This is a genomic window from Geodermatophilus sp. SYSU D01176 (genome assembly GCF_054050015.1).
On sequence record NZ_JBJGYN010000040.1, the window covers coordinates 1 to 47,183 of the forward strand.

Annotated in this window: 46 protein-coding genes; 12 read left to right on the forward strand and 34 right to left on the reverse strand. The window is 74.2% G+C overall.

Annotation, left to right across the window (positions count from 1 at the left end):
• Nucleotides 1-194 (reverse strand): alcohol dehydrogenase catalytic domain-containing protein (locus ACI78Z_RS18645; protein ID WP_457038032.1); only part of this gene is annotated, 194 nt, incomplete at its 3' end.
• Between the two features lie 218 nt (nt 195-412).
• Here ACI78Z_RS18645 and ACI78Z_RS18650 point away from each other — a divergent pair.
• On the forward strand, nt 413-1,831 hold the full coding sequence (locus ACI78Z_RS18650; protein ID WP_457038033.1) for an OFA family MFS transporter: 1,419 nt from the start codon (nt 413-415) through the stop codon (nt 1,829-1,831).
• Nucleotides 1,828-1,971, forward strand: a complete 144-nt coding sequence (locus ACI78Z_RS18655) for an MFS transporter small subunit (protein WP_457038034.1) — start codon at nt 1,828-1,830, stop codon at nt 1,969-1,971. The genes ACI78Z_RS18650 and ACI78Z_RS18655 overlap by 4 nt, the downstream gene beginning before the upstream one ends.
• Nucleotides 1,972-2,114: 143 nt before the next feature.
• On the opposite strand, the gene ACI78Z_RS18660 is transcribed toward ACI78Z_RS18655, so the two are convergent.
• The 8 genes from ACI78Z_RS18660 to purB form a co-directional block, all read right to left on the reverse strand.
• The gene (locus ACI78Z_RS18660; protein WP_457038035.1) at nt 2,115-2,495 is read right to left on the reverse strand and encodes a sterol carrier family protein; all 381 of its coding nucleotides are present in this window, start codon (nt 2,493-2,495) and stop codon (nt 2,115-2,117) included.
• On the reverse strand, nt 2,495-4,828 hold the full coding sequence (gene purL / locus ACI78Z_RS18665; protein ID WP_457038036.1) for a phosphoribosylformylglycinamidine synthase subunit PurL: 2,334 nt from the start codon (nt 4,826-4,828) through the stop codon (nt 2,495-2,497). The genes ACI78Z_RS18660 and purL overlap by 1 nt, the downstream gene beginning before the upstream one ends.
• On the reverse strand, nt 4,825-5,496 hold the full coding sequence (purQ, locus tag ACI78Z_RS18670) for a phosphoribosylformylglycinamidine synthase subunit PurQ (protein WP_457038037.1): 672 nt from the start codon (nt 5,494-5,496) through the stop codon (nt 4,825-4,827). The genes purL and purQ overlap by 4 nt, the downstream gene beginning before the upstream one ends.
• Before the next feature lie 14 nt (nt 5,497-5,510).
• Nucleotides 5,511-5,750 (reverse strand): phosphoribosylformylglycinamidine synthase subunit PurS, encoded by a 240-nt coding sequence (purS, locus tag ACI78Z_RS18675; protein ID WP_457038038.1) that lies wholly within the window; start codon nt 5,748-5,750, stop codon nt 5,511-5,513.
• A gap of 141 nt (nt 5,751-5,891) precedes the next feature.
• Nucleotides 5,892-6,662: a DUF559 domain-containing protein gene (locus ACI78Z_RS18680; RefSeq protein ID WP_457038039.1), complete on the reverse strand. Its 771-nt coding sequence runs from the start codon at nt 6,660-6,662 to the stop codon at nt 5,892-5,894.
• A gap of 229 nt (nt 6,663-6,891) precedes the next feature.
• Nucleotides 6,892-7,653 (reverse strand): alpha/beta fold hydrolase, encoded by a 762-nt coding sequence (locus ACI78Z_RS18685; RefSeq protein ID WP_457038040.1) that lies wholly within the window; start codon nt 7,651-7,653, stop codon nt 6,892-6,894.
• A gap of 7 nt (nt 7,654-7,660) precedes the next feature.
• Complete coding sequence (locus tag ACI78Z_RS18690) at nt 7,661-8,524, reverse strand: phosphoribosylaminoimidazolesuccinocarboxamide synthase (protein ID WP_457038041.1); 864 nt, start codon at nt 8,522-8,524, stop codon at nt 7,661-7,663.
• Between the two features lie 52 nt (nt 8,525-8,576).
• The gene (gene purB / locus ACI78Z_RS18695) at nt 8,577-9,884 is read right to left on the reverse strand and encodes an adenylosuccinate lyase (protein WP_457038042.1); all 1,308 of its coding nucleotides are present in this window, start codon (nt 9,882-9,884) and stop codon (nt 8,577-8,579) included.
• 96 nt (nt 9,885-9,980) lie between these two features.
• On the opposite strand from purB, the gene ACI78Z_RS18700 reads away from it, so the two are divergent.
• A complete protein-coding gene (locus ACI78Z_RS18700; protein ID WP_457038043.1) occupies nt 9,981-11,408 on the forward strand; it encodes an AI-2E family transporter in 1,428 nt (475 codons plus the stop codon).
• On the opposite strand, the gene purD is transcribed toward ACI78Z_RS18700, so the two are convergent.
• Together purD and rsgA are read right to left on the reverse strand one after the other, a co-directional pair.
• The gene (gene purD / locus ACI78Z_RS18705) at nt 11,386-12,663 is read right to left on the reverse strand and encodes a phosphoribosylamine--glycine ligase (protein ID WP_457038044.1); all 1,278 of its coding nucleotides are present in this window, start codon (nt 12,661-12,663) and stop codon (nt 11,386-11,388) included. The genes ACI78Z_RS18700 and purD overlap by 23 nt on opposite strands.
• 127 nt (nt 12,664-12,790) lie before the next feature.
• Complete coding sequence (rsgA, locus tag ACI78Z_RS18710; RefSeq protein WP_457038045.1) at nt 12,791-13,828, reverse strand: ribosome small subunit-dependent GTPase A; 1,038 nt, start codon at nt 13,826-13,828, stop codon at nt 12,791-12,793.
• Between the two features lie 104 nt (nt 13,829-13,932).
• Here rsgA and ACI78Z_RS18715 point away from each other — a divergent pair, with 104 nt between their 5' ends.
• Nucleotides 13,933-14,961 carry a glycerophosphodiester phosphodiesterase family protein gene (locus ACI78Z_RS18715; protein ID WP_457038046.1) on the forward strand — a complete coding sequence of 343 codons (1,029 nt, stop codon included), beginning with the start codon at nt 13,933-13,935 and terminating at the stop codon, nt 14,959-14,961.
• Between the two features lie 54 nt (nt 14,962-15,015).
• Here the strand turns inward: ACI78Z_RS18715 and ACI78Z_RS18720 are convergent, their stop codons facing one another.
• Complete coding sequence (locus tag ACI78Z_RS18720) at nt 15,016-16,305, reverse strand: adenylosuccinate synthase (RefSeq protein ID WP_457038047.1); 1,290 nt, start codon at nt 16,303-16,305, stop codon at nt 15,016-15,018.
• Nucleotides 16,306-16,371: 66 nt separating this feature from the next.
• On the opposite strand from ACI78Z_RS18720, the gene ACI78Z_RS18725 reads away from it, so the two are divergent.
• Nucleotides 16,372-16,989 (forward strand): hypothetical protein, encoded by a 618-nt coding sequence (locus ACI78Z_RS18725; protein WP_457038048.1) that lies wholly within the window; start codon nt 16,372-16,374, stop codon nt 16,987-16,989.
• Nucleotides 16,990-17,002: 13 nt separating this feature from the next.
• On the opposite strand, the gene ACI78Z_RS18730 is transcribed toward ACI78Z_RS18725, so the two are convergent.
• From ACI78Z_RS18730 to clpB, 13 genes are all read right to left on the reverse strand, one after another.
• On the reverse strand, nt 17,003-17,146 hold the full coding sequence (locus ACI78Z_RS18730; RefSeq protein WP_012950741.1) for a GPGG-motif small membrane protein: 144 nt from the start codon (nt 17,144-17,146) through the stop codon (nt 17,003-17,005).
• Nucleotides 17,147-17,236: 90 nt separating this feature from the next.
• Nucleotides 17,237-17,839: a hypothetical protein gene (locus tag ACI78Z_RS18735; protein ID WP_457038049.1), complete on the reverse strand. Its 603-nt coding sequence runs from the start codon at nt 17,837-17,839 to the stop codon at nt 17,237-17,239.
• Between the two features lie 94 nt (nt 17,840-17,933).
• Nucleotides 17,934-18,356, reverse strand: a complete 423-nt coding sequence (locus ACI78Z_RS18740; protein ID WP_457038050.1) for a DUF3151 domain-containing protein — start codon at nt 18,354-18,356, stop codon at nt 17,934-17,936.
• The gene (fbaA, locus tag ACI78Z_RS18745; RefSeq protein WP_457038051.1) at nt 18,356-19,390 is read right to left on the reverse strand and encodes a class II fructose-bisphosphate aldolase; all 1,035 of its coding nucleotides are present in this window, start codon (nt 19,388-19,390) and stop codon (nt 18,356-18,358) included. The genes ACI78Z_RS18740 and fbaA overlap by 1 nt, the downstream gene beginning before the upstream one ends.
• Before the next feature lie 76 nt (nt 19,391-19,466).
• The gene (locus ACI78Z_RS18750; protein ID WP_457038052.1) at nt 19,467-20,078 is read right to left on the reverse strand and encodes a pentapeptide repeat-containing protein; all 612 of its coding nucleotides are present in this window, start codon (nt 20,076-20,078) and stop codon (nt 19,467-19,469) included.
• Complete coding sequence (locus ACI78Z_RS18755) at nt 20,075-21,427, reverse strand: FAD-dependent oxidoreductase (RefSeq protein ID WP_457038053.1); 1,353 nt, start codon at nt 21,425-21,427, stop codon at nt 20,075-20,077. The genes ACI78Z_RS18750 and ACI78Z_RS18755 overlap by 4 nt, the downstream gene beginning before the upstream one ends.
• Nucleotides 21,424-21,573 carry a hypothetical protein gene (locus ACI78Z_RS18760; RefSeq protein WP_457038054.1) on the reverse strand — a complete coding sequence of 50 codons (150 nt, stop codon included), beginning with the start codon at nt 21,571-21,573 and terminating at the stop codon, nt 21,424-21,426. Before ACI78Z_RS18760 ends, ACI78Z_RS18755 begins: the two co-directional genes overlap by 4 nt.
• Before the next feature lie 68 nt (nt 21,574-21,641).
• A complete protein-coding gene (gene pyrE / locus ACI78Z_RS18765; RefSeq protein ID WP_457038055.1) occupies nt 21,642-22,226 on the reverse strand; it encodes an orotate phosphoribosyltransferase in 585 nt (194 codons plus the stop codon).
• Between the two features lie 36 nt (nt 22,227-22,262).
• Complete coding sequence (locus tag ACI78Z_RS18770; RefSeq protein WP_457038056.1) at nt 22,263-22,922, reverse strand: fasciclin domain-containing protein; 660 nt, start codon at nt 22,920-22,922, stop codon at nt 22,263-22,265.
• A gap of 145 nt (nt 22,923-23,067) precedes the next feature.
• Nucleotides 23,068-23,751 carry a fasciclin domain-containing protein gene (locus ACI78Z_RS18775; protein ID WP_457038057.1) on the reverse strand — a complete coding sequence of 228 codons (684 nt, stop codon included), beginning with the start codon at nt 23,749-23,751 and terminating at the stop codon, nt 23,068-23,070.
• 103 nt (nt 23,752-23,854) lie between these two features.
• On the reverse strand, nt 23,855-25,504 hold the full coding sequence (locus ACI78Z_RS18780) for a molybdopterin-dependent oxidoreductase (RefSeq protein ID WP_457038058.1): 1,650 nt from the start codon (nt 25,502-25,504) through the stop codon (nt 23,855-23,857).
• A 65-nt stretch (nt 25,505-25,569) separates the two neighbouring features.
• Nucleotides 25,570-26,304 carry a hypothetical protein gene (locus tag ACI78Z_RS18785; RefSeq protein WP_457038059.1) on the reverse strand — a complete coding sequence of 245 codons (735 nt, stop codon included), beginning with the start codon at nt 26,302-26,304 and terminating at the stop codon, nt 25,570-25,572.
• Nucleotides 26,305-26,644: 340 nt separating this feature from the next.
• Nucleotides 26,645-29,230: an ATP-dependent chaperone ClpB gene (clpB, locus tag ACI78Z_RS18790; protein ID WP_457038060.1), complete on the reverse strand. Its 2,586-nt coding sequence runs from the start codon at nt 29,228-29,230 to the stop codon at nt 26,645-26,647.
• A gap of 201 nt (nt 29,231-29,431) precedes the next feature.
• Here clpB and ACI78Z_RS18795 point away from each other — a divergent pair, with 201 nt between their 5' ends.
• Both ACI78Z_RS18795 and ACI78Z_RS18800 read left to right on the forward strand, forming a co-directional pair.
• Nucleotides 29,432-29,875 (forward strand): MarR family winged helix-turn-helix transcriptional regulator, encoded by a 444-nt coding sequence (locus ACI78Z_RS18795; RefSeq protein ID WP_457038061.1) that lies wholly within the window; start codon nt 29,432-29,434, stop codon nt 29,873-29,875.
• A gap of 71 nt (nt 29,876-29,946) precedes the next feature.
• On the forward strand, nt 29,947-30,384 hold the full coding sequence (locus ACI78Z_RS18800; RefSeq protein WP_457038062.1) for an OsmC family peroxiredoxin: 438 nt from the start codon (nt 29,947-29,949) through the stop codon (nt 30,382-30,384).
• 90 nt (nt 30,385-30,474) lie between these two features.
• On the opposite strand, the gene ACI78Z_RS18805 is transcribed toward ACI78Z_RS18800, so the two are convergent.
• The 3 genes from ACI78Z_RS18805 to ACI78Z_RS18815 all read right to left on the reverse strand — a co-directional run bounded on the left by ACI78Z_RS18805 (nt 30,475) and on the right by ACI78Z_RS18815 (nt 33,232).
• Entirely contained in the window at nt 30,475-31,398 is a 924-nt protein-coding gene (locus tag ACI78Z_RS18805; protein WP_457038076.1) for a diacylglycerol/lipid kinase family protein, read from the reverse strand.
• Between the two features lie 83 nt (nt 31,399-31,481).
• Nucleotides 31,482-32,411 (reverse strand): MFS transporter, encoded by a 930-nt coding sequence (locus ACI78Z_RS18810; RefSeq protein ID WP_457038063.1) that lies wholly within the window; start codon nt 32,409-32,411, stop codon nt 31,482-31,484.
• Between the two features lie 44 nt (nt 32,412-32,455).
• The gene (locus tag ACI78Z_RS18815; RefSeq protein ID WP_457038064.1) at nt 32,456-33,232 is read right to left on the reverse strand and encodes an IclR family transcriptional regulator; all 777 of its coding nucleotides are present in this window, start codon (nt 33,230-33,232) and stop codon (nt 32,456-32,458) included.
• Between the two features lie 184 nt (nt 33,233-33,416).
• On the opposite strand from ACI78Z_RS18815, the gene aceB reads away from it, so the two are divergent.
• The 5 genes from aceB to ACI78Z_RS18840 all read left to right on the forward strand — a co-directional run bounded on the left by aceB (nt 33,417) and on the right by ACI78Z_RS18840 (nt 41,250).
• On the forward strand, nt 33,417-35,027 hold the full coding sequence (gene aceB, locus ACI78Z_RS18820; protein WP_457038065.1) for a malate synthase A: 1,611 nt from the start codon (nt 33,417-33,419) through the stop codon (nt 35,025-35,027).
• 40 nt (nt 35,028-35,067) lie between these two features.
• A complete protein-coding gene (locus ACI78Z_RS18825; protein ID WP_457038066.1) occupies nt 35,068-36,555 on the forward strand; it encodes an FAD-linked oxidase C-terminal domain-containing protein in 1,488 nt (495 codons plus the stop codon).
• The gene (locus tag ACI78Z_RS18830) at nt 36,555-37,742 is read left to right on the forward strand and encodes an FAD-binding oxidoreductase (RefSeq protein WP_457038067.1); all 1,188 of its coding nucleotides are present in this window, start codon (nt 36,555-36,557) and stop codon (nt 37,740-37,742) included. Before ACI78Z_RS18825 ends, ACI78Z_RS18830 begins: the two co-directional genes overlap by 1 nt.
• Nucleotides 37,743-39,374, forward strand: a complete 1,632-nt coding sequence (gene glcF, locus ACI78Z_RS18835) for a glycolate oxidase subunit GlcF (RefSeq protein ID WP_457038068.1) — start codon at nt 37,743-37,745, stop codon at nt 39,372-39,374.
• Between the two features lie 103 nt (nt 39,375-39,477).
• Nucleotides 39,478-41,250, forward strand: a complete 1,773-nt coding sequence (locus ACI78Z_RS18840; RefSeq protein WP_457038069.1) for an L-lactate permease — start codon at nt 39,478-39,480, stop codon at nt 41,248-41,250.
• A gap of 93 nt (nt 41,251-41,343) precedes the next feature.
• Here the strand turns inward: ACI78Z_RS18840 and ACI78Z_RS18845 are convergent, their stop codons facing one another.
• The 6 genes from ACI78Z_RS18845 to ACI78Z_RS18870 all read right to left on the reverse strand — a co-directional run bounded on the left by ACI78Z_RS18845 (nt 41,344) and on the right by ACI78Z_RS18870 (nt 47,055).
• Entirely contained in the window at nt 41,344-41,817 is a 474-nt protein-coding gene (locus ACI78Z_RS18845) for a MarR family winged helix-turn-helix transcriptional regulator (RefSeq protein WP_457038070.1), read from the reverse strand.
• On the reverse strand, nt 41,814-42,272 hold the full coding sequence (locus tag ACI78Z_RS18850; RefSeq protein WP_457038071.1) for a heat shock protein transcriptional repressor HspR: 459 nt from the start codon (nt 42,270-42,272) through the stop codon (nt 41,814-41,816). Before ACI78Z_RS18850 ends, ACI78Z_RS18845 begins: the two co-directional genes overlap by 4 nt.
• Nucleotides 42,269-43,486 (reverse strand): molecular chaperone DnaJ, encoded by a 1,218-nt coding sequence (gene dnaJ / locus ACI78Z_RS18855; protein ID WP_457038072.1) that lies wholly within the window; start codon nt 43,484-43,486, stop codon nt 42,269-42,271. The genes ACI78Z_RS18850 and dnaJ overlap by 4 nt, the downstream gene beginning before the upstream one ends.
• A gap of 19 nt (nt 43,487-43,505) precedes the next feature.
• Nucleotides 43,506-44,204, reverse strand: a complete 699-nt coding sequence (gene grpE / locus ACI78Z_RS18860; RefSeq protein ID WP_457038073.1) for a nucleotide exchange factor GrpE — start codon at nt 44,202-44,204, stop codon at nt 43,506-43,508.
• Nucleotides 44,205-44,265: 61 nt separating this feature from the next.
• The gene (gene dnaK / locus ACI78Z_RS18865; RefSeq protein WP_457038074.1) at nt 44,266-46,146 is read right to left on the reverse strand and encodes a molecular chaperone DnaK; all 1,881 of its coding nucleotides are present in this window, start codon (nt 46,144-46,146) and stop codon (nt 44,266-44,268) included.
• Between the two features lie 291 nt (nt 46,147-46,437).
• Nucleotides 46,438-47,055, reverse strand: a complete 618-nt coding sequence (locus ACI78Z_RS18870) for a hypothetical protein (protein WP_457038075.1) — start codon at nt 47,053-47,055, stop codon at nt 46,438-46,440.
• Between the last annotated feature and the right edge of the window lie 128 nt (nt 47,056-47,183).

The window sequence follows — 47,183 nt, forward strand, 5'->3', positions numbered from 1 at the left end:
GCCTCGTGGCCGAGCAGGAACGGGTACTGGTCGGTGATGTTGCCCTCGCGGTAGTGCAGGTCGGTGGCGCACACCCCGCAGGCCTGGACGTCGACCACCGCCTCCCCCGGGCCGGGGTCGGGGACGATCACCGTCTCCACCGTGACCGGGGCACCCTTGCTGCGGGCGACGACGCCCTTCACCTCGTAGGCCATGACGGCAGCCTAGGCCGGGCAGGTCAGCGGCCTGGACGTCCGGTGCATACCATCCGGTTGCCCACTTCACAACGATCTGGTTTCGACTTGTGAGGACTCGGCTCCCGCGTTTCGCGGTACGTACAGGTCAGACGTAGCGTTCCCGCGGGTCCGTGACGTCTGGCACAGGCCCTTTCCGGCGGGGAATCCCCCGACCGATGTCTTCCGGAGGTCCGTCCGTGGCAGTACCGAGTTTCCTGGCCCGAGAACGCATCGTGGCCCGTCCCGGCTTCAACCGCTGGTTGATCCCGCCCGCGGCGCTCGCCGTGCACCTGTGCATCGGCCAGGCGTACGCGACGAGCGTCTACAAGGCCGCCCTCGTCTCGCACTTCGAGACGACCCTGACCGCGATCGGCATCATCTTCTCGATCGCGATCGTGATGCTCGGCCTCTCCGCGGCCCTCTTCGGCACCTGGGTCGACCGCAACGGCCCGCGGGCGGCGATGTTCACCTCCGCCGTCTTCTGGGTGACCGGCTTCCTCGTCGGCGGCCTGGGCATCGAGACCGGCCAACTGTGGCTGGTCTACCTCGGCTACGGCGTCATCGGCGGCATCGGGCTGGGCATCGGCTACATCTCGCCGGTCTCCACGCTGATCAAGTGGTTCCCCGACCGGCCCGGCCTGGCCACCGGCATGGCGATCATGGGTTTCGGTGGCGGCGCGCTGGTCGCCTCCCCGCTGTCCCGGCAGTTGATGAGCTGGTACGACCCCACCTACGACCCGGCCGTCGCCGGGACCACGCCCAACGGCGAGGCCGTCGCGGCGCTGTTCTTCACCCTCGCCGCGCTCTACCTGGTCTTCATGATGTTCGGCGCCTTCATCGTGCGGGTGCCGGCCGACGACTGGAAGCCGGCCGGCTTCGACCCGGCCTCGGTCAAGAAGAAGGCGATGGTCACCACCGAGAGCGTCTCGGCGAACAACGCCATCAAGACCCCGCAGTTCTGGCTGCTGTGGACGGTGCTCTTCTGCAACGTCACCGCGGGCATCGGCATCCTCGAGCAGGCCGCGCCGATGATCCAGGACTTCTTCCGCAACGGGGAGACCTCCACCGTCGCCGCCGCCACGGCCGCGGGCTTCGTCGGCCTGCTGTCGCTGTTCAACATGGGCGGCCGGTTCGTGTGGTCCTCGACCTCGGACTTCATCGGCCGCAAGCCGATCTACATGGTCTACCTGGGCGTCGGCATCGTCCTGTACGTCATCCTGGCCCTGTTCGGCAGCACCGCGACCTGGGTCTTCCTGCTGACCGCCGCCATCATCATCAGCTTCTACGGCGGTGGCTTCGCCACGGTCCCGGCCTACCTGCGCGACCTCTTCGGCACCTACCAGGTGGGCGCCATCCACGGCCGGCTGCTGACCGCCTGGGCGGCCGCCGGTGTGGCCGGGCCGCTGATCGTCAACGGGGTCCTGGACACCCAGGGCACCCCCGGTCAGCTGGTCGCGGCGAACTACCGCCCGGCGCTGTTCATCATGGTCGGCCTCCTGGCGGTCGGCTTCGTCGCCAACCTGCTGATCAAGCCGGTCTCGGAGAAGTACTGGGAGCCGAAGGCCACCACCCCCGCCACCGCTCGCGCCAACCCGGAACGGAGCGCCGTCCGATGAGCCACCCCGCCACCGACAACCGGCAGCCCACGCACACCCCGGCGGCGCTGATCGCCTTCGCCTGGACCCTGGTGGGCGTCCCGCTCGCCTACGGGCTCTACAACACGGTCAAGGCCGCCAGCGCCCTCTTCGGCGGCTGAGCCCCGCACCACCGCACAGCGCCCCCGTCCGGATCTCCGGGCGGGGGCGCTGTGCGTTCCAGGAGCCCCGAGGAGGGGCTGGGTGAGCTCGGTCCAGCAGGACACGGCTCCTGGCCGCGGTGTCGACCGGTAGGCCGACGATGTCACCGCAGAGGTGCCAACGGGAGGTGTCCGGACAGGTCGGCGCGGCTGCCGCTCGCGCTGACCCGGCCCTCCGCCACCGCGTCGGCCCAGGTGAGCTCCCCCGTCGCCAGCCGCAGCCAGGTGGCGGCGTCGGTCTCCACGACGTTGGGCGGCGTCCCGCGGGTGTGCCGGGGCCCGGGCACCAGCTGGACGGCGACGTGCGGCGGCACCCGCAGCTCGACCGACCGGCCGGGCACCTGCTGGGCCAGCCAGCGCGCCGTCGTCTTCACCGCCGCACCCAGCACCGACCGCGGGGGCTGCTCGGCCTCCCCCGCCAGCCAGGCCCGCACCGGGTCGACGGCGGAGCGCAGTTCCGCGGCCGGGATCGGCTGCGCCGGCATCAGCTGGTCGGGACGGTCCCCGCCGGGACGCTGCCCACGGTCGCCTCCGGGGTGCCGAACAGCGCCGGCAAGGTCGCGCTCCAGACGGCCCGCAGCTCGGCGAGCGGCAGCTCCGCGACACCGTCGACGGCGAGCACGTCGCCGCCCGTCGTCCCCAGCTCGGTGACCGCGACCCCGGCCCACTCGGCGGTGGCGCGCACCGCCTCCGGGTCGGTCGTGGTGACGACGACGCGCGCGGCCGACTCGCTGAACAGCGCGGTGAACGGGTCCTCACCCAGAGCCAGCCGGGCGCCGGTGCCGTACCGCAGCGCGGACTCGGCCAGGGCCTGTGCCAGACCGCCGTCGGCCAGGTCGTGCGCGGAGGCGACCAGGCCCTCGCGGCCGAGCGCGGCCAGCAGCTCGCCCAGCGACCGCTCGGCCTCGAGGTCCACCGCCGGCGGGCGGCCGCCGAGGTGACCGTGCACGACCGACGCCCACGCCGAGCCGCCGAACTCGGGCCGGGTGACGCCGAGCAGCAGCACGGTCTCCCCCGCCGTCCGCCAGCCGGTGGACACCCGGGTGCGGACGTCCTCGTGCACGCCGAGGACCCCGATGACCGGCGTCGGGTTGATCGCGACGTCGCCGGTCTGGTTGTAGAGGCTCACGTTGCCGCCGGTGACCGGCAGCCCCAGGTCGCGGCAGGCGTCGGCCAGACCGCGGACGGCCTCGGCGAACTGCCACATGACCTCGGGCTCCTCCGGGGAGCCGAAGTTCAGGCAGTTGGTGACCGCCAGCGGGCGGGCGCCGCTCACCGCCACGTTGCGGTAGGCCTCGGCGAGGTTGAGCTGCGCCCCGGTGTACGGGTCCAGCCGGGCGTAGCGGCCGTTGCCGTCGAGGGCCAGCGCGATGCCGCGGGAGGTCTCCTCGTCGATGCGGACCACGCCCGCGTCGTCCGGCTGCGCGAGCACGGTGTTGCCGCGCACGTAGCGGTCGTACTGCTCGGTGACCCACGTCTTGTCCGCGCCGTCGGGGCTCGCGACGACGGCGAGCCAGTGCGCCTGCAGCTCCTCGGGGGTCGACGGGCGCGGCAGCCGGGCCGGGTCGTCGGCCTGCAGGCCGTCGAGGTCGGCCGGGCGTTGCATCGGCCGGTCGTAGACCGGGCCCTCGTGCGCGACGGTCCGCGGCGGGACGTCGACGATGCGCTCGCCGTGCCAGTCGACGGTCAGCCGGTCGCCGTCGGTGACCTCACCGATGACGGTGGCGAGCACGTCCCACCTGCGGCAGACGGCGAGGAAGGCGTCGACCTTGCCCGGCTCGACGATCGCGCACATGCGCTCCTGCGACTCGCTCATCAGGATCTCGGCGGGCGTCAGGGTGCTGTCGCGCAGCGGGACGGTGTCCAGGTCGATGTGCATGCCGCCGGTGCCGGCGCTGGCGAGCTCGGACGTCGCGCAGGACAGGCCGGCGCCGCCGAGGTCCTGGATGCCGGTGACCAGGTCCGCCGCGAAGATCTCCAGGCAGGCCTCGATGAGCAGCTTCTCGGTGAACGGGTCGCCGACCTGCACGCTGGGCCGCTTGGCCGGGCCCTCGGCGTCGAAGGTCTCGCTGGCCAGCACGCTCACGCCGCCGATGCCGTCGCCGCCGGTGCGGGCGCCGAACAGGATGACCTTGTTGCCGACGCCCTCGGCCTTGGCCAGCCGGACGTCCTCGTGCCTCATGACGCCGACGCAGAGGGCGTTGACCAGCGGGTTGCCGGCGTAGCAGTCGTCGAAGAGCACCTCGCCGCCGATGTTGGGCAGGCCGAGGCAGTTGCCGTAGCCGCCGACGCCGGCGACGACGCCGGGCAGCACGCGGGCGGTGTCCGGGGCGTCGGCGCGACCGAAGCGCAGCGAGTCCATGACCGCGATCGGCCGGGCGCCCATGGTGAGGATGTCGCGGACGATGCCGCCGACGCCAGTGGCCGCGCCCTGGTAGGGCTCCACGTAGCTGGGGTGGTTGTGGCTCTCGACCTTGAACGTGACCGCGTAGCCGTCGCCGACGTCCACCACGCCGGCGTTCTCCCCGATGCCCACCAGCAGCGCCTCGCTGCGGGGCAGGTCGCCGAAGCGGCGCAGGTGCACCTTCGACGACTTGTACGAGCAGTGCTCGCTCCACATGACGCTGTACATGGCCAGCTCGGCGGTGGTGGGCCGGCGGCCGAGGATGGTGGTGATGCGCGCGTACTCGTCGGACTTCAGGCCGAGCTCGCTGTAGGGCTGCTCGACGTCCGGCGTCCGCGCGGCGAGCTCGACGGTGTCGAGCTGGTGGTGCAGCGGGCCGGGCCCGGTGTCGAGGTCGCTGAGTCCCTGCGTCATGCGCTGACGACCGCCTTCAGGACGCTGGTGAAGAACCCGAGGCCGTCGGTGCCCGGGCCGGTGAGGTCCTCGACGGCGTGCTCCGGGTGCGGCATGAGGCCGACGACGCGGCCGTCCGCGCTGGTCACCCCGGCGATGTCGCGCATCGAGCCGTTGGGGTTGCCCTCCACGTAGCGGACCGCGACCCGCCCCTCGCCCTCGATCCGGTCGAGGTCGGCCGGCGCGGCCACGTAGCGGCCCTCGCCGTTCTTCACCGGGACGACGATCCGCTGTCCGGCCTCGTAGTCCTGCGTCCACGCAGTGTCGGCGCGCTCGATGCGCAGCGCCTGGTCGCGGTTGCGGAAGTGCAGGTGGCCGTTGCGGGTGAGCGCACCGGGCAGCAGCCCGGCTTCGCAGAGCACCTGGAAGCCGTTGCAGATCCCGAGGACGGGCATGCCGCTGCGCGCCCGGTCGACGACGTCCTGCATCATCGGCGCCCGCGCGGCGATGGCGCCGGCCCGCAGGTAGTCGCCGTAGGAGAAGCCGCCGGGGAGGACGACGGCGTCGACGTCCTTCAGGTCGTGGTCGGCGTGCCAGAGCGCGACGGGCTCGGCCCCGGCCAGCCGCACCGCACGTGCGGCGTCGACGTCGTCCAGGGAGCCCGGGAAGGTGATGACACCGATGCGCACGGAGGGTGTTCTCCTCAGTCGGTCGGGAGGTGGAGCTCGACGTCCTCGATGACCGGGTTGGCCAGCAGCGTCTCGGCGATCTGCGTGAGCTCGGCCTCGTCGGGCGTGCCGTCGACCTCGAGGACGAAGTGCTTGCCCTGGCGCACGCTGCGGACGCTGTCGTGGCCCAGCCGGCCCAGCGCTCCCAGCACCGCCTGCCCCTGGGGGTCGGAGATCTCCGGCTTCAGCACGACGTCGACGACCACCCGAGGCACGCCGTCGAGGGTACCGGGGTGGCGTGGCCCACTCCCCGCCGCGCCGGTGCCCCCCGCTCTCGGGTCCGCGCCGCCGTTCATCCCCGCGAGATCTGCACAGTGGTCGCCATCGGCGCCGTGAAGGGCTCCACTGTGCAGATCTCACCGAGCCAGGGCCCGGCGGATCTCCGCGACGACCTCCTGCGGACGGCCGAGGACGTCCGCGGACGTGAACCGCAGCACCGTCCACCCCGCGGCGATCAACCTGTTCTGGCGGCGGAGGTCACCGACGAAGACGTCGCGCTCCCGGTGGACGTCTCCGTCGAACTCGACGATGACCCGGTGGCCCGGCCAGGCGAGGTCCGCCCGCCCGAGGAAGCCGCCGGCGGCATCCCGGACGACGTACTGGAGGTCGGGGGTGGGGAGGCCGGCCTCGTGGAGGATCCAGCGCAGCACGGACTCCATCGGCGATCCGGCACGCGGGTCGGCCACGGGCAGCACGGCTCGCGCCCGCGCCGAGCCCCGGCCGGTGGACCGGCGGATGAGCTGCGTCCCGAGGTCCGGACGGCCACACCAGCGGGCCAGCAGTTGATCGGTGACGGCCAGGAGCGCAGCGGGCTCCAGCACTGCGGCCAGGTCACGCCATGTGCGCTCCGGAGTGGTCACGGGAACGCCGTCCCGGGTGGTCACGTCGTCGTCGATCAGAGGCGTGCGGTGGACGACCCGGTCACGGCGGTCGCGGACGGACGACCCCGTGGCGACGGTCAGGTGGATGCGCGGATCCTCCCGTTGCAGCGGGATCGCCACACCCCACAGACCGGCAGCGCTCGTGTGGCTGATCACCGCCCGCTCCGGCGCGGTGAGCAGGACGGCCTCCACCCTGGCGTCGAAGACCCCTGCCACGGCACGTGGCACGTAGGTGTCACGGGACATGCGAACGACGTCCCGGTGGCGCAGCTGAGAGCTCGAGATGCCTGCTGCCCGCGCACTCGCCCGAGTCGCGGGTCCGGTCAGACGGGTTCGGGTACGGCGAGCGGGCACCGGGGCACCCTGGCCGATGACCCGTCTTCCTCGCTCGCACCGTCCACAGCCCACCCGCGAGATCTGCACAGTGGTGCCCCTCGCGGCCCTGATGCCCGCCAGTGTGCAGATCTCGCGGCGCTCAGGTCGACGTGGACAGCAGGGACCACACCGCGTCGGGAGCCTCCCAGTGGGCGTTGTGGCCAGCGCCCTCGAGCAGCACCGCACCGGGGTCCAGCCGCCGCATCGCCTCCAGGCCCACCATCGGGTCGGCCGCCCCCGCCGCCAGCCGCAATGGCGCGACCGCCCGGGACAGCACCTCCTCGACGGCCGGCCCGACGGCGCCGAACGCCCGGGGGTCCAGGGCTGGTGCGAACCCGCCGTCCACCTCGCGGACGCCCGCGGCGGCCACCTCGGAGGACGGGTCCACGAGCCCGGTCAGCCCGGCGAGCCGCAGGTGCCGCTCGGCGGCCTCCGCGGCGGTGGCGAACACCTGCGGTGCGCGCCCGGCCAGCGACCGGGCGCGGGCCACCTCGTCGTCCGTCCAGTCGATCTTCACGCCGAGCGCGACGACCCGCGCCACCTCCACGCCGTACCAGCCGCCGGCGAGCACCGCGCCGACGACACCGCCGAACGAGTGGCCCAGCACCGTCACGCGGGCCGCGCCGGTCGACGCCACCAGCGAGGCGGTGTCGGCGGCGTGCACCGCGTAGCCGTAGGGCGGCTCGGCGAGCGACCGGCCGTGCCCGCGCAGGTCCGGGACCGCCCACGGGCCCGGCCACGAGTCCTCGACCAGCGGCAGCAGCCGGTCCCACACGGCGCCGGTCGCACCCAGGCCGTGCAGCAGCAGGAGCAGGTGCTCCCCCGAACCGCCGCAGCGGTACGCGACGCCCGCGCGGGTCACCGGCACGTCAGCGGAAGGCCGTGCCGGTCAGCCGCTCGTAGGCGGTCACGTAGCGCTCGCGGGTCGCCTCGACCACCTCGGCGGGCAGCTCCGGCGGCGGCGAGACGCGGTCCCAGCCGGACGACGTCAGCCAGTCGCGGACGTACTGCTTGTCGAACGACGGCTGGGCCGCCCCCGGCGACCACAGCGTGGCCGGCCAGAAGCGCGAGGAGTCCGGCGTGAGCACCTCGTCCCCCAGCACCAGTCCGCCGTCCGGACCGAGCCCGAACTCGAACTTCGTGTCGGCCAGCACGATCCCGGCGTCGAGGGCGATCTCGGCCCCGCGCCGGTACAGCACCAGGGTCAACTCGCGCAGCTCCTCCGCGCGGGCCTGCCCCACGGCCGCGACGACCGCGGCGAAGTCGATCGCCTCGTCGTGCTCGCCCTGCTCGGCCTTGGTGGACGGCGTGAACACCGGCTCGGGCAGCCGCGAGCCCTCGACCAGACCGGCCGGGAGCGGGACGTCGCGGATGGACCCGGTCCGCTGGTACTCGACCGTGCCGGAGCCCGACAGGTAGCCGCGGGCCACGCACTCCACCGGCAGCATCTCCAGCCGGCGCACCAGCATCGCCCGCCCGGCCACCTCCGCGGGCACCTCCGTGGCCGACAGCAGGTGGTGGGTCGCCCCGAACTGCGCGAGCGCCGGCGCCAGCTGGTCGAACCACCACACCGACAGCTGGGTGAGCACCCGCCCCTTGTCGGGGATCGGCGTGGGCAGCACGTGGTCGTAGGCGGAGATCCGGTCCGAGGCCACCAGCAGGAGCCGGTCGGACCCGGCGTCGTAGACCTCGCGGACCTTGCCCCGCGCGACCAGCGGGAGAGCGAGGCTCACGACGTCACCGGTCCGCTGCCGCCCGGCGGAGCCGGCACGACGACAGAGCCGCTCACGACAGCGCCGCGAGCCGGTCGAACAGCGGACCCAGGTCGGCCACGTACCGCTCCGGCCGGCAGATCTCGTCCAGCCGCGCCTCGTCCAGCTTCACGCCGGATGCCCCGGCGCGCTCCCGCAGCGTCGACCGGAACGGCGTCCCGCTGTTCCAGGTCTCCATCGCGGCGGACTGCACCAGCGCGTAGGCGTCCTCCCGCGAGGCCCCGCCCTCGACGAGCTCCAGCAGCACCGACGAGGTGTAGATCAGCCCGCCGGTCGACTCGAGGTTGGCCCGCATCCGGTCGGCGTCCACCACCAGGTTCTCCACCAGGCCGGTGGTCAGGTGCAGCAGGTAGTCGGTGGTGATCGCGGCGTCGGGCAGGAACACCCGCTCGGTGGAGGAGTGCGAGATGTCGCGCTCGTGCCAGAGCGGGATGCCCTCCATCACCGGGACGACGGCGGCGCGCACCACGCGGGCCAGCCCGGCGATGCGCTCGGAGCGGATCGGGTTCTTCTTGTGCGGCATCGCGCTCGACCCCTTCTGGCCCGAGCCGAACGCCTCCGACAGCTCCCGCACCTCGGTGCGCTGGCCGTGCCGCACCTCGAGCGCCACCGTCTCGCAGACGGTCGCGATGATGGCCAGCGCGGCGACCCACTCGCTGACCGAGTCGCGCAGCACCACCTGCGTGGAGGCGTCGGCGGGCCGCAGGTCCAGCGCCTCGGCGACGGCGACCTCCACCGAGGGGTCGATCAGCGAGTACGTGCCGACCGCCCCCGAGATGGCGACGACGCCGACGCGCTCGCGCGCGGCCCGCAGCCGGTCCCGCGACCGGGCGGCGGCGAAGGCGATGTCGGCGACCCGGTGGCCCCACACGTCGGGTTCGGCGTGCACGCCGTGGGTGCGGCCGACCTTGATCGTGTCCCGGTGGGCCAGCGCGTGGTCGCGGAGGACGGCGACCAGCCGGTCGAGCCGGGCCAGGAGCAGGTCGGTGGCCTCGGTGAGCTGGACGGCGAGCGCGGTGTCCAGCAGGTCCGACGACGTCATGCCGTGGTGCACGTACGCGGCGGCCGACCGGGGCTCGGTGTTGTCGGCCCACGCGGTGAGGAAGGCGATGACGTCGTGCTGCGTGGTCTCCTCGATCTCGGCGACCCGCTCCGGCGTGGGCGGGGCCGCGTCCCGCACGGGTTGCACCACCTCGGCGGGCACCCGCCCGGCCGCGGCGTGCGCCTCGAGGACGAGGGTCTCGACCCGGCACCACAGCTCGTACTTGTGCTGGTCGCTCCAGACCCGCCCCATCTCGGGCAGGGTGTACCGCTCGATCACGTGTCCGCCCGCCCATCGGTTCGTCGCACCACGTGCCCCAGTCTCCCGCAGGCAGGATGCTGTCGACGACGGCCCCTCGAGCTCCCGGAGGAACCGATGCTGCGACGGGGCGCCCACCTCCTGACGCGGGCCCGCGACCGGATCCGTACGGCCCGCGAGCACGACCCGCACGCCTGGTGGCACGGTCCCCACCTCGACGAGGACGGGCACCCCGAGGACGGGCACCCCGACGATGGGCAGTACGACGACCACCTGGACGACGACGCGGCCGACCAGCCGCCCCTGGGCAGCCCCGAGCCGGGTGCGCCCGACCTCGACGGCCCGCTCGGGCCCGGTGGCGTCAGCGGGCCGCCGGCCGGGGGACAGCGGCGCCGGGGACCGGCCGACCGCCGTCGCGCCGCGCGGGGACCCGGCGCCCCCGAGGACGACGTGCCGCGGGGCCTGCAGGTGGCCGCGGCCTGGTCGTGGCGGCTCATCGTCGTCCTCGCCGGGCTCTACCTGCTGCTCCGGGCCGCCGCCTACGTGGCCGTGGTCGTCGTCCCGGTCATGGTCGCGCTGCTGCTCGCCGCGCTGCTGCAGCCGGGCGCCGCCGTGCTGGTCCGGCGCGGCTGGCCGCGGGCCCTCGCCGCCCTCACGATGCTCGTCGTCGGGCTCGGCACCGTGTCGGGGATCGTCACGCTGGTCGTCCAGCAGGTCACCACCGGCTTCGGCGACCTGGCCGACCAGGTCGGTCAGGGCGTGGAGCAGGTGCGCGACCTCGTCGTGCGCACGTTCCCCGTCACCCGGCGGCAGCTGGAGGACGCGGTCGAGCAGCTGCAGCAGACGCTGGTCGCCAACGAGGACGTGCTGGCCTCGGGCGCGCTCACGACCGCCGTGACGGTCGGCGAGGTCGCCACCGGCGTCCTGCTCGCGCTGTTCACCCTGTTCTTCTTCCTCAAGGACGGTCGCTCGATCTGGTTGTGGCTGGTCGGCCTCTCCCCGCGGGACTCCCGGGCGTACCTCGACGAGGCCGCCCGCCGCTCGTGGCGCACGCTCATCTCCTACGTGCGCGCCACCGCCGCCGTGGCCATGGTCGACGCCGTCGGCATCGGCATCGGGCTGGCGGTGCTCGGCGTCCCCCTGGTCATCCCGCTGGCCGCACTCGTCTTCCTGGGCGCGTTCATCCCGATCATCGGGTCGTTCCTGGCCGGTACCGTGGCCGTGCTCGTCGCGCTCGTCTCCCAGGGCCCGGTCACCGCCCTGATCGCGCTGGCCATCGTGATCGCGGTCATGCAGCTGGAGGGGCACGTCCTGCAGCCGCTGCTGCTGGGGCGGGCCGTGCGCGTGCACCCGCTCGCCGTGGTCCTGGCGATCGCCGCGGGGCTGCTGGTCGCCGGCATCTTCGGTGCGCTGATCGCCGTCCCCACGGTGGCCTGCGCCAACGTCGCCGGCACCTACCTGTCGCGGCGGTACGACGGGCCGCGCCCGCCCGAGCCCCGTCCGGAGCGGGCGCGGCCGGTCGTCAGAGCCCAGCCGGCAGGGTGATCCGCCCCTCGACCGCGGCCAGCGCGATGTCGGTGCGCCAGTGCGCGTCGGCCAGCCGGACGGCGGCGACCCGCTCGTAGGCGCGCTGCCGGGCCGCGGCGAGGTCGTCCCCCACGGCCGTCACCGCCAGCACCCGCCCGCCGGAGGACCGGACCGTCCCCTCGGCGTCGACCGTGGTGCCGGCGTGCAGCACACCCTCGGCGTCGGCGCCGGTGACCGGGTCGCCGGTCCGCGGCCGCTCGGGGTAGCCGGGGGCGGCCACGACGACGGTCACCGCGGCCCCGGGCCGCCAGCGCAGCGGCGGGTGGTCGGCCAGCGTGCCGGTGGCCGCGGCGTGCAGCAGCCCGGCCAGCGGCGTCTCCAGCAGGGGGAGCACGACCTGGGTCTCGGGGTCGCCGAAGCGGGCGTTGAACTCGACCACCCGCAGCCCGCGGGAGGTCAGCGCCAGCCCGGCGTACAGCAGCCCGGAGAACGGCTCGCCGCGGCGGCGCATCTCGTCGACCGTCGGCTGGAGCACGGTGCCCAGCACCTCGTCGACCAGGCCGGGCGGGGCCCACGGCAGCGGCGCGTAGGCGCCCATCCCGCCGGTGTTGGGCCCGGCGTCGCCGTCGTCGCGCCGCTTGGCGTCCTGGGCGGGCAGCAGCGGCAGCACCGTCGTCCCGTCGGTGACGGCGAACAGCGAGACCTCCGGGCCGTCGAGGTACTCCTCCACCAGCACGGCACCGCCGGCGTCGAGCACGCCGCGCCCGTGGGCCACGGCGGCGTCCCGGTCGGTCGTGACGACGACGCCCTTGCCGGCGGCGAGACCGTCGTCCTTCACCACGTACGGCGGACCCGCCTCGTCGAGCGCGGTCTCCAGCTCGGCGGGCCCGCCCACCGGCCAGGACCGGGCGGTCGGCACGCCGGCGGCGGCCATCACGTGCTTGGCGAAGGACTTGCTGCCCTCGATCTGCGCGGCCTGCTCCGACGGGCCGAAGCAGGCGATGCCGGCGTCGCGGACCGCGTCGGCGGCGCCGGCCACCAGCGGCACCTCGGGGCCGATGACCACCAGGTCGGCCCGCCAGGACGTCGCGAGCGCGGCGACGGCGACCGGGTCCGCGGCGTCGAGCGACTTCCCGCCCACCCCAGGCTCGGCGACCGCCCGGGTGCCGGCGTTGCCCGGCGCGCAGGCCAGCGCGGTCACCGCGGGGTCGGAGGACAGAGCGACGCACAGGGCGTGCTCCCGGGCACCGGAGCCGATCACGAGCACGCGCACGGACCGCGACCCTACCGCCGCGCGACTCGCTGGAACGGCCGCCCTCCGGGGTCCCGCGCCGAGCCCCGATCGGCCCCCCTGCGGGGGCCCGCCGCGAGCCTGCGAGTGGTGGGGGCAGGGGGGTCCTTCACGGGGGGAAGGGGGTCCTTCCACGGTTCGGCTGGGACCGGTACGCGCGGTGGAGCGCCCGGACGCGGGCGTGCTCGGCGGCCCGGGCGCGGGCGTCGGAGCGCAGCGCCTGGCGGTGCGCCTCGGCCTGCAGCTTGCGCCAGGCGGTGTAGCGGGCGGGGTCCAGCCGGCCGTCGTCGATCGCCGCGGCCACCGCGCAGCCGGGCTCGGTGCGGTGCGCGCAGTCCCGGAACCGGCACGCGGCAGCCAGCTCGGTGACGTCGGCGTACGCGGTGTCGACGCCCGCGTCGTCGACCAGGGCCAGCTCACGCATCCCCGGGGTGTCGACGAGCAGGCCGCCGCCCGGCAGCAGGTGCAGCTCGCGGGCCGTGGTGGTGTGCCGGCCCCGGCCGTCGGCCTGGCGGATCTCCCGGGTGGCCGCCACCGGCGTCCCGGCCAGCGCGTTGGCCAGGCTGGACTTCCCGACGCCGGACGGGCCGACCATGGCCGCCGTCCGCCCCGGGCCCAGCAGCGCCCGGACGGCGTCGAGCCCCTCCCCGGTCACCGAGCTGACGGCCAGGACGTCGACGCCGACGGCGTCCTCGGCCACGGCGGCCAGCGCCGCGGGGACGTCGTCGCACAGGTCGGCCTTGGTCAGGACGACGACCGGCGTGGCCCCGCTGCCCCAGGCGACCGCGAGGTAGCGCTCGACCCGGCGCAGCCGCGGCGCCGTGGTGAGCGCGTCGACGACGAGCACCAGGTCGAGGTTGGCCGCGACCACCTGCTCGGCCGACGTCCGCCCGGCGACGACGCGGGTGAACGCCGTCCGGCGGGGCAGCACGGCCACGGCCAGCTCCCCCCGCAGGGCCACCCAGTCGCCCACCGCGGGGCCGGTGCCGTCGAGCAGCGCCGCAGCGGGGTGCGTGCGCAGCTCGCCGTCGGCGGTGAGCACGGTCAGCCGGCCACGGTCGACCCGGGCCACCCGGCCGGGCACGCACCCGGCCGGCACGTCGGCGTCCCGCTCCGCCGTCCAGCCGAGGAGTGAGAGATCGGTCACGTCGGCATGGTCCCGCGCAGGTCAGCGCGGTGTCCTCCGAATTGTGTGCGACCGGTCGGCGCGCGTTCGCCGTCCCGACACCTTGCTCAGGTGTTGTGGAGGACATGCGCGCGATCGCGTCGCCGGCCACGGTCCCGGCGACCCGCCCTGCCCGTCCCGTCATCGTCGGTCACCGTGGCGCTCCGGCGTACCGGCCCGAGCACACCGCCGCCAGCTTCGACCTGGCCATCGACCTGGGTGCCGACCTCATCGAGCCCGACATCGTCGTCAGCCGCGACGGCGCGCTCGTCGTCCGGCACGAGAACGAGCTGTCGCACTCCACCGACGTCGCCGACCGGCCCGAGTTCGCCGGCCGGCGCACCACCCGCGTCGTCGACGGCCGCGAGCGCACCGGCTGGTTCACCGAGGACTTCACCCTCGCCGAGCTGCGCACGCTGCGCGCGGTCGAGCGGATGCCGGCGCTGCGCCCGCTGAACACCACCTACGACGGCCGGGCCGGGATCCTCACCCTGGCCGAGGTCGTGGCGATCGCCCGCCGCCGCTCCACCGCCGACCGGCAGGTCCGCGTGCTGGCCGAGCTGAAGAAGCCCAGCTGGTTCGACCACGAGGCCGGCGTCCCGATGACCGAGCTCGTCGCCGCCGAGCTGCGCCGCCTCGGCGCCGCCGGCCCGGACGGCACCGTCGTCGTGCAGTCCTTCGACGCCGCCGCGCTGCGGGAGCTGCGGGCCGACCTCGGGCACCGCGGGCCGACGATGCTGCAGCTCGTGGACGACGCCGGCACGGACGACCACCTGGTCACCCCGGCCGGCCTGCGCGAGGTCAGCACCTACGCGCAGGGCATCGCGCCGAGCCGGCACCGCATCCTGGTGCGCGACGCGGAGCAGGCCCTGACCGGCGTCTCGGACCTCATCGCCCAGGCCCACCGCGCCGGGCTGGTCGTCGTCCCGTGGACGCTGCGCCCGGAGAACGCCTTCCTGCCCCGCCACCTGCGCCGCGGCGAGGCGGTGAGCGGTACGGGCGACATGCAGACCGAGGCGCGGCTGCTGCTCGCGCTCGGCGTCGACGGGCTCATCACGGACGCCCCCGAGATCGCCGTCGCCGCCCGTCGGGAGTTGCTGGTCACCGCCGCCTGACGGCCCCCTGCAGGGTCCCGCCGCGAGCTCGCCGGTGGCGGGGGCCGGGGGTCCTCACTCGAGCAGGTCGTGGAGGACGACGTTCTCGTCGCGGCCGGGACCGACGCCGATCACGCTGATCCGCGCGCCCGACAGCTCCTCCAGGCGCTGCACGTAGGCCTGCGCGGTCTTCGGCAGCTCCTCGAAGGTGCGGCAGTTCCGGATGTCCTCGGACCAGCCCGGCATCTCCTCGTAGACCGGCGTGGCGTGGTGGAAGTCGGTCTGCGTCATCGGCATCTCGTCGTGCCGCACCCCGTCGACGTCGTAGGCCACGCAGATCGGCACCGTCTCCAGGCCCGACAGCACGTCGAGCTTGGTGAGGAAGTAGTCGGTGATGCCGTTGACCCGGCTGGCGTAGCGGGCCACGACGGCGTCGAACCAGCCGCAGCGACGGTCGCGGCCGGTGGTCACGCCCACCTCGCCGCCCTTCGTGCGCAGGTACTCGCCCCACTGGTCGTGCAGCTCGGTCGGGAAGGGGCCGGACCCGACGCGGGTCGTGTAGGCCTTGAGGATGCCGACCACCCGGTCGATGCGGGTCGGGCCGATGCCGGAGCCCGCCGCCGCGCCGCCGGCGGTCGGGGAGGACGACGTGACGAACGGGTACGTGCCGTGGTCGACGTCGAGCAGCGTGCCCTGGGAGCCCTCCAGCAGCACCCACTCGCCGGCGTCGAGGGCGTTGGCCAGCAGCAGCCGGGTGTCGGCGATGCGGTGCTTGATCTGCTCGGCGTAGCCGGCGTACTCCTCCACGACCTCGTCGACGTCGATGGCCTTGCGGTTGTAGACCTTGACCAGGACCTGGTTCTTCTCCTGCAGCGTGCCCTCGAGCTTCTGCCGGAGGATCGACAGGTCGAGCAGGTCCTGCACCCGGATCCCGGTGCGGGCCACCTTGTCGCCGTAGGCCGGGCCGATCCCGCGCCCGGTGGTGCCGATCCGGCGCTTGCCGAGGAACCGCTCGGTGACCCGGTCCAGCGCCCGGTGGTGCGGCATGATCAGGTGCGCGTCGGCCGAGATGACCAGCCGCGAGGTGTCCACCCCGCGCTCCTCGAGACCGGCGAGCTCGCCGATGAGCACCTCGGGGTCGATGACGACGCCGTTGCCGATGACCGGCGTGCACCCCGGCGTGAGGATCCCCGACGGGATCAGGTGCAGCGCGTACCGCTCGCCGTCCGGCGTGATCACCGTGTGCCCTGCGTTGTTGCCGCCCTGGTACCGGACGACGTACGGCACGCGCCCCCCGAGCAGGTCGGTGGCCTTGCCCTTGCCCTCGTCGCCCCACTGGGCACCGATCAGCACGACTGCCGGCATCTCGCTGTAGTCCCCCTCGGACTCGTCACCGGCGGTCGACCGGCTGGCAGGTGGCAGGGTATCGGCATGCCCCTCGCCGAGTTCGACCTGCGCGGTCTCGCCCCGGGATCCGCGCCGGCGCGCGAGGAGGTCGCACCGGCCGCCGAGGCCGACGCGCTGCTGGTGAGGGGCCCGGTCCCGGCGCTCGCCGGGGTGTTGACCACGCTGTGGAAGGCCGGGCGGACGGCCGAGGTCCCCGTGTCGTGGGACCCCGCGGACGACGGCGACTCGACCGCCCTGGCCCGCGCGCTGGGCATCGGCACCGGGGCCGAGCGCGCGCTGGGCCTCGTGCGCGACGACCACGGCGGCGTCCTGCTGCACCACGGCCGCCTCGAGGCCGCCGGGGACGACCGGCGCCGTCCGCTGGCGCGGCGGCTGGGCGCGCAGGCGCACCACGACGCGGTCAAGGTCGCCGACGGTCAGGTGACCCGGTTCGACGTCCGGCCCGACTGGCGGGCCGTGGACACCCTCGACGTGACCGTGATGACGCTGCCGCTGCGCCCCGGCCGCCGCACCAGCGGACGGGCGGTGCAGATCGCCTGCGACCCGGCCCGGGTGATCCGGGACGGCGTCCCCTATCCGCGGCCGGTCAACCGCTGGACGTGGTACGCCGACGACCGGGTGCGCTGGCGACTGCAGCCCTGATCGGCCGTGGCGATCAGGTGAAGACGCTGACCCCGCCCGGGCCCACGAGCAGGCCCACGACGATCAGCACGATCCCCCACAGCAACTGCCTGCGGACGATCGCCACGATGCCGGCGACGACGAGTACGACGGCGAGGATCCAGAGAAGCGTGGCCATGCGGCACCTCCGGGACGGGCGTCCGGACCGGACGCTGGGTACGGAGAGTAAACGATCTCCAGCCGTTCCCGCCTGTTCTGCGTCGTCCCCTCACGGACGGTCACGTCCGGCCGCCGGTCGACCCGGTCGCTCGTGCAGGTCGACGTGCCAGTCGACCTGCACCCGCCGGCCCACGTGCCCGCACGGCCGGACCAGGTCGAAGCGGGTGAGGACGGCGCCGGCGTCGGCCCAGAGCAGCGCCAGGTGCCCCGGAGCGGCCCGCGGCGCGTCCGGGCCGACGGCGAGCTGCAGCTGGCGGCTCGGGTCCTGGCGGTAGAAGGCGCGCAGGCCGTCGGTGGCCGCGGCGGGCAGCTCGCCGTCGTCCGAGCGCCAGACCCGCAGCACGTCGCTGGGGGTGCGCAGGATCAGCCCGCTCATCGGCAGGCCCAGGTTGTCGGTGCCGGCGTCGAGGAACTTTAGCTGGCGGGCCTGCAGCGGGTCGGACAGCTCGTCGGGGCCGGCACCCCACGGCCGCAGCCGCTCCATCGCCTCGCGGCGGACCAGCTGGTGGTCCAGGTGCCGGTCGGCGGTGGGGTTCCAGCCGTGCCGCTCGTGGATGGCCGCGCTGACCGCGACGCCGGCCGACAGCGCCTCGTGGACGGCGAGCAGCAGCGGCCGCAGCCGGCGGGTGACGGCAGCGGGGGAGTGGTCCACGGCAGGAGTGTGCAGGTCGGCGCCGACGGTCATGGGACGAGAGCCGGTCCAGCGGGGTCTGCCAACTCGGTGGACCCCGCTGGAGTGGCGGTCGTCAGGGGGCCAGTGTCGGGTCGCAGTCGCGCAGCAGCTGGGTGCAGCGCTCGTGCTCGTCGGTCTCCCCGATCGCCTCCGCGGCGCGCGCCAGCACGGTCACGCAGCGCAGGAAGCCGCGGTTGGGCGCGTGCGACCACGGCACCGGGCCGTGGCCCTTCCAGCCGTTGCGGCGCAGCGCGTCCAGGCCCCGGTGGTAGCCGGTGCGGGCGTAGGCGTAGGCCTCGATGACGTCGGTGAGCACCCGCTCGGGGCGGTCGATCGCCGCCTCGGCCAGCGCCGCCCACGCCGCGCTCACCGTCGGGTGGTGCGCGGCCACCTCGGCCGGCGGGTCGCCCGCGGCGAGCTCGGCGTCGGCCTCGGGGTTGCCGGGCAGCAGGGTGGCCGGCGGCTCGCCGAGGAGGTTGTGGTGCGGGTGACCCATCAGGCGCCCTGCGACTGGCCGGCCGACAGCAGGTCCTCGCACGCCTCGACGACACGCGCGGCCATGTTGGTCTCGGCGAGCTTCATGTACGTGCGCGGGTCGTAGGCCTTCTTGTTGCCGACCTCGCCGTCGACCTTCAGCACGCCGTCGTAGTTGGTGAACATGTGCCCGACGACCGGCCGGGTGAAGGCGTACTGCGTGTCGGTGTCGACGTTCATCTTCACCACGCCGTAGGAGAGGGCCTCGCGGATCTCCTCCTGCGCCGAGCCCGAGCCGCCGTGGAAGACCAGGTTGAACGGCTTGGCGCCGTCCCCGAGGCCGAACTCCCCGGAGACGACGTCCTGGCCCTCCTTGAGGATCTCCGGGCGCAGCTTGACGTTGCCGGGCTTGTAGACGCCGTGCACGTTGCCGAAGGTCGCGGCGAGCAGGTAGACGCCCTTCTCCCCGAGTCCGAGGGTCTTCGCGGTGGCCACGAAGTCGCCGGGGGCGGTGTAGAGCTTGTCGTTGATGTCGTGCGAGACGCCGTCCTCCTCGCCGCCGACGACGCCGATCTCCACCTCGAGCACGATCTTCGCGGCGGCGCACTTCTCGATGAGCTCCGCGGCGATCTGCAGGTTCTCGTCCAGGTCGATGGCCGAGCCGTCCCACATGTGCGACTGGAACAGCGGCGCCTGGCCGGCGTCCACCCGGTCCTTCGACAGGGCGATGAGCGGGCGCACGTAGGCGTCGAGCTTGTCCTTGGGGCAGTGGTCGGTGTGCAGCGCGACGTTGACCGGGTACTTCTCGGCGACGACGTGGGCGAACTCGGCCAGCGCGACGGCGCCGGTGACCATGTCCTTGACCCGGGTGCCCGAGCCGAACTCGGCGCCGCCGGTGGAGAACTGGATGATGCCGTCGCTGCCGGCGTCGGCGAAGCCGCGCAGCGCGGCGTTGACCGTCTCCGACGAGGTGCAGTTGATCGCCGGGTAGGCGAAGCCGCCATCCTTGGCCCGGCTGATCATGTCGGCGTAGACCTCGGGGGTCGCGATGGGCATGCGTGCACTCCTTGCGTCGGGGGCGGCGCTGGTCCGACGGCCAGTATCGCGCCCGGCTCCCCCGCCGCGACACCCGCTACCGGGCGGCCTCCGGTCCGACCCGCAGTCCGAGAGCGGTCAGGAGCACCACGGCCTGCCCGCCGTCGACCTGGGCGCCGGCCAGCTTGACCGCGCGCGGGTCCAGCGCGGTCAGGTCGCTGCCACGCAGGTCGGCGCCGGAGAGGTCGGCCCCGGACAGCTGCGCGCCAGAGAGGTCCAGGTCCCTCAGCGTGGCGCCGGCCGCGCGGACCTCCGTGAGGTCGGCCTCCCGCATCCGCGCGCCGGTGAGCGACCCGCGGGACAGGTCCGCGCGCCGCAGGCCGACGAAGGACCAGTCGCCGCCCTCGACGGTCACCAGGTCGAAGGTGCAGCGGTCGAAGGTGCTGCCCACCAGCTTGCAGTCGGTGAACACGGCCTGGGCGAACGAGCAACCGGTGAAGGTGCAGTTCAGGAACGCCGCGTCGGCGTGCCGGCTGAGGGTGAACCGGCAGTCGCGGAAGAAGCAGTCGGTGAAGACGGCGCCGTCGTCCGTGGTCTCGGACAGGTCGACCCGGCTGAAGGTGACCCCGGTGTGCTCCTGGCCGGAGAGGTCGTCGCCGTACCAGTCCTCGTCCCGGACGTCGGCTGCGCCCCCACCCGCAGTGCTCATCCCCGCTCCGCCCGGCCGGCCACCCGCGCGGCGACGAGCACGGGGTCGTGGACCGGGGAGAACGGCGGGGCGTAGGAGAGGTCCGAGCCGGCGAACTCCTCGGCGGTCAGCCCGGCCCAGACGGCCGTGGCCAGGACGTCGATCCGCTTGCCGGAGCCGGGCCCGCCGACGACCTGGCCGCCGAGCAGCTGCCCCGAGCCGCGGTCGCTGACCAGCTTCACCGCGATCGGCTCGGCGCCCGGGAAGTAACCGGCCCGCGTCGTCCCCTCGATGGTCTCGGTCCGGACGTCGTACCCGGCGGCCTCGGCCTGCCCGCTGCACAGCCCGGTGCGCCCGATCTCCAGGTCGCCCACCTTGGTCACCGCGGTGCCGAGGACGCCGGCGAAGCGGGCCGCCCGGCCGCCGATCACCGAGCCGGCCACGCGGCCCTGCTTGTTGGCGTGCGTGCCCAGCGCGACGTGCACCGCCTCGCCGGTCAGCCGGTGGAAGGTCTGGCTGCAGTCGCCTGCCGCGTAGACGTGGTCGTGCGAGCGGCTGCGCTGGGTGCGGTCGACCTCGACGGCCCCGGTCTCGCCGATGCGCAGGCCGGCGGCGCGGGCCAGCTCCACCTCCGGGCCCATGCCCAGCCCGAGGACGACGAGGTCGCAGGGGTAGCTGCCGGCGTCGGTGGTGACCGCCCGGACCGCGCCGTCGGGACCGGTCTCGACCGCGCGCACCGGCTGGTCGGTCTGCACGGCGATGCCCATGTCGCCGATCGCCTTGCAGGTGCGCTCGCCCATGTCGGGATCGAGCAGCGACATCGGCAGCGCGTCGGCGAGCACGATGGTGACCTCGAGGCCGCGGGCCTGCAGCGCCTCGGCCATCTCCAGGCCGATGTAGCCGCCGCCGAGGACCACGGCCCGGCGGGCGCCGGCAGCGATCGCGGCGCGGATGTCGGCGCCGTCGGCCAGCCGGTGCACCCCGTGCACGCCCGGCGCGTCCAGGCCCGGGACGTCCGGGCGCAGCGGCCGCCCACCGGTGGCGACCACGAGCCGGTCGAAGCCGAGCGTCCGGCCGGCGCTCGTGCGCACCGTGCCGGCGTCCAGGTCGAGCTCCTCGGCCCGGGTGCCGGTGCGGACCTCGATGTCCTGGGCGGCGAACTCCTGCGGCGTGCGGGCGATCAGCCGGTCCCGGCCCTCGACCAGGTCGCCCACCCAGTACGGGATGCCGCAGGCGGAGAAGGAGACGTCCGGGCCCTGCTCCAGGACGGTGATCGCGAGGTCCTCCGCCGGCCGCAGCCGCCGGGCCGCGGTGGCCGCGGACATGCCGGCGGCGTCCCCTCCGACGACGAGCAGCCGCTCTGCGCTCATGACGCCAGAGTGTCACGCCTCCGCAGCACCGTGCCGTGGTTGAGCAGGCCCGACGGGTCGAGCGCGTCCTTGATCGAACGGTGCACGTCCCGCGAGGCGATCTGCCGGGCCGCGACGACCCCGGCGGTGCTGCGCGGCAGGACCACGGCGGCCGGCGTCCCCGCCCCCCAGGCGAGAGCACGTGATCTCGACGGACAGGGGAGGGGTCCTCCCCTCACTCGAGCCCGAGGTCGGCGAGGGTGAACGCGGCGCGGTACTCCAGGCCCGCCGCCTCCACCGCCGCCCGCCCGCCGCGGTCCACGATGACGGCCACGGCCACCGGCTCGGCGCCGGCCTCGCGCAGCGCCTCGACGGCGGTCAGCGGGCTGGAGCCGGTCGTGGAGACGTCCTCGACCACGAGCACGGCGCGACCGGCGACGTCGGGCCCCTCGATCCGGCGCTGCAGGCCGTGCGCCTTGCCGGTCTTGCGGACGACGCAGGCGTCGAGGAAGCCCTCGCCGGCGGCCGCGGCGTGCAGCATCGCCGTCGCCACGGGGTCCGCGCCCAGGGTGAGCCCGCCGACGACGTCGTAGCGCAGGTCGCCGGTGAGCTGGCGCATCACCCGGCCCACCAGCGGGGCGCCCTCGTGGTGCAGCGTGAGCCGGCGCATGTCGATGTACCAGTCCGCCTCCTGCCCCGAGGACAGCGTCACGCGCCCGTGGACGACGGCGAGGTCGACGACCAGCTCGAGCAGCCGGTCACGGTCGGGCAGGGCGGCCCCCTCCCCGGGGGGCTGGGGAGGGAGGGGGTCCTTGTCCATGCCCCCGACCCTACTGACGGCGGCGCGGGCGCCCCGTCAGCCGGCGGGTGGGGTGAGCACCTGGTCCAGGACGTAGACGGTGGCGTTGAGCGTCGGCAGGTTGCCACACACCACCGTCGCGTCGGCGGCCCCGAGCAGGGTCTGGTCGGCACTGATCGTGAAGACCTCGCCCGCCCCGTCGATGGTGACCTGGCCGCCGCCGAGGGTCGTGTGCGTGCCGGCCAGCTCACCGGGCGCCAGGCGGCCGGAGATGACGTGGTGGGTGACCAGCGCGGTCAGCCGCGGGGTGTCGGCCAGCAGCGGGTCCAGCGTGCTGGCCGGGACGGCGGCGAAGGCCTCGTCGACCGGGGCCAGCACGGTGAGGTCCGGGGTGGCGTCGAGCGATCCGGCCAGAGCTGCGCCGTGCACGGTCACCATCGTGTTGGCCAGCCCCGGGACGGCGGACATCGCGGTGGCCGCGGGGGCGGCGGCGAGCGCGGCCGGACTGCCGGGGCCCTCGGGCGGGAGGTCGGCGCAGCCGGGGCCGAAGGGGCCGGTCGGCGCGGGCGGGGCGGTCTCGGCGGCGGACGTCGTCGCGGGGGCGCTGCTCGCCGCGGCGACGTCGTCCGCCGGCTCGTCGGAGCCGCAGCCGGTCAGCGGCAGCGCCAGCACGGTGGCGGCGGCGAGCAGGGCGCGGCGGGTCGGGGTGCGCGTCACGGGACGGGGGCTCCTTGGTCGGGGGCGCCGCCATCATCCCCGGCGCGAGGCGCCACACCGCGTAACGGCACGGCAGCAGCCCGGCACGCGCCCGCGGGCCGCCGTCCGCTCGGACGACGGCCCGCGGGCGCTGGGGCGGCTGCGCTCAGGCCTGGGCCGGGGCGAGCACCTGGTCGACGATGTAGACGGTGGCGTTGGCCGTCTGCACGTTGCCGCAGATGACCGAGGCCGGGGTGCCGGTCACGGTCTGCGCGACGGTGAAGTCCTCGCCGGAGCCCTCGATGGTGACCTCGTCGCCGCCCAGGGTCGTGTGCGTGCCGGCCAGCTCCCCAGGGGCCAGGCGGCCCTCGATGACGTGGTGGCTCAGGATCGCGGTCAGCTGGGCGTTGTCGGCCAGCACCGCCTGCAGCGCGTCGGCCGGGATCGCCTCGAACGCCGGGTTCGCCGGGGCGATGACGGTGATGTCCTGGGCGCTGTTGAGGGTGTCCACCAGGTTGGCCTGCATGACGGCCTGGACCAGCGTCGACAGCACCGGGTTGTTGCTGGCGGCGGTGGCGACCGGGTCGTCGGTCATGCCGGTGAAGGAGCCCTCGCCGTCGGCCGGGACGGCGGCGCAGCCCTCGCCGAACGGCTCCTCCGAGGACGTGCCGCTGTCGCTGGACGGGGCCGCCGAGCTGCTGTCCGGGGCGTCCTCGGCGGGACTGCTGGCCGCGCTGCTCGCGCTGTCCGCGGCGTCGGCCGCGGTGTCCTCGGCGCCACAGGCGGTCACGCTCAGGGCGAGGACCGAGACACCGGTCAGCAGGGCGGTGCGGGTGAGGGTGCGCGTCACGTGGATCTCCTTGGTCGTCGTGCGGGGGTCCTGCCCGCGGCCCGGGGGACCGGGTCGGGGCGTGCGCCTGCGGCCGGCGGCCGAGACGTGTCCTGGGGGTGGGTCAGGTGACGTTGACCCGGATGGAGTGCAGTCCGCTCGACCCGTCGGGGAACGGTGCGGCTCGCTGCTCGGTCTGCACCTCGCCGTCGGCGCTGGTCGCCCGGACGGTCAGCTGGTAGGAGCCGGGCGCGAAGTCGTGGGGCAGCACCCACTGCCGCCACAGGTCGGCGTCCACCTGCGGGGAGAGCTGCGCGGACAGCCACTCGCCCTCGTCGACCCGGACCTCGACGGCGGAGATGCCGCGGGTCTGCGCCCACGCGACGCCCGCGATCGGACGGCGGCCTGCCGGGAAGCGGCGCAGCGGCGCGGGGGTGTCGATGCGCGAGGCGATCTTGATCGGCGCCCGGGCGGCCCAGTCGCGCTCGGTCCAGTAGGCGTCGAAGGCGTCGTAGGTGGACGCCTCGATGCCGACCATCCACTTGCAGGCCGACACGTAGCCGTAGAGCCCGGGGATGACCATCCGGACGGGGAAGCCGTGCTCGACCGGGAGCGGCTCGCCGTTCATCCCGAAGGCGATCATGGCGTCCTCGACCTCGAGCGCCGACCGGGTCGGGGCGCCGATCGTCATGCCGTCCGAGGAGCGGCAGACCAGCTGGTCGGAGCCGGCCTGGATGCCGTTCTCGCGGAGGAACGCCCCCAGCGGGATCCCCAGCCAGCGCGCCGTCCCGGCCAGCCGGCCGCCCACCTCGTTGGAGACGCAGGTCAGGGTGATGTCGCGCTCGGTGACGTCGTCGCGGCCGAGCAGCTCGTCGAGCGTGTACGTGCGCGGGGAGTCGAACATCCCGGTCAGGCTCAGCTCGTAGTCCGCCGGGCTGATCTGCGGCACGGTGAGCGCGGTGTCCACGCGGTAGAACTCGCGGTTCGGCGTGAACAGCGGCGTCAGGCCCTCGACCTGCCGGGCGAGGTCGGCGCCGGCCGGCAGGGCGGGCGCCGGGGAGGCCGGGGCCGGGAGGGCGAGGTCGGCCCGCGCCCCGCCCACGTCGAAGCGGCGCAGCAGCAGCCGGCCGGCACCACCGGTGACGACGGCGGCCCCCACGGCAGCACCGCTGGTGAGGAAGAAGCGGCGGCGGTCGAGCCCGGCGCCCTTGCGGTCACCGGCACCGAGCGACGTCCGGAGGCGCTCGGCCAGCGGGACGTCGTCGTCGGCAGGCGTGTCCGGGGTGCCGGTGAGCGGCCGGGTGAGCGGGGCCAGCAGCGCGAGGAGCGCGCCGGTCCCCGCGAGCGCGCCGACCAGGGCGGGCAGCGCGTCGAGCGGGCCACCGGCCGGGCCGGTCACGGCCGCCGCGGCGCCGACGACGCCGAACTGCGCGGTGCCGGCCACGCCGACCGCCCGGCGGCGCAGTGCCAGGACGCCGAGGACCGCGGCGTACACCGCGATGACGACCAGCGTGCCGACGACGAGGGCGATCTTGTCGTTCTCGCCGAACGTCGCGATCGCGAAGGCCTTGACCGGCTCGGGGACGAGGGTGATGACCGTGTCGCCCACGGCGACGACCGGCGAGGCCTGCGGGCCGATCAGGCCGGCGACGAGCTCGCCGACGCCCAACGCGACGCCGGCCGACAGCACCCCGGCCCCGGCGGCCAGCCGACGGCGCCCGGACCGGGGCGGCACGGCCGGCCCGGTCGCCGGGGCCTGCTCGGTGGTGGTCACGACTGGTCTTCGGGACCAGCCGTGCTACGGGTTCACTCCTCCGGTCACAGTTCCGTAACGAGCAGTCAGCGCAGTCCGGCCTGCCGGCGGGCGGTCATCGCCCGGTACCACTCGCTCGACGGGCGGCGGGCCAGCAGCACGATGCCGACGATCAGCAGCAGCGTCTGGAACACCGACAAGGCGCTGAGGAAGCCGGTGCTCGGCTGCCCCAGGGCGAGCAGCCCGCTGACGACGGCGAGCCCGCCCAGGACGAACAGCACGATGCGGGCCCAGTTGTGACCCTTCCAGGCGAAGAAGATGAACAGCGCCTGCAGGGCCACGAAGAACAGCCCGACGAGGGCGCTGGCGACCACGACCGTCTGCACCGACTCCTCCGAGAGTTCCACGCCGGAGCCGGCGAGCTGCTCGTCGAGGATGCTGTCGAGGCTGCCGAAGGTCACCACCGAGGCGACCAGGCCGAGGAGCAGGTTGGCCACGAAGGCGCCGGTGCCGAAGCGGACGGTGTCCGGCCGGGGCGGGGCCTCCGGCGAGAACTGGTGTCCGGGCGCCGACGGAGCGGCGGCGTAGCCGTAGGGCTGCTGGCCCGGCCAGCCCTGCTGGGGGTCCTGCCACCCGCCCTGCTGCGGGCTCTGCCACCCGCCCTGCTGCGGGTTCTGCCACCCGCCCTGCTGCGGGCTCTGCCAGCTGCCCTGCGGGGGCGGCGGGTTCTGCCACCCCTGCTGGGGTGGTGTCTGCCAGCCCGGCTGGCCCTGCGGCGGCTGCCCCTCCTGGGGCTCCTGGCCGCCCTGCCCTGACGTCATCACGCACTCCCTGGTCGCGGTCGGTGTCCGGCGCGATGATCACCCACCCTTCCGGGCCCGGCCAGTGCCGGCCGGCCATCGAGACCGGATCGGTGCGTTCGACGCGTCGACGGCGCGGCGAGATGCGGCCGGCGGCCGCATCCGAGGTGGCCGTTGCCGCCGTCACGCGCATCCCGGCGCGGAACGCACGAGGGCCCGCCGTCCCGAGGTGGGACGGCGGGCCCTGCGGCCCCCTGCAGGGTCCCGCCGCCAGCCCCGTCCCGGGCCCCGCCCTGAGCCCGCGGAGGGTGGGCAGGACGGGGTCCTTCGACGAGGCGCGTAGGGGAAGGGTGGTCCGCTCTCAGCCGCGGCGGACGGTCAGGCCCTCCTCGGCGAGGTCCTCCGGGGCGTCGACGACGACGTCGTCGCCGTCCCGGATCTCGCCGGCCAGCAGCGCCTTGGCCAGCTGGTCGCCAATCGCCGACTGCACCAGCCGGCGCAGCGGCCGGGCGCCGTAGACCGGGTCGAACCCGTTGAGCGCCAGCCACTCACGCGCGGCGTCGGTGACCTGCAGCGTCAGCCGGCGCGCGGCCAGCCGCCGGGCGAGCACACCGACCTGGATGTCGACGATCCCGGCCAGCTCCTCGCTGCCCAGCGCGTGGAACACCACGACGTCGTCCAGCCGGTTGAGGAACTCCGGCTTGAAGTGCGCCCGCACGACCTCCATCACCGCCTGGCGGCGACGCTCCTCCGGGATCGACTGGTCGGCGATCAGGTGGGAGCCGAGGTTCGAGGTCAGGATCAGGATGGTGTTCCGGAAGTCCACCGTCCGGCCCTGGCCGTCGGTCAGCCGGCCGTCGTCCAGCACCTGCAGCAGGACGTCGAACACGTCCTGGTGGGCCTTCTCCACCTCGTCGAACAGCACGACGGTGTAGGGCCGCCGCCGCACCGCCTCGGTGAGCTGGCCGCCGGACTCGTAGCCGACGTAGCCGGGCGGTGCCCCGACCAGCCGGGCCACCGAGTGCTTCTCGGAGTACTCGCTCATGTCGATGCGGACCATCGCCCGCTCGTCGTCGAACAGGAACTCCGCCAGCGCCTTGGCCAGCTCGGTCTTGCCGACGCCGGTCGGGCCCAGAAACAGGAAGGACCCGGTCGGCCGGTTCGGGTCGGCCACGCCGGAGCGCGCCCGCCGGACCGCGTCGGAGACGGCACGGACGGCGTCGGGCTGGCCGACGACGCGCCGGCCGAGCTCGTCCTCCATCCGCAGCAGCTTCTGGGTCTCGCCCTCCAGCAACCGCCCGGCGGGGATGCCGGTCCAGGCCTGGACGACCTCGGCGATGTCGTCGGGGCCGACCTCCTCCTTGAGCATGGAGTCGCCGGTCTCGACCGAGGCCTCCGCGTCGGCGAGCGCCTTCTCCAGCTGCGGGATCCGGCCGTAGCGGAGCTCGGCCACGCGGGCCAGCTCGCCGTCGCGCTCGAAGCGCTCGGCCTCCTGGCGGGCCCGCTCCAGCTCCTCCTTGATCTGCTGGATGCGCACGATCGCGCTCTTGTCCTGCTGCCAGCGGGCGGTCAGCTCGTCGAGCTGCTGGCGCTTGTCGGCCAGGTCCGCGCGCAGCGCAGCCAGCCGCTCGACCGAGGAGGGGTCGTCCTCCTTGGACAGCGCCATCTCCTCGATCTCCAGCCGGCGGACGGCGCGCTCGACCTCGTCGACCTCGACCGGCCGGCTGTCGATCTCCATCCGCAGCCGGCTCGCGGCCTCGTCGACGAGGTCGATCGCCTTGTCCGGCAGGAACCGGGCGGTGACGTAGCGGTCCGAGAGCGTCGCGGCGGCCACGATCGCGGCGTCGGTGATCCGGACGCCGTGGTGGACCTCGTAGCGCTCCTTGAGGCCGCGCAGGATGCCGATCGTGTCCTCGACCGAGGGCTCACCGACGAAGACCTGCTGGAAGCGGCGCTCCAGCGCCGGGTCCTTCTCGATGTGCTCCCGGTACTCGTCGAGGGTGGTGGCCCCGACCATCCGCAGCTCGCCACGGGCCAGCATCGGCTTGATCATGTTGCCGGCGTCCATGGCCGAGTCGCCGGTGGCCCCGGCGCCGACGATGGTGTGCAGCTCGTCGATGAAGGTGACGATCTCGCCCTCGGACTCGGCGATCTCCTGCAGGACGGCCTTGAGCCGCTCCTCGAACTCGCCGCGGTACTTGGCGCCGGCGACCATGCTGGCCAGGTCGAGCGCCATCAGCCGCTTGCCCTTGAGGCTCTCGGGGACGTCGCCGGCCACGATGCGCTGGGCCAGGCCCTCGACGATCGCGGTCTTGCCGACGCCCGGCTCGCCGATGAGCACCGGGTTGTTCTTGGTGCGCCGGGAGAGCACCTGCACGACGCGGCGGATCTCGGTGTCGCGGCCGACGACCGGGTCGATCTTCCCCTCGCGGGCGCGCTCGGTCAGGTCGACGGCGTACTTCTGCAGCGCCTGGAAGGTGTTCTCGGGGTCGGCGGTGGTCACCTTGCGGTTGCCCCGCACGGTCCGGAAGGCCGCCAGCAGCGCGTCGCGGGTCGCGCCGGCGCTGGTGAGCACCGCCGCCGCCTCGCCGTCGGCGCTCGCGAGGCCGACCAGCAGGTGCTCGGTGGACACGAACTCGTCGCCCAGCGCGCTGGCCTGCTCCCCGGCGGCGTTGAGCACGCGCAGCAGCTCGCGCGACGGCGAGGGAGCCGGCACGGTCGCGCCGCTCACGCTCGGCATCCGCCGCAGCGCGGCCTCGGTCTTGGCCCGCACGTCGGCGACGTCGGCGCCCACGGCCTTCAGCAGCGGACCGGCGATGCCGTCGGTCTGCTCGAGCAGCGCGGCGAGCAGGTGCAGGGGCTCGAGCGCGGCCTGGCCGCGGTCGACCGCCAGCCGCTGCGCGGCGGTGATCGCCTCCTGCGAACGGGTGGTCAGCTTGCTCTGCATGGTCTGTGGGGACGGTCCTCTCAGGAGGGGCCGGGCGCGCCGGCCGGGTGCTGTCGGAGGGTCCAACGAGCGCGGGGTTGAGTCTGTTCCACTCAACCTCACCGCCGCTGCCGCGCACGCAGCGTGACCGGGACACCAGTGTGGGCCACATCAAGGGCAACCCCCGGTACCACCCGGGACCAGGGCCCTAGAATCCGAAGGATGACGCGTCTTCCGGCTCCGAGCGCGGTCCTCGAGGACCAGCTGTGCTTCGCGCTCTACGCCGCCTCCCGGGCGATGACTGCGCGCTATCGCCCGCTGCTCGACGCCATCGGCCTCACCTATCCGCAGTACCTGGTGATGATGCTGCTGTGGGAGGAGGACAACCAGACCGTCGGCCAGCTGGGTGCCCGCCTCTCGCTGGACAGCGGCACGCTGTCCCCGCTGCTCAAGCGGCTCACCACCGCCGGCCTGGTCACCCGCCACCGCCGGGTGGAGGACGAGCGCTCGGTCTCCATCGCGCTGACCGACGCCGGCAGGGCGCTCCGGGACAAGGCCGATTCGATCTCCGAGGAGATCATCTGCGCCCTCGACCTCGACCGCGCGGAGTTCGCCGACCTCAAGGCCAAGCTGAACCTGGTCACCGAGCGGGTCACGAGCAACTGACCCGGATCGGGTTGTCCACGACGGACCGGGGTAGCGCATCCGCCACACACCCGTCCCGAGGAGGAGGACCCATGCCCACCCGTACCGCCCGCACCGCCTGGAACGGCACCCTGCAGGAGGGCTCCGGCCAGGTCGAGCTGTCCAGCTCGAAGGTCGGCACCTACGAGGTGTCGTTCCCCAAGCGCGCGGCCGAGGAGGCCGACGGCACCACGAGCCCCGAGGAGCTCATCGCGGCGGCGCACTCGTCGTGCTTCGCGATGGCCCTGTCCAGCGAGATCGGCAAGGCCGGCGGCACCCCGCAGGCGCTCGAGGTCTCCGCCGACGTCACGCTGGGCCAGAAGGACGGCGGCCCGCACATCACGAAGATCAAGATCACCGTCCGCGGTGAGGTCGATGGCCTCGACGCCGCCGGGTTCGAGCAGGCCGCCCAGGCAGCCAAGGCCGGTTGCCCGGTCAGCAAGGCCCTGGCCGGCGTCGACGAGATCAGCCTGGACGCCGCTCTGGAATAGGAGGAGGACCCCGTCCTCCTCACCCCTCGCAAGCTCGCGGCGAGCCTCTGGACGGGGCCGCGGTGATGCCAGGAGGGCCGTTCCCGTCGGTCACCGGGACGGCGGCACGAGCACCGACCAACCGTGCCGCCGCACCCGCCAGGTCCGCGCAGGGACGTCCTCCTCGACCTCGCCGTCCGCGTCGAGGTCCACCGGACCACCCGTGACCGACACCGTGCGACCCCGCAGCACCAGGACGTCGGGCCGGTCGACGTGTTCCCCGGACGTCAGCGCGGCCGCGAAGGCTGCGCGGGCGACCGGGCCGGTGGCGATCGAGACCACCACGTCGGCCAGCCCGTCGTCCGGCTCGGCCTGCGGGGCCAGCGGCGTGCCACCGCCGATCGACCGGCCCGTGCAGACGCCGAGCATCAGCACCTCGCAGCTGCCGTCGGCCGCCCAGCCCTCCGACGGGTGCGCCGCCACCCGGCCGTCGACCTCGACCCGCAGCGGCCAGCCCGGGCTGTTCACCCCGGCCAGCGCAGCGCCCACCGGGTAGGCGGCCACACCGAACCGCTCCTTGAGCCGGTCGGCCTGCGCCCCGGCCCGCGCCCCGACCCCCGCGTGCACCGCGTTGACCACCAGGCCCCCGGCGTCGTCGTCGAGCAGGTCCAGGGGCCGTGGCCGCCCGGCGAGGACGACCGCTGCCCCCTCCTCCGGGTCCAGCGGCAGGCCGAGGGTGCGGGCGAGGTCGTTGCCGGTGCCGCGGGCGACGATGCCGACCGGCTCGGCCGGGTCCAGCGCGCCCGCCCGGTCCAGCGCCCGGACGACGGCGTGCACCGAGCCGTCGCCGCCCAGCGCCACCAGCCGGCGCCCGTCCCGGCCGGCGACCGCCGCGTCCAGCTCCGCCGCCGACCCGGTCGCGACCACCTCGACGTCGGCGCCGGCGCGCAGCACCCGGACCGCGGCCTCGACCTCGCCGTCCCCGGCCGAACCGGCCGCACGGTTGACCACCAGCAGCAGCCGGGCCGTCGCCATCACCGCCGCACCGTAGCGACCCTCAGGCCGGGAAGGCCTCGCTCCGCTGCCGTTCGTCGCCGCTCTCGGTCCGCAGTTCCACCTCACGGATGAAGGCGATGGCCGCGACCGCCACCACCGCGACCACGGCAGAGACGGCGAAGATCCGCCCGGTCGCGTCGCCGTAGGCCGCCGCGACCAGCGCCTGGACCCGCCGGCGGCGCGTCGGCCAGGTCGGCCAGACCCGCCCCGGCGGAGCCCGGCGCGACACCCGGCACCCCGGCCAGGCCCCGCGCGGTCAGCTCCCCGACCCGGGCGTCGAGCACCGCGCCGAGGACCGCGACGCCGATCGTGCCCCCCAGGCTGCGGAAGGCGACCGCCGAGCTGGCCGCACCCAGGTCGCGCGCGGCGACGGTGTTCTGCACGGCGAGCACCAGGTTCTGCATCGTCATGCCCATGCCGACGCCCAGGACGAACAGGAAGGCGCCCAGCAGCACCATGTCGGTCTCGTGGTCCACGTTGCCGAGCAGCGCGAAGCCGAGGACGACGAGCAGCGAACCCGCGGTCAGGTGGCCCTTCCAGCGCCCCGAGCGGGTGATGAGGATGCCGGACACCGTCGAGGAGAGCAGCAGCCCGCCGACCATGGGGAGGGTCAGCAGGCCGGCCGCGGTCGGCGAGTAGCCGCGGGAGATCTGCAGGTACTGGCCGAGGAAGACCGACGACCCGAACATCGCCACCCCGATCGCGATACCGGCCAGGGTCGACAGCGTCGTCCGGTCCCGGACCAGCCGCAGCGGGAGGACCGGCTCGGCGGCCCGCAGCTCTGCTCCCCGCCCTGTCCCAGGGGCACCAGCAGCGCCCAGCAGGACGCGGACAGGTCGCCGTGGAGGGACCCGGCGGCGCGGACGTCCGGGCGGCGGCCGCTGTGGAGGACGCGGGCCAGGCCGGAGGCGAGCCGGTCCAGCGTCTGGGAGGTGATGGGCACGGCGGCGTCCTCGACGGGAGTTGCTTGCGCACTGCAACCACAAGTGCACTTGGTTGCACAGGGCAACTCATCGTCGCTGTCGGCTGCGCCACGTCAGCCGGCGAAGCGGTCGGCGTCCCTCCCGAGCTCGGTGGCCAGCGCCGCGGCCGCCGACTGCAGCAGCGGCACGACGCGGGGCACCGCGTCCAGCCCCAGCCGCCCGGCCGGTCCGGACACCGAGATCGCCCCGGCCGCGACGCCGCCGGGCACGGGGACCGCCACGCACCGCACGCCGGCCTCCTGCTCGCCGTCGTCGAGGGCGTACCCCTGCTCGGCGACTGCCGGCAGCTGGGCGATCAGCTCGTCCGGGTCGGTCACGGTGCGGTCGGTCCGGACCGGCATACCGCCCTGGACCAGCAGCCGGCGCGCCACCTCCGGCGGCATCTGGGCGAGCAGCACCTTGCCCACGCCGGTGCAGTGCAGGTGCACCCGCCGGCCGACCTCGGTGAACATCCGCATGGAGTGCCGGGAGGGCACCTGGGCGGCGTAGACGACCCGGTCGCCGTCGAGCATCGCCATGTTGGCGGTCTCGCCGATGGTGTCCACGAGCCGGGAGAGGTGCGGCTGGGCCCACGTGGCCAGCACCCGCGACGAGCACTCCCCCAGGTGGATCAGCCGCGGTCCCAGCACGTACCGCCGGGAGGGCAGCTGGCGCACGTAGCCGCTGGCCACCAGCGTCCGCACCAGCCGGTGGATCGTGGAGACGGCCAGGCCGCTGTCGGCGGCCAGCTGGCTGATGGCCACCTCGCCACCCGCGTCGGCCATGAGCTCGAGCAGGGAGAAGGCGCGGTCCAGTGACTGGACGCCCTCCGCCGACCTCCCGACGGCCATCCCGACCCCTCCGTTCCGCACGATGAGGTTCCGAACGGCGGGCCCTCGGGTTGACCGCCGGTGACCGGCCCCACTACTTTTCCAGTACCCAGACACCCCGTTCCACGATGCGGAACGACTCTACTCCGACCCACCGCTCTGCGGAACCGATCGGCGACCCAGCACGGCGACTCCAGGGAGATGCATGAGCACCACCGCCGGCGTGGACGGTCTCGAGATCACCGGTCCGATCGAGGACCGGTTCGACGAGGTCCTCACCCCCCGGGCGCTCGAGCTCGTCGCCCTGTTGCACCGCGAACTCAACGGCCGCCGGCTCGAGCGACTCGCCGCCCGGGCGGAGCGGGTCCGCGCGCTGGCCGACGGGGCCGGCCTGGGCTTCCTGGAGGAGACCCGCTCCATCCGCGAGGACGACTCCTGGCAGGTGGCGCCGCCCGCGCCCGGCCTGGTCGACCGGCGGGTCGAGATGACCGGTCCCACCGACCGGAAGATGACGATCAACGCGCTCAACTCCGGCGCGAAGTGCTGGCTGGCCGACCAGGAGGACGCCAACTCCCCGCTGTGGACCAACGTGGTCAACGGCCCGCTGAACCTGATGGACTCGATCGACGGGAAGCTGGAGTTCACCAGCCCGGAGGGCAAGCAGTACCGGGTCCGGGACGACGTCGAGCTGCCCACGATCATCGTCCGCCCGCGCGGCTGGCACCTCCCCGAGAAGCACATCACCGTCGACGGGGAGCAGACCTCCGGCAGCCTGGTCGACTTCGCGCTGTACCTGACCAGCTGCGGCCAGAAGCAGATCGACCGCGGCCAGGGCCCGTACTTCTACCTGCCGAAGATGGAGAGCCACCTCGAGGCGCGGCTCTGGAACGACGCCTTCACCCTGGCCCAGGACCACCTGGGCATCCCGCGCGGCACCATCCGCGCGACCGTGCTGATCGAGACCTACCCCGCGGCGTTCGAGATGGAGGAGATCCTCTACGAGCTCCGCGAGCACTCCGCCGGCCTCAACGCGGGCCGCTGGGACTACATGTTCAGCGTGGTGAAGACCTTCCGGACCCGGGGCGAGGAGTTCCTCCTCCCCGACCGCAACTCGGTGACGATGACCGTGCCGTTCATGCGCGCCTACACCGAGCTGCTCGTGCGCACCTGTCACAAGCGCGGCGCGCACGCCATCGGCGGCATGGCCGCCTTCATCCCGTCGAAGGACCCGGCCGTCAACGAGCAGGCCTTCGCCAAGGTCCGGGCCGACAAGGAGCGGGAGGCCGACGACGGCTTCGACGGCTCCTGGGTGGCCCACCCCGGCATGGTGGAGCTCTGCAAGGAGGTCTTCACCGCCGTCCTCGGCGACCGCCCCAACCAGCTGGACAAGAAGCGCGAGGACGTGCAGGTCACCGCCGAGCAGCTGCTCGACGTCCGCTCGACCCCAGGCGACATCACCGAGGCGGGCCTGCGCAGCAACATCAGCGTCGGCATCCAGTACATCGAGGCGTGGCTGCGCGGCTCCGGCGCCGTGGGTATCAACAACCTCATGGAGGACGCCGCCACCGCCGAGATCTCCCGCAGCCAGGTCTGGCAGTGGCTGCACAACGGGGTCCGGCTGGCGGACGGCGAGACGGTCACCCGGGAGCTGGTCGAGCAGATCACCGACGAGGAGATGAAGGCGATCTCCGAGGCCCGCGGCGACTCCTTCGCCTCCGGCCGCTGGGACGACGCCCGCGCGCTGTTCCTGGAGATGGCAGTGTCCGACGAGTACAGCGACTTCCTCACCCTGCCGGCCTACGAGCGCATGCCGTGACTGCCCTACCGACCCATCGAGCGGATGGAGTGAGGACGCCATGACCGCCATCGCCGAACCGGCTGTCTCCGAGCGCACCGCCACGCTGGCCGAACGGCTGCGGGCCGCGGTCGGCACCGAGCGGGTGCTCACCGACCGCTCGCAGGTGCGCACCTACGAGTGCGACGGGCTGGCCAACTTCAAGGTCACCCCGGCGATCGTGGTGCTGGCCGAGAGCCGGCAGCACGTCGTCGACACGGTGCGGCTCTGCGCGCAGGCCGGCGTCCCGTTCGTGGCGCGCGGTTCGGGCACCGGGCTGTCCGGGGGCGCGCTGCCCAGCGCCGACGGCGTCCTGCTCGTGCTGTCCCGGCTGCGCCGGCTCTCCCCGGTGGACCCGGACAACCGCCAGGTCACCGTCGAGCCCGGGGTCATCAACCTGTGGGTCACCCGGGACGCGGCGCCCCACGACCTGGCCTACGCGCCCGACCCGTCGTCCCAGCTGGTCTGCTCGATCGGCGGCAACGTGGCCGAGAACGCCGGCGGCGCCCACTGCCTGAAGTACGGCTTCACGGTGAACCACGTCCTCGGCGCCGAGGTGGTGCTGCCCGACGGCGAGGTCGTGCACCTCGGCGGGCGGGCTCCCGAGCACCCCGGCTACGACCTGTTGGGGGCGTTCATCGGCAGCGAGGGCACCCTGGGCGTGGCCACCGAGCTGACCCTGCGGCTGATCCGGGTGCCGGAGGCCGTGCAGACGATGCTGGTGGGCTACCGCTCGGTCGAGGACGCCGCCGGCACGGTCAGCGACATCATCGCGGCCGGGATCCTGCCGGCCGCCGTCGAGATGATGGACGCGCTGGCCATCGAGGCCGCCGAGGCCGCGGTGAGCTGCGGCTACCCGGAGGGCGCGGTGGCGGTGCTGGTCATCGAACTCGACGGCCCGCAGGTCGAGGTCGAGGCCCAGTTCAAGCAGGTCGAGGAGATCGCCCGGGCCCGCAACGCCTTCGAGATCCGCATCGCGGCGGACGACGCGGAGCGGGCGCTCATGTGGAAGGGCCGCAAGTCGGCCTTCGCGGCGGTCGGCCGGATCAGCCCCAGCTACTTCGTGCAGGACGGCGTCATCCCCCGCACGAAGCTGCCCGAGGTGCTCGCCGAGATGAAGCGCATGGCCGACGAGAAGGGGCTCCGCGTCGCCAACGTCTTCCACGCGGGCGACGGCAACCTGCACCCGCTGGTGCTCTTCGACGACGCGGTCGAGGGCCAGGCGCACGAGGCCGAGGAGCTGGCCGGCGACATCCTCGAGCTCTGCGTCACCTCCGGTGGCTCGATCACCGGCGAGCACGGGGTGGGCAGCGAGAAGCGCATGAAGATGGCCAAGCAGTTCACGCCCGAGGACCTCGACACCATGCAGCTGCTGCGGTGCGCCTTCGACCCCGACGGCATCGCCAACCCGGGCAAGGTCTTCCCGACCCCGCGGTTGTGCGGCGAGCGGCCCGGCGTCCGGAAGGGCGAGCACCCGGTGCAGGCCGCCGGCCTGGGCGAGGTCTTCTGATGACCGCTGCCACCGACACCCGCCGGGCAGGGGGACCCGACGACGCGGTCAGCGGCGTCGTCCCCCGCGAGGTGGTCCGGCCGGCCACGGTCGACCAGGTCGCCGAGGTGCTGCGGGCCGCGGCGGCCGACGGGCTCACCGTCGTGCCGGTCGGCGGGCGCAGCAAGCTGACCTGGGCCACGGCGCCGGAGTCCTGCGACCTGGTGCTCGACCTCACCGGCCTGGACCGGATCGTCGAGCACGTGGCGGGCGACCTCACCGTCGTGGCCGAGGCGGGCGTGCGGCTGGCCGACCTGCAGGCGCAGGTCGGCCGGGCCGGGCAGCTGCTCGCCCTGGACCCGCCGGAGGACGGCGCCACGCTGGGCGGCGTGGTGAGCGCGAACGCGTCGGGGCCGCGCCGGCTGCGGTACGGCACCACGCGCGACCTGCTCATCGGCATCACCGTCGTCCTCGCCGACGGCACCGTGGCGCACGCGGGCGGCAAGGTCGTCAAGAACGTCGCCGGGTACGACCTCGGCAAGCTGTTCACCGGGGCCCACGGGACGCTCGGCGCCGTGGCCTCGACCACCTGGCGGCTGCACCCGGTGCCGCCCGCGCGCCGCGTGGTCACGCTCGAGCTGCCCGACGCCGCCGCGGCCGGGCCGCTGTCGATCGCGCTGGCCCGCTCGACGCTCACCCCGTCGGCCGTGGAGCTGATCGCCGGCGCCGACGGCACCGCACGGCTCGTGGTGCTGTTCGAGTCGATCGCCGAGTCGGTGGCCGGGCAGGCCCGGGCCGCCGTCGGCCTGCTGGGCGGCGGCGAGGAGTCCGAGGACCTGCCGGACGACTTCGGCCGGCGGCCCGGAGGGGCGGACGACGTGCTGCTGCGGCTGGCCTACGCGCCGGCGTCGCTCTCGGCGGTGCTGGGTGCGCTGCCGGCCGGCACGGCGGTGGCCGCGCACGCCGCCACGGGGGTGTCCTATGCGGCGGTCCCGGCCGGGCAGGCGGCCGGCGCACTGCCCCGGCTGCGCGCCGCCATCGCCGAGCACGACGGGACCGCGGTGGTCCTGCGCGCGCCCGACGCCGTCCGGGACTCCCTGGACCACTGGGGTCCCGTCGGCGACTCGCTGGACCTGATGCGGCGGGTCAAGGAGAGGTTCGACCCCGAGCGGCGGATGTCGCCGGGCCGGTTCGTCGGAGGGTTGTAGATGACGGAGATCACGCCGGGCAGCCACGGCCAGGGCGACGCGCCGCCGCCCGGGTCCCCGGGGGCCTCCCCCAACGTCGGCCCGGTGCGCGACTCGGTCGCCGACCTGCCGCCCGGCGAGCCCACGGGCGCCGTCCGGGGAGCCGACGAGGCACCGGCCGCGGTCGTCGGGGCGCGCCGCCCGCTCGACATCGGCCAGGACATCGACCTCCCGGCCGGCACCGGGGCCGCCACCGTGGGCACCCCGACCCTGCTGGGCGTGCCCACGACCCGGCAGGCGGTGCAGCCGGCGTTCGACGAACACCACCCGCCGGACCCGGCGCTCATCGGCGACTGCGTGCACTGCGGGTTCTGCCTGCCGACCTGCCCCACCTACGTGCTCTGGGGCGAGGAGATGGACAGCCCCCGCGGGCGCATCTACCTCATGAAGGAGGCGCTGGAGGGCGAGCCGCTCGACGACTCCATGGTGCGGCACTTCGACCAGTGCCTGGGCTGCATGGCCTGCGTCACCGCGTGCCCGTCCGGTGTGCAGTACGACAAGCTCATCGAGGCCACCCGCCCGCAGATCGAGCGGCGGTACGAGCGGCCACGGGCGGAGAAGCTCTACCGCGACCTGATCTACAACCTGTTCCCGTACCCGAAGCGGCTGCGCGCGCTGCGCGGGCCGCTGCGCGCCTACCAGGCGAGCCGGCTCGGCCGCCTGCTGACCCGCACGGGGCTGATGGGCAGGCTCCCGGCGCCGCTGCAGGCCATGGAGTCGCTCGCGCCCAAGCTCGGCCCGGTGGAGCGGGTCCCCGAGCGGACGCCGGCCGTGGGTCAGCGGCGGGCCGTCGTCGGGCTGCTGGCCGGGTGCGTGCAGGGGACGTTCTTCCCCGACGTGAACGCCGCGACCGTGCGGGTGCTCGCCGCCGAGGGCTGCGACGTCATCGTGCCGAGGAGCCAGGGCTGCTGCGGGGCGCTGCCCGGCCACGGCGGGCGGGAGGAGCAGGCCCTCGACTTCGCCAAGCGGACGATCGAGACCTTCGAGCGGGCCGGGGTCGACTACGTCATCCTCAACGCCGCGGGCTGCGGCTCGAACGTCAAGGAGTACGGCCACCAGCTGCGTGACGAGCCGGAGTGGGCCGAGCGCGCCGAGGCGCTCGCGACGAAGGCCCGGGACATCAGCGAGTTCATCGTCGAGATCGGCCCGGTCGCCGAGCGGCACCCGCTGCCCATGACCGTGGCCTACCAGGACGCCTGCCACCTGGCCCACGCGCAGGGCATCCGCGAGGAGCCGCGGAAGGTGCTGCGCGGCATCCCCGGCGTGGAGCTCAAGCCGCTCACGGAGGCCGAACTGTGCTGCGGCAGCGCCGGCACCTACAACATGCTGCAGCCGGAACCGGCACGGGAGCTCGGTGAGCGCAAGGCGGCCGCCGTCCTCGCCACCGGGGCGGACCTGATGGTGACCGCCAACCCCGGGTGCTGGATGCAGGTGGCGACGACGCTGGCCCGCATGGGCAAGCGGATGCCGGTCGCGCACACGGTCCAGGTGCTGGACGCCTCGATCCGCGGAGTGCCCGTCGAGGACCTGCTCGATCGGGCGCTCAACGGCCCCGGCACCGCACTGGCCCGGCCCTCCACCGCGGACCGCTGACCCCGCGCGTCTGAGCCGCTCCGCGCACTCCCTGCACCACACTCCACCCCCGCACGTCCCCTCACCCAGCCTCGCGCCCTCAACGCCGAGGGAAGGAGCCCCCTTGTTCGAACAGGTCGTCGACCCCGTCGGTGGGTCACTCGCACTGAGCGCACTGGTGGCAGCGATCCCGCTGCTCACGCTGTTCGTGCTCCTCGGTGCGCTGAAGGTCAAGGCGTGGCTGGCCGGGGTCATCTCCCTGGCCGTCGCGATCGTGCTGGCCGTGATCGCGTTCCGGATGCCGGTCGGTCAGTCCCTCCTGTCGGCGTCGGAGGGCGCCGCGTTCGGGTTCTTCCCGATCCTGTGGATCGTCATCAACGCGATCTGGGTCTACAACCTCACCGTCGCCACCGGGCACTTCGACGTCCTGCGGCGCTCGTTCGAGAAGGTCAGCCCCGACCAGCGGATCCAGGCGATCATCATCGCCTTCTGCTTCGGGGCCCTGCTCGAGGCGCTGGCCGGCTTCGGGACGCCGGTCGCCATCAGCGTCGTCATGCTCATGGCGCTGGGCTTCCAGCCGATCAAGGCCGCGGCGGTGGCGCTCATCGCCAACACCGCCCCGGTCGCCTTCGGCGCGCTGGCCACGCCGATCATCACGCTCGCCACGGTGACCTCCGGCGTGAGCGACGACGCCCGGCTCACCGTCGACACCCTGGGCGCCATGGCCGGCCGGCAGACGCCGATCCTGGCCGCGTTCGTGCCGCTGGTGCTGGTCTTCGTCGTCGACGGCAAGCGCGGTCTGCGCGACACGTGGCGCGAGGCGCTGGTCGGTGGTGTGGCGTTCGGCGTCGCCCAGTTCGTCGCCGCGAACTACATCTCGGTGCCGCTGACCGACATCATCGCCGCGCTCGTCGCCGCGGCCGCCGTCGTCGCCGTCGTCCGCATGCGCAAGGCCGCCTACGAGCCGGTCACCGCGGCCACCCTCGCCGGTGGCGGCGTCGGCACCGTGGCCGCCGGGTCCGGCGGCCGGGGCGGCGTCGGCGCGACCGCCGGCGAGCAGCTCGGCGACGCCCCGGGCGAGCAGGCCCCGCGGGACCCGCACGCCCCCGCCGTCGGTACCGGTGCACCCGTGGTCCCCGACACCCGGTCCGAGGTGGTCAAGGCCTACGCCCCGTACGGGATCATCATCGTGATCTTCTCGCTGGCCAGCCTCGGCCCGGTGAAGGCGGCGCTGGCCGAGGCGCCGTGGACCACGAAGTTCGCGTGGCCGGGGCTGAACGTGTTCGCCGCGGGCTCCACCGAGGAGCTGGCGTCGACGACGTTCACCTTCAACTGGCTCCCCGCCGCGGGCACCCTGATGATCATCGCCGGCATCCTCACCATGCTGGTGCTGCGGATCTCGCCGGCCCGCGGGCTGAAGGCCTACGTCGACACCTACCGCGAGCTGAAGTGGGCCATCGTCACCGTCATGGCGGTGCTGGCGCTGGCCTACGTGCTCAACCAGTCCGGCATGACCAGCCACCTCGGCCGGCTGCTCGCCGAGACCGGCGGCTTCTTCGCCTTCCTCTCCCCCATCCTGGGCTGGATCGGCGTCGCGGTGACCGGGTCGGACACCTCGGCCAACGCGCTGTTCGGCGCGCTGCAGGTCCAGGCGGCCACCAACGCCGGCCTCGACCCGGTGCTGCTCGCCGCGGCCAACTCCTCCGGCGGCGTCATGGGCAAGATGGTGAGCCCGCAGAACCTGGCCATCGCGGCCGCGGCGGTCGGCATGGCCGGCCGCGAGGGCGAGCTGTTCCGGAAGGTGTTCGGCTGGAGCATGCTGCTCCTGCTGCTGATGTGCCTGATCGTGGTCCTGCAGGCCACGCCGGTGCTCGGCTGGATGGTCCCCGGTTCGTGACCTGACCACCCGCTGACGACAGCGCCCCCGGTACCCGGCCGGGTACCGGGGGCGCTGTCGTGTGCGACGCGGGGGGCCTGGTGGGGCCCTCGTTCAGCGGCCGCTCTCGGCCTCGCGGGCCTCCGCCTCGCCGAGGCGGTTGAGCCGGGCCAGCAGCTCACCGAGCGTGGCGACGTCCTCGGCCGGCCAGCCCGACAGGTCGGCCTCCCAGCGGGCCCGGCGGGCGTCCCGGATGCGGGCCAGCCGGGCCGCGCCCTCCGGGGAGGTGCTGAGGACCTGGGCGCGGCCGTCGGCCGGGTCGGCCTCGCGGTTGACCAGGCCGAGGTCGACCAGCGAGGACACCTGGCGGCTCACCGTGCTCTTGTCCAGCCCGAGCCGGGCCACCAGGTCGCTGGCGCGCAGCGGACCGGCGTCCTGCAGCAGCGCCAGCAGGCCGTAGGCGGCGCCGTCCAGGTCGGGGTGCAGCTCGCGGGACAGGCGGGCGGAGATGGCGCGGGAGCGGCGCAGCAGCAGCCCGATCTCCCGCTCCACCCGCACGTACGCCTCGTGGGCGTCCACCGTGATCACCGCTCTCCCCGGGGCCGCCACACGACCAGCGCCGACGTGGACGGCCGCAGGGGCACCAGGTCGCGGCCGTAGCCGGCCTGGATGGCCGTCTCGGCCGCGATGGCGCGGCTCTCCGCGAGCTCCAGCTCGGTGATCAGCTCCTGCACCCGCTGCTGCAGCGCCTCGACCTGCGACTCGAGGTCGATGATCCGCTTGATGCCGGCGAGGTTGACGCCGTCCTCCTGGGAGAGCCGCTGGACCTCGCGCAGCAGCGCGACGTCCCGCGGGCTGTACCGCCGGCCACCACCCCGGGTGCGGCCGGGGCTGACCAGTCCCAGCCGGTCGTACTGGCGCAGCGTCTGCGCGTGCATGCCCGCCAGCTCGGCGGCGACCGAGATGACGAAGACCGGCGCGTCCTCGGCCACGGCGCGCCCGGCCTCCGCTCGCTCGCGGCCGCCGTCGGTTGGCAGGCTCACCGCGCACCCCCCTGCTGCCGCACCGCGGCGGTGATCCGCGGCCGGGGGTCGCCGAGCTCGGCCTCGAGCACCTTGACGGCCTCCTCGGCGGCGGGGGTGAGCCGCTTGGGCACCGCCACCTCGACGGTGACCAGCAGGTCGCCGGCCCGGCCCTTGCCCGGGACGCCGCGCCCGCGGACCCGCAGCGTCTGGCCGCTCGCCGTCCCCGGCGGGACCTTGAGCGTGACGTTCCCGTCGAGCGTGGGCACGGTCAGCGTCGCCCCGAGGGTGGCCTCGGCGAAGGTGATCGGCACGGTGAGCGTGAGGTCGTTGCCCTTGCGGCCGAACAACTCGTGGTCGGACACGTGGACGACGACGAACAGGTCGCCCGCCGGACCGCCGCGCCGCCCGGGGGCGCCCTTGCCGGCCAGCCGGATGCGCTGGCCGTCCTTGACACCCGCCGGGATGCGGACGGTGATCGTGCGGGTCTGGGTGGTGACGCCGTTGCCCGCGCAGGTCGGGCAGGGGTCGTCGACGACCTGGCCGGTGCCGCGGCAGTTGCGGCACGGCTCGGAGAAGGCGAACGCCCCCTGGCTGCGGCTGGTCACGCCGGCGCCCTGGCACACCGGGCAGGTGTGCGGGCTGGTGCCGGGGCGGGCACCGCTGCCGTGGCAGGTCGGGCAGGTACCCGGGCTCTGCATGCGCAGCGGCACGGTCACCCCGAGGACGGCCTCCTCGAACGAGAGGGTGGCCTCGGTCTCGACGTCCTGGCCCCGGGCCGGTCCGGACGCCGCCTGGCTGCGCGCCCGGGCCGAGCCGGCCGTGGGGCCGCCGCCACCGCCGAACAGGCCTCCGAACAGGTCGCCGAGCCCGCCGGCACCCCCGGCGCGGCCGCTGCCCGCGGCGCCGAAGAGGTCGCCCAGGTCGAACGGCTGCCCGCCGCCGGCCCCACCGGGGAAGCCGCCGGGGAAGCCGGCCCGCGCGCCCGCGCCGCCCGCCCCGAACAGGCGGCGGGCCTCGTCGTACTCGGCCCGCCGCTTGGGGTCGGAGAGGACGTCGTAGGCCTCGGAGACCTCCTTGAACCGAGCCTCCGCCTCCGCGTTGCCCGGGTTCTTGTCCGGGTGCAGGTCGCGGGCCAGCTGGCGGTAGGCCCTCTTGACGGCCGCGGCGTCGGCGTCCTGGGCGACGCCCAGAGCGGCGTAGTAGTCCTTCTCGATGAAGTCCCGGGTGCTCATCGGGCGCCCCCTCTCCGGCTCAGTCGGCCGCCGGGCCCTCGCCCGGCTGCGCGGGGACGGTCCCGTCGGTCGCGCCCTCGGCAGGCGCGGCCGCGGTCGGGTGCTCGGGGTCGGTGACCGCGACCATCGCCGTCCGCAGCACGCGGTCGCCGCGGCGGAAACCCTGCCGCAGCACCGTCGTGGCGGTCGGGACGGCGACCTCGGTGGAGGTGTCGTGGATGACCGCCTCGTGCAGCGCGGGGTCGAACGGGTCACCCGCCCTGCCGAAGGCCTCCACCCCCAGCCCGTCGAGCAGTCCGAGGACGCGGTCGGCCACGACCTTGAACGCGCCGGTCAGGTCGCCGTGGTCCCGGGCCCGCTCGATGTCGTCGACGATCGGGAACAGCTGGGTGGCGAACCGCTCGGCGGCCTGGTCGACCACCAGCTGACGGTCCCGGTCCACCCGCCGCCGGTAGTTCGCGTACTCGGCGGTGACCCGCTGGAGGTCCTCGGTCCGCTCCGCCAGCTGGCGGGACAGGTCGTCGTCCACCACCGTCGGCTGTCCGCCGTCGGCGGTGGTCTCGTGCTCGCTCATCTGCTCCCCTGCTGCTGGGTGGACGCCCGGACGGGCGCCGGCCGGCTGCTCACCGGCCGGCACCCGCACGGTGCCGCTGATCGGGTCGATGCGCCGCCTGTCGCGGATGACGACCCGTGGCTCCTCGTCCCTCGGCTGTGTCATCGGTGACCTCCGCCGGCTCCGGTCACGAGATCGGCGGAGGTCACCCCGACTCCCGTCGTCCTCATGCCCGCTTGTCGTTGTCCTCGTCGACGATCTCGGCGTCGACCACGTCGTCGTCCGACGCGCTCGCACCGGTGGCCCCACCCGGCGTGCCGGCGTCACCGGCGGCACCGGCGCCGGCGCCCGCGGCGCCCGCCTCGGCCTGCTGGGCGTAGAGCGCCCCGCCGACCTCCTGGGATACCCGGGCGACCTTCTCCTGGGCCGCCTTGATCGCCGCGATGTCCGAACCGCCGAGCGCCGAGCGCAGCTCGGTCAGGGCCTCGCCGAGCTCCTCCTTCTTGTCGGCCGGGATCTTGTCACCGTTCTCGGCCAGGAACTTCTCGGTCTGGTACTGCAGCGACTCGGCGAGGTTGCGGGTCTCGGCCTCCTCGCGGCGGCGCTTGTCCTCCTCGGCGTGCGCCTCGGCGTCCTTCATCATCCGCTCGATGTCCTCCTTGGGGAGGGCCGAGCCACCGGTGATGGTCATCGACTGCTCCTTGCCCGTGCCGAGGTCCTTGGCGGACACGTGCACGATGCCGTTCGCGTCGATGTCGAAGGCCACCTCGATCTGCGGGACGCCCCGTGGCGCCGGCGGCAGACCGGTCAGCTCGAACATGCCGAGCTTCTTGTTGTAGGCCGCCATCTCGCGCTCGCCCTGGAAGACCTGGATCTGCACGGACGGCTGGTTGTCGTCGGCCGTCGTGAAGATCTCCGAGCGCTTGGTCGGGATCGTGGTGTTGCGCTCGATCAGCTTGGTCATGATCCCGCCCTTGGTCTCGATGCCCAGGGACAGCGGGGTGACGTCGAGCAGCAGGACGTCCTTGACCTCACCGCGCAGGACGCCGGCCTGCAGGGCGGCGCCGATGGCGACGACCTCGTCGGGGTTGACGCCCTTGTTGGGCTCCTTGCCGCCGGTCAGCTCGCGCACCAGGTCGGTCACGGCCGGCATGCGGGTCGAGCCACCCACCAGCACGACGTGGTCGATCTGGCCGACGGAGATGCCGGCGTCGCGGATCGCCTGGTTGAACGGCGCGCGGGTGCGGTCGAGCAGGTCCTGGGTCAGCCGCTGGAACTCGGCACGGGTGATCGTGACGTCCAGGTGCAGCGGGCCCTCGGCGCCGGCGGTGATGTAAGGCAGGTTGACGTTGGTCGACTGCGCGCCGGACAGCTCGATCTTGGCCTTCTCGGCAGCCTCGCGGAGCCGCTGCATGGCCAGCTTGTCCTTGGACAGGTCGATGCCGTTCTGGGCGTTGAACGTCTGCACCAGGTGCTTGACGACCCGCTCGTCCCAGTCGTCACCGCCGAGGTGGTTGTCACCGGCGGTGGCCTTCACCTCGATGACGCCCTCGCCGATCTCCAGCAGGGAGACGTCGAAGGTGCCACCACCGAGGTCGAAGACGAGGATCGTCTGCTCGGTCTCGCCCTTGTCCAGGCCGTAGGCCAGCGCGGCCGCGGTCGGCTCGTTGACGATGCGCAGGACGTTGAGGCCCGCGATCTCACCGGCCTCCTTGGTGGCCTGGCGCTGCGCGTCCTCGAAGTAGGCGGGCACGGTGATGACCGCGTCGGTCACCGGCTCACCCAGGTAGGTCTCGGCGTCCCGCTTCAGCTTCTGCAGGATGCGGGCGCTGATCTCCTGGGGGGTGTACTTCTTGCCGTCGATCTCCGGCGACTTCCAGTCGGTGCCCATGTGGCGCTTGACCGACCGGACGGTGCGGTCCACGTTGGTGACCGCCTGGTTCTTCGCCGACTGGCCGACGAGGACCTCGCCGTTCTTCGCGAACGCGACGACCGACGGGGTGGTGCGCGAGCCCTCGGAGTTCGCGATGACCGTCGGCTCACCGCCCTCGAGGACGGTGACGACGGAGTTGGTGGTGCCGAGGTCGATACCGACCGCTCGAGCCATGGAGCTGGCCTCTCTTCCTGTGTGCCGGGGTGGTCCTGGTCCGTCCGGGGAGTCGAGTGCACGCCTTGCGCGGGGTCCACTCAACTTTCCTGCCCACCCTAACGGCAGCCGTCGCAGACGTGTTCCCGGGTCCGCCACCGCCGGGTCAGGAGACGCGGTGCGGCCTCAGGCCTCCGACGGATGATCAGCTGACCTGATCGTCGTGCGTCCTGGCTCGGCGTCGACAGCGAGCCAGGACGCATGAACGGGAGCCAGGACTACATTCGAGCAGGCCGGAGGGGTGTCCCGGCATCAGGCGGCGTCGTCCAACGGTGTCCCGGGCTCGGGCGTACGGACGACGGTGAACCGACGCGGCCCCACCGGCGGGGAAGCCAGCAGGGGGAGCAACCGACCGGCCAGCTCACGGCGTCGGCCTCCCACGACGTCGTCCTGTACCAGACGGATGACCCGGACGCCCAGCTCACGGACGGCGTCCTCGCGCCTCTTCTCCCGCCAGAGCACGTCGCCCGGATCGCGCCCGTCCCGGGGGTCGGCGTACTTGACACGCCCGTCGAACTCCACCGCCAGCGCCGCCTCGTCGAACCACGCATCTACTCGTGCGACGAGTCCACTGGCGCCGTGCAGCTGCACCTGGAGCTCCGGTCGGGGCAGCCCGGCGGCCAGCAGAGCGAGATGTCCGCGGGTCTCCAACGGCGACTCGGCACGACCATCGGCGAGGTGCACCGCCCGCCCCGCCGAACCGATGCCCACCCAGTGGCTGCCGGCCAGGAGTGCTCTCCGCAGGTGCCCACGGGTGACCCTGCCGTCGTGGATGGCCGCGTCCATCGCCACCACAGCGTCGACGAGCTCCCACTCACGGGCACAGTCGACGAGCGTCCGCGCGGGCGCCGTGAGGCCGAAGCCGAGCACCGACTCCCGGTCCGAGACCGGCAGCGCGGCCCGGGGGGGGGGGGGGGGGGGGGGGGGGGGGGGGGGGGGGGGGGGGGGGGGGGGGGGGGGGGGGGGGGGGGGGGGGGGGGGGGGGGGGGGGGGGGGGG

What these genes read in the sequence shown, in the direction of transcription:
- ACI78Z_RS18720 (WP_457038047.1), bottom strand. Translation starts at nt 16,305, where the DNA reads ATGCCGGCAGTCGTGCTGATCGGTGCCCAGTGGGGCGACGAGGGCAAG.
- ACI78Z_RS18815 (WP_457038064.1), bottom strand. Translation starts at nt 33,232, where the DNA reads ATGGCCGTCGGGAGGTCGGCGGAGGGCGTCCAGTCACTGGACCGCGCC.
- ACI78Z_RS18660 (WP_457038035.1), bottom strand. Translation starts at nt 2,495, where the DNA reads ATGCCGGCGCAGCCGATCCCGGCCGCGGAACTGCGCTCCGCCGTCGAC.
- ACI78Z_RS18795 (WP_457038061.1), top strand. Translation starts at nt 29,432, where the DNA reads ATGACGCGTCTTCCGGCTCCGAGCGCGGTCCTCGAGGACCAGCTGTGC.
- ACI78Z_RS18730 (WP_012950741.1), bottom strand. Translation starts at nt 17,146, where the DNA reads ATGGCCACGCTTCTCTGGATCCTCGCCGTCGTACTCGTCGTCGCCGGC.
- dnaJ (WP_457038072.1), bottom strand. Translation starts at nt 43,486, where the DNA reads ATGAGCACCCGGGACTTCATCGAGAAGGACTACTACGCCGCTCTGGGC.
- ACI78Z_RS18680 (WP_457038039.1), bottom strand. Translation starts at nt 6,662, where the DNA reads ATGTCCCGTGACACCTACGTGCCACGTGCCGTGGCAGGGGTCTTCGAC.
- fbaA (WP_457038051.1), bottom strand. Translation starts at nt 19,390, where the DNA reads ATGCCCATCGCGACCCCCGAGGTCTACGCCGACATGATCAGCCGGGCC.
- ACI78Z_RS18715 (WP_457038046.1), top strand. Translation starts at nt 13,933, where the DNA reads ATGCGCGCGATCGCGTCGCCGGCCACGGTCCCGGCGACCCGCCCTGCC.
- ACI78Z_RS18700 (WP_457038043.1), top strand. Translation starts at nt 9,981, where the DNA reads ATGCTGCGACGGGGCGCCCACCTCCTGACGCGGGCCCGCGACCGGATC.
- ACI78Z_RS18825 (WP_457038066.1), top strand. Translation starts at nt 35,068, where the DNA reads ATGACCGCCATCGCCGAACCGGCTGTCTCCGAGCGCACCGCCACGCTG.
- ACI78Z_RS18750 (WP_457038052.1), bottom strand. Translation starts at nt 20,078, where the DNA reads ATGAGCACTGCGGGTGGGGGCGCAGCCGACGTCCGGGACGAGGACTGG.
- ACI78Z_RS18805 (WP_457038076.1), bottom strand. Translation starts at nt 31,398, where the DNA reads ATGGCGACGGCCCGGCTGCTGCTGGTGGTCAACCGTGCGGCCGGTTCG.
- aceB (WP_457038065.1), top strand. Translation starts at nt 33,417, where the DNA reads ATGAGCACCACCGCCGGCGTGGACGGTCTCGAGATCACCGGTCCGATC.
- ACI78Z_RS18755 (WP_457038053.1), bottom strand. Translation starts at nt 21,427, where the DNA reads ATGAGCGCAGAGCGGCTGCTCGTCGTCGGAGGGGACGCCGCCGGCATG.
- grpE (WP_457038073.1), bottom strand. Translation starts at nt 44,204, where the DNA reads ATGACACAGCCGAGGGACGAGGAGCCACGGGTCGTCATCCGCGACAGG.
- ACI78Z_RS18725 (WP_457038048.1), top strand. Translation starts at nt 16,372, where the DNA reads ATGCCCCTCGCCGAGTTCGACCTGCGCGGTCTCGCCCCGGGATCCGCG.
- pyrE (WP_457038055.1), bottom strand. Translation starts at nt 22,226, where the DNA reads ATGGACAAGGACCCCCTCCCTCCCCAGCCCCCCGGGGAGGGGGCCGCC.
- ACI78Z_RS18785 (WP_457038059.1), bottom strand. Translation starts at nt 26,304, where the DNA reads ATGACGTCAGGGCAGGGCGGCCAGGAGCCCCAGGAGGGGCAGCCGCCG.
- glcF (WP_457038068.1), top strand. Translation starts at nt 37,743, where the DNA reads ATGACGGAGATCACGCCGGGCAGCCACGGCCAGGGCGACGCGCCGCCG.
- ACI78Z_RS18800 (WP_457038062.1), top strand. Translation starts at nt 29,947, where the DNA reads ATGCCCACCCGTACCGCCCGCACCGCCTGGAACGGCACCCTGCAGGAG.
- ACI78Z_RS18655 (WP_457038034.1), top strand. Translation starts at nt 1,828, where the DNA reads ATGAGCCACCCCGCCACCGACAACCGGCAGCCCACGCACACCCCGGCG.
- clpB (WP_457038060.1), bottom strand. Translation starts at nt 29,230, where the DNA reads ATGCAGAGCAAGCTGACCACCCGTTCGCAGGAGGCGATCACCGCCGCG.
- purL (WP_457038036.1), bottom strand. Translation starts at nt 4,828, where the DNA reads ATGACGCAGGGACTCAGCGACCTCGACACCGGGCCCGGCCCGCTGCAC.
- ACI78Z_RS18740 (WP_457038050.1), bottom strand. Translation starts at nt 18,356, where the DNA reads ATGGGTCACCCGCACCACAACCTCCTCGGCGAGCCGCCGGCCACCCTG.
- ACI78Z_RS18830 (WP_457038067.1), top strand. Translation starts at nt 36,555, where the DNA reads ATGACCGCTGCCACCGACACCCGCCGGGCAGGGGGACCCGACGACGCG.
- dnaK (WP_457038074.1), bottom strand. Translation starts at nt 46,146, where the DNA reads ATGGCTCGAGCGGTCGGTATCGACCTCGGCACCACCAACTCCGTCGTC.